The sequence below is a fragment of the Pseudomonas sp. LAIL14HWK12:I1 genome, assembly GCF_003202095.1.
GTDB lineage: Bacteria > Pseudomonadota > Gammaproteobacteria > Pseudomonadales > Pseudomonadaceae > Aquipseudomonas > Aquipseudomonas monteilii.
Map to the genome: position 1 here is coordinate 115,344 of NZ_QJKG01000012.1, position 57,142 is coordinate 172,485.

Annotated in this window: 53 protein-coding genes and 1 tRNA gene (2 of these 54 only partly in view); 22 read left to right on the forward strand and 32 right to left on the reverse strand. The window is 63.1% G+C overall.

Annotation, left to right across the window (positions count from 1 at the left end):
* A protein-coding gene (gene ppk2 / locus D906_RS24345; protein ID WP_027615760.1) for a polyphosphate kinase 2 crosses the window boundary here: on the reverse strand, window positions 1-717 show its 5' portion. It extends 102 nt beyond the left edge of the window; only the first 717 of its 819 coding nucleotides appear in the window; it begins with the start codon at window positions 715-717; its stop codon lies off the left edge, out of view.
* A 108-nt stretch (window positions 718-825) separates the two neighbouring features.
* Window positions 826-1,446 (reverse strand): isochorismate family cysteine hydrolase YcaC, encoded by a 621-nt coding sequence (gene ycaC / locus D906_RS24350; RefSeq protein ID WP_019098866.1) that lies wholly within the window; start codon window positions 1,444-1,446, stop codon window positions 826-828.
* 228 nt (window positions 1,447-1,674) lie between these two features.
* Between ycaC and D906_RS24355 the strand changes: the two genes are divergently transcribed.
* From D906_RS24355 to D906_RS24370, 4 genes are all read left to right on the forward strand, one after another.
* On the forward strand, window positions 1,675-2,064 hold the full coding sequence (locus tag D906_RS24355) for a nuclear transport factor 2 family protein (RefSeq protein ID WP_025754682.1): 390 nt from the start codon (window positions 1,675-1,677) through the stop codon (window positions 2,062-2,064).
* Between the two features lie 93 nt (window positions 2,065-2,157).
* Window positions 2,158-3,657 carry a cytosine permease gene (locus tag D906_RS24360; RefSeq protein WP_027615761.1) on the forward strand — a complete coding sequence of 500 codons (1,500 nt, stop codon included), beginning with the start codon at window positions 2,158-2,160 and terminating at the stop codon, window positions 3,655-3,657.
* A gap of 13 nt (window positions 3,658-3,670) precedes the next feature.
* Window positions 3,671-5,101 (forward strand): aldehyde dehydrogenase family protein, encoded by a 1,431-nt coding sequence (locus tag D906_RS24365; RefSeq protein WP_019098868.1) that lies wholly within the window; start codon window positions 3,671-3,673, stop codon window positions 5,099-5,101.
* A 124-nt stretch (window positions 5,102-5,225) separates the two neighbouring features.
* The gene (locus D906_RS24370) at window positions 5,226-6,443 is read left to right on the forward strand and encodes a DUF3422 domain-containing protein (RefSeq protein WP_019098869.1); all 1,218 of its coding nucleotides are present in this window, start codon (window positions 5,226-5,228) and stop codon (window positions 6,441-6,443) included.
* Window positions 6,444-6,471: 28 nt separating this feature from the next.
* Here D906_RS24370 and D906_RS24375 read toward each other — a convergent pair whose 3' ends face one another.
* The 3 genes from D906_RS24375 to D906_RS24385 all read right to left on the reverse strand — a co-directional run bounded on the left by D906_RS24375 (window position 6,472) and on the right by D906_RS24385 (window position 10,695).
* A complete protein-coding gene (locus D906_RS24375) occupies window positions 6,472-8,874 on the reverse strand; it encodes a DUF3772 domain-containing protein (protein WP_027615762.1) in 2,403 nt (800 codons plus the stop codon).
* Window positions 8,875-8,930: 56 nt separating this feature from the next.
* The gene (ada, locus tag D906_RS24380) at window positions 8,931-9,983 is read right to left on the reverse strand and encodes a bifunctional DNA-binding transcriptional regulator/O6-methylguanine-DNA methyltransferase Ada (protein ID WP_027615763.1); all 1,053 of its coding nucleotides are present in this window, start codon (window positions 9,981-9,983) and stop codon (window positions 8,931-8,933) included.
* Between the two features lie 85 nt (window positions 9,984-10,068).
* Entirely contained in the window at window positions 10,069-10,695 is a 627-nt protein-coding gene (locus tag D906_RS24385; protein ID WP_019098872.1) for a DNA-3-methyladenine glycosylase, read from the reverse strand.
* 171 nt (window positions 10,696-10,866) lie between these two features.
* On the opposite strand from D906_RS24385, the gene D906_RS24390 reads away from it, so the two are divergent.
* Entirely contained in the window at window positions 10,867-11,382 is a 516-nt protein-coding gene (locus D906_RS24390) for a sigma-70 family RNA polymerase sigma factor (protein WP_025754686.1), read from the forward strand.
* Window positions 11,369-12,325 (forward strand): FecR domain-containing protein, encoded by a 957-nt coding sequence (locus tag D906_RS24395; RefSeq protein WP_019098874.1) that lies wholly within the window; start codon window positions 11,369-11,371, stop codon window positions 12,323-12,325. Before D906_RS24390 ends, D906_RS24395 begins: the two co-directional genes overlap by 14 nt.
* A 7-nt stretch (window positions 12,326-12,332) precedes the next feature.
* Here the strand turns inward: D906_RS24395 and D906_RS24400 are convergent, their stop codons facing one another.
* From D906_RS24400 to D906_RS24405, 3 genes are all read right to left on the reverse strand, one after another.
* Window positions 12,333-13,490, reverse strand: a complete 1,158-nt coding sequence (locus tag D906_RS24400; protein ID WP_027609763.1) for an MFS transporter — start codon at window positions 13,488-13,490, stop codon at window positions 12,333-12,335.
* Between the two features lie 83 nt (window positions 13,491-13,573).
* On the reverse strand, window positions 13,574-13,711 hold the full coding sequence (locus D906_RS26675; RefSeq protein ID WP_016713334.1) for a hypothetical protein: 138 nt from the start codon (window positions 13,709-13,711) through the stop codon (window positions 13,574-13,576).
* A gap of 100 nt (window positions 13,712-13,811) precedes the next feature.
* The gene (locus D906_RS24405) at window positions 13,812-15,026 is read right to left on the reverse strand and encodes an MFS transporter (protein WP_016713335.1); all 1,215 of its coding nucleotides are present in this window, start codon (window positions 15,024-15,026) and stop codon (window positions 13,812-13,814) included.
* 190 nt (window positions 15,027-15,216) lie between these two features.
* On the opposite strand from D906_RS24405, the gene D906_RS24410 reads away from it, so the two are divergent.
* Together D906_RS24410 and D906_RS24415 are read left to right on the forward strand one after the other, a co-directional pair.
* Entirely contained in the window at window positions 15,217-16,140 is a 924-nt protein-coding gene (locus D906_RS24410; protein ID WP_019098876.1) for a FecR domain-containing protein, read from the forward strand.
* A gap of 95 nt (window positions 16,141-16,235) precedes the next feature.
* Window positions 16,236-16,312: transfer RNA gene (locus D906_RS24415), tRNA-Met, on the forward strand.
* Window positions 16,313-16,475: 163 nt separating this feature from the next.
* Here D906_RS24415 and D906_RS24420 read toward each other — a convergent pair.
* Window positions 16,476-17,090 carry a LysE family translocator gene (locus D906_RS24420; protein ID WP_025754689.1) on the reverse strand — a complete coding sequence of 205 codons (615 nt, stop codon included), beginning with the start codon at window positions 17,088-17,090 and terminating at the stop codon, window positions 16,476-16,478.
* A gap of 183 nt (window positions 17,091-17,273) precedes the next feature.
* Between D906_RS24420 and D906_RS24425 the strand changes: the two genes are divergently transcribed.
* Complete coding sequence (locus D906_RS24425; RefSeq protein ID WP_027609765.1) at window positions 17,274-18,191, forward strand: LysR substrate-binding domain-containing protein; 918 nt, start codon at window positions 17,274-17,276, stop codon at window positions 18,189-18,191.
* Here the strand turns inward: D906_RS24425 and D906_RS24430 are convergent.
* From D906_RS24430 to D906_RS24440, 3 genes are all read right to left on the reverse strand, one after another.
* On the reverse strand, window positions 18,131-18,706 hold the full coding sequence (locus D906_RS24430) for a D-Ala-D-Ala carboxypeptidase family metallohydrolase (RefSeq protein ID WP_016713339.1): 576 nt from the start codon (window positions 18,704-18,706) through the stop codon (window positions 18,131-18,133). The genes D906_RS24425 and D906_RS24430 overlap by 61 nt on opposite strands.
* Before the next feature lie 65 nt (window positions 18,707-18,771).
* Window positions 18,772-19,227, reverse strand: coding sequence for a ribosomal protein S18-alanine N-acetyltransferase (gene rimI, locus D906_RS24435; protein ID WP_016713340.1), 456 nt, complete (start codon window positions 19,225-19,227; stop codon window positions 18,772-18,774).
* Window positions 19,224-20,006 (reverse strand): hypothetical protein, encoded by a 783-nt coding sequence (locus D906_RS24440; RefSeq protein WP_027609766.1) that lies wholly within the window; start codon window positions 20,004-20,006, stop codon window positions 19,224-19,226. Before D906_RS24440 ends, rimI begins: the two co-directional genes overlap by 4 nt.
* A 229-nt stretch (window positions 20,007-20,235) precedes the next feature.
* Between D906_RS24440 and mksB the strand changes: the two genes are divergently transcribed.
* The 3 genes from mksB to mksF are packed head-to-tail and all read left to right on the forward strand — an operon-like array spanning window position 20,236 to window position 25,050.
* Window positions 20,236-21,525 carry an Mks condensin complex protein MksB gene (gene mksB, locus D906_RS24445; RefSeq protein WP_016713342.1) on the forward strand — a complete coding sequence of 430 codons (1,290 nt, stop codon included), beginning with the start codon at window positions 20,236-20,238 and terminating at the stop codon, window positions 21,523-21,525.
* Window positions 21,515-22,222 carry an Mks condensin complex protein MksE gene (mksE, locus tag D906_RS24450; protein ID WP_016713343.1) on the forward strand — a complete coding sequence of 236 codons (708 nt, stop codon included), beginning with the start codon at window positions 21,515-21,517 and terminating at the stop codon, window positions 22,220-22,222. Before mksB ends, mksE begins: the two co-directional genes overlap by 11 nt.
* Window positions 22,219-25,050: an Mks condensin complex protein MksF gene (mksF, locus tag D906_RS24455; RefSeq protein ID WP_016713344.1), complete on the forward strand. Its 2,832-nt coding sequence runs from the start codon at window positions 22,219-22,221 to the stop codon at window positions 25,048-25,050. Before mksE ends, mksF begins: the two co-directional genes overlap by 4 nt.
* 128 nt (window positions 25,051-25,178) lie before the next feature.
* Here the strand turns inward: mksF and D906_RS24460 are convergent, their stop codons facing one another.
* From D906_RS24460 to rplU, 5 genes are all read right to left on the reverse strand, one after another.
* Window positions 25,179-25,640: a CreA family protein gene (locus D906_RS24460; RefSeq protein WP_019096697.1), complete on the reverse strand. Its 462-nt coding sequence runs from the start codon at window positions 25,638-25,640 to the stop codon at window positions 25,179-25,181.
* The gene (gene proB, locus D906_RS24465; protein WP_025754691.1) at window positions 25,637-26,755 is read right to left on the reverse strand and encodes a glutamate 5-kinase; all 1,119 of its coding nucleotides are present in this window, start codon (window positions 26,753-26,755) and stop codon (window positions 25,637-25,639) included. The genes D906_RS24460 and proB overlap by 4 nt, the downstream gene beginning before the upstream one ends.
* 85 nt (window positions 26,756-26,840) lie before the next feature.
* Window positions 26,841-28,067, reverse strand: a complete 1,227-nt coding sequence (gene cgtA, locus D906_RS24470) for an Obg family GTPase CgtA (RefSeq protein ID WP_016713347.1) — start codon at window positions 28,065-28,067, stop codon at window positions 26,841-26,843.
* Window positions 28,068-28,255: 188 nt separating this feature from the next.
* Window positions 28,256-28,513, reverse strand: coding sequence for a 50S ribosomal protein L27 (rpmA, locus tag D906_RS24475; RefSeq protein ID WP_003247464.1), 258 nt, complete (start codon window positions 28,511-28,513; stop codon window positions 28,256-28,258).
* A 38-nt stretch (window positions 28,514-28,551) separates the two neighbouring features.
* The gene (rplU, locus tag D906_RS24480; RefSeq protein ID WP_003247466.1) at window positions 28,552-28,866 is read right to left on the reverse strand and encodes a 50S ribosomal protein L21; all 315 of its coding nucleotides are present in this window, start codon (window positions 28,864-28,866) and stop codon (window positions 28,552-28,554) included.
* Between the two features lie 244 nt (window positions 28,867-29,110).
* Between rplU and D906_RS24485 the strand changes: the two genes are divergently transcribed.
* From D906_RS24485 to D906_RS24495, 3 genes are all read left to right on the forward strand, one after another.
* The gene (locus tag D906_RS24485; protein ID WP_016713348.1) at window positions 29,111-30,079 is read left to right on the forward strand and encodes a polyprenyl synthetase family protein; all 969 of its coding nucleotides are present in this window, start codon (window positions 29,111-29,113) and stop codon (window positions 30,077-30,079) included.
* A gap of 164 nt (window positions 30,080-30,243) precedes the next feature.
* Window positions 30,244-30,585, forward strand: coding sequence for a zinc ribbon domain-containing protein YjdM (locus D906_RS24490; RefSeq protein WP_016713349.1), 342 nt, complete (start codon window positions 30,244-30,246; stop codon window positions 30,583-30,585).
* A gap of 84 nt (window positions 30,586-30,669) precedes the next feature.
* Window positions 30,670-30,915 (forward strand): hypothetical protein, encoded by a 246-nt coding sequence (locus D906_RS24495; protein WP_016713350.1) that lies wholly within the window; start codon window positions 30,670-30,672, stop codon window positions 30,913-30,915.
* 135 nt (window positions 30,916-31,050) lie between these two features.
* Here the strand turns inward: D906_RS24495 and D906_RS24500 are convergent, their stop codons facing one another.
* From D906_RS24500 to D906_RS24520, 5 genes are all read right to left on the reverse strand, one after another.
* Entirely contained in the window at window positions 31,051-31,668 is a 618-nt protein-coding gene (locus D906_RS24500; RefSeq protein WP_016713351.1) for an FKBP-type peptidyl-prolyl cis-trans isomerase, read from the reverse strand.
* An 85-nt stretch (window positions 31,669-31,753) separates the two neighbouring features.
* Window positions 31,754-32,059, reverse strand: a complete 306-nt coding sequence (locus tag D906_RS24505; protein ID WP_016713352.1) for a DUF6482 family protein — start codon at window positions 32,057-32,059, stop codon at window positions 31,754-31,756.
* Window positions 32,060-32,187: 128 nt separating this feature from the next.
* Entirely contained in the window at window positions 32,188-32,676 is a 489-nt protein-coding gene (locus D906_RS24510; RefSeq protein ID WP_003247486.1) for a TIGR00645 family protein, read from the reverse strand.
* Window positions 32,677-32,775: 99 nt separating this feature from the next.
* Window positions 32,776-33,114: a hypothetical protein gene (locus tag D906_RS24515; protein ID WP_019099373.1), complete on the reverse strand. Its 339-nt coding sequence runs from the start codon at window positions 33,112-33,114 to the stop codon at window positions 32,776-32,778.
* Window positions 33,115-33,274: 160 nt separating this feature from the next.
* Window positions 33,275-35,713, reverse strand: coding sequence for a Lon protease family protein (locus D906_RS24520; RefSeq protein WP_019099374.1), 2,439 nt, complete (start codon window positions 35,711-35,713; stop codon window positions 33,275-33,277).
* 251 nt (window positions 35,714-35,964) lie between these two features.
* Between D906_RS24520 and D906_RS24525 the strand changes: the two genes are divergently transcribed.
* The 4 genes from D906_RS24525 to D906_RS24540 all read left to right on the forward strand — a co-directional run bounded on the left by D906_RS24525 (window position 35,965) and on the right by D906_RS24540 (window position 39,384).
* A complete protein-coding gene (locus D906_RS24525; RefSeq protein WP_016713355.1) occupies window positions 35,965-36,453 on the forward strand; it encodes a DUF3015 domain-containing protein in 489 nt (162 codons plus the stop codon).
* 71 nt (window positions 36,454-36,524) lie between these two features.
* Complete coding sequence (locus D906_RS24530) at window positions 36,525-38,378, forward strand: DUF4105 domain-containing protein (protein ID WP_019099375.1); 1,854 nt, start codon at window positions 36,525-36,527, stop codon at window positions 38,376-38,378.
* Window positions 38,379-38,468: 90 nt separating this feature from the next.
* Window positions 38,469-38,825, forward strand: a complete 357-nt coding sequence (locus D906_RS24535) for a hypothetical protein (protein WP_025754694.1) — start codon at window positions 38,469-38,471, stop codon at window positions 38,823-38,825.
* A 67-nt stretch (window positions 38,826-38,892) separates the two neighbouring features.
* Window positions 38,893-39,384: a GreA/GreB family elongation factor gene (locus D906_RS24540; protein WP_019099377.1), complete on the forward strand. Its 492-nt coding sequence runs from the start codon at window positions 38,893-38,895 to the stop codon at window positions 39,382-39,384.
* 39 nt (window positions 39,385-39,423) lie between these two features.
* On the opposite strand, the gene gdhA is transcribed toward D906_RS24540, so the two are convergent.
* From gdhA to D906_RS24555, 3 genes are all read right to left on the reverse strand, one after another.
* Window positions 39,424-40,764 (reverse strand): NADP-specific glutamate dehydrogenase, encoded by a 1,341-nt coding sequence (gdhA, locus tag D906_RS24545; RefSeq protein WP_019099378.1) that lies wholly within the window; start codon window positions 40,762-40,764, stop codon window positions 39,424-39,426.
* Between the two features lie 220 nt (window positions 40,765-40,984).
* Window positions 40,985-42,652, reverse strand: a complete 1,668-nt coding sequence (gene ettA / locus D906_RS24550; RefSeq protein WP_025754696.1) for an energy-dependent translational throttle protein EttA — start codon at window positions 42,650-42,652, stop codon at window positions 40,985-40,987.
* Between the two features lie 239 nt (window positions 42,653-42,891).
* A complete protein-coding gene (locus tag D906_RS24555) occupies window positions 42,892-43,299 on the reverse strand; it encodes a hypothetical protein (protein ID WP_025754697.1) in 408 nt (135 codons plus the stop codon).
* Between the two features lie 248 nt (window positions 43,300-43,547).
* On the opposite strand from D906_RS24555, the gene D906_RS24560 reads away from it, so the two are divergent.
* From D906_RS24560 to D906_RS24570, 3 genes are all read left to right on the forward strand, one after another.
* The gene (locus tag D906_RS24560) at window positions 43,548-47,378 is read left to right on the forward strand and encodes a bifunctional diguanylate cyclase/phosphodiesterase (RefSeq protein ID WP_027615764.1); all 3,831 of its coding nucleotides are present in this window, start codon (window positions 43,548-43,550) and stop codon (window positions 47,376-47,378) included.
* A 180-nt stretch (window positions 47,379-47,558) separates the two neighbouring features.
* A complete protein-coding gene (gene glyA, locus D906_RS24565) occupies window positions 47,559-48,812 on the forward strand; it encodes a serine hydroxymethyltransferase (protein WP_016713363.1) in 1,254 nt (417 codons plus the stop codon).
* Between the two features lie 115 nt (window positions 48,813-48,927).
* Entirely contained in the window at window positions 48,928-49,881 is a 954-nt protein-coding gene (locus D906_RS24570; protein WP_027615765.1) for an arsenic resistance protein, read from the forward strand.
* A 23-nt stretch (window positions 49,882-49,904) separates the two neighbouring features.
* Here the strand turns inward: D906_RS24570 and D906_RS24575 are convergent, their stop codons facing one another.
* The 7 genes from D906_RS24575 to D906_RS24605 all read right to left on the reverse strand — a co-directional run.
* Window positions 49,905-50,258, reverse strand: a complete 354-nt coding sequence (locus D906_RS24575) for a RidA family protein (RefSeq protein ID WP_016713365.1) — start codon at window positions 50,256-50,258, stop codon at window positions 49,905-49,907.
* Entirely contained in the window at window positions 50,255-51,691 is a 1,437-nt protein-coding gene (locus D906_RS24580; RefSeq protein WP_019099382.1) for an aldehyde dehydrogenase family protein, read from the reverse strand. Before D906_RS24580 ends, D906_RS24575 begins: the two co-directional genes overlap by 4 nt.
* Window positions 51,692-51,703: 12 nt before the next feature.
* Window positions 51,704-52,747, reverse strand: a complete 1,044-nt coding sequence (locus tag D906_RS24585; RefSeq protein WP_027615766.1) for a homoserine dehydrogenase — start codon at window positions 52,745-52,747, stop codon at window positions 51,704-51,706.
* A 208-nt stretch (window positions 52,748-52,955) separates the two neighbouring features.
* Window positions 52,956-53,393 (reverse strand): Lrp/AsnC family transcriptional regulator, encoded by a 438-nt coding sequence (locus D906_RS24590; RefSeq protein ID WP_016713368.1) that lies wholly within the window; start codon window positions 53,391-53,393, stop codon window positions 52,956-52,958.
* Window positions 53,390-54,778, reverse strand: coding sequence for a threonine synthase (locus tag D906_RS24595; RefSeq protein WP_027609770.1), 1,389 nt, complete (start codon window positions 54,776-54,778; stop codon window positions 53,390-53,392). Before D906_RS24595 ends, D906_RS24590 begins: the two co-directional genes overlap by 4 nt.
* Before the next feature lie 24 nt (window positions 54,779-54,802).
* Complete coding sequence (locus tag D906_RS24600) at window positions 54,803-55,687, reverse strand: LysR substrate-binding domain-containing protein (protein WP_016713370.1); 885 nt, start codon at window positions 55,685-55,687, stop codon at window positions 54,803-54,805.
* A gap of 46 nt (window positions 55,688-55,733) precedes the next feature.
* On the reverse strand, window positions 55,734-57,142 hold the 3' portion of the coding sequence (locus D906_RS24605) for an amino acid permease (protein ID WP_025754702.1). It continues 31 nt past the right edge of the window; only the last 1,409 of its 1,440 coding nucleotides appear in the window; its start codon lies off the right edge, out of view; its stop codon occupies window positions 55,734-55,736.

Consider the following 57,142-nt stretch of genomic DNA (forward strand, 5'->3'; position numbering starts at 1 on the left):
CTTGTAGGGAATGCGGCCAAGCAGATGGCTGATGATGTTCAGCCGGGCGCGCCGCTTGTCGTTGGAATGGGCCACGAACCACGGTGCCCAGGCGGTATCCGACGCCTGGAACATGTCGTCACGCGCCTGGGTGTAATCATCCCAGCGAGTGTACGACTTGAGGTCCATCGGCGACAGCTTCCACAGCTTGCGGCCGTCATTGATGCGGTCCTGCAGGCGCCGGGTCTGCTCTTCGGCGCTGACTTCAAGCCAGTACTTGATGAGGATGATCCCCGACTCGACCATGACCTTTTCGAACACGGGCACACCGGTCAGAAACTTGTCCACTTGCTCGTCAGAGCAGAAGCCCATGACCCGCTCGACCCCGGCGCGGTTGTACCAGCTGCGGTCGAAGATCACCACTTCGCCCGCAGCGGGCAGGTGGCCCAGGTAGCGCTGCAGGTACATCTGGGTTTTCTCTCGCTCGGTCGGTGCGGGCAGTGCCACCACGCGGAACACCCGTGGGCTGACGCGCTCGGTGATGGCCTTGATGGTGCCACCCTTGCCGGCACCGTCACGGCCTTCGAAGACGATGCACACCTTCAGGCCCTTGGCGACCACCCACTCCTGTAGCTTCACCAGCTCTACATGCAGGTGTTTGAGCGCTTTTTCGTAGGCCTTGCCGCCCAGTTTTTCTGGCATTTCCTGGGTGGTTTTCTTCCTGGACGGCTTCGACATGACACTCTCCTTAAGGGGAATGAAGAGTCAGTATGGTCGATTCATGACGGTTTGCCGCTTCGCTTGCCGGCTGAGAGGGGGCTGCGGTGCAGCCCCCCCAAAAAAAACCTACTTGGCCAACTTGTTGTAGCTGGTCATCAGGTTGCGGTAATCCGGAATATGGTTGGAGAACAGGGTCCCCAGCCCTTCAATGTCATTGCGCCAATCACGGTGCAGCTCACAGGCCACGCCGAACCAGGTCATCAACTGTGCACCGGCAGCCTCCATGCGCCGCCAGGCGGAGTCGCGGGTGAGTTCGTTGAAGGTGCCAGAGGCGTCAGTGACGACGAACACCTCGAAGCCCTCCTCCAGTGCCGACAGTGCCGGGAAGGCCACGCACACTTCGGTGACCACACCGGCAATCAGCAGCTGCTTCTTGCCAGTGGCTTTTACCGCCTTGACGAAGTCTTCGTTGTCCCAGGCGTTGATGTTGCCGGGGCGTGCAATGTAGGGGGCGTCGGGGAACTGCTCTTTCAGTTCCGGCACCAGCGGGCCGTTGGGGCCAGTCTCGAAGCTGGTGGTGAGGATGGTCGGCAGCTTGAAGTATTTGGCCAGGTCGGACAGAGCCAGCACGTTGTTCTTGAAGCGGTCGGGGTCGATATCCCTTACCAGCGAGAGCAGGCCGGTCTGGTGGTCGACCAGCAGCACCGCAGCGTTGTTCTTGTCCAGACGCTTGTATTCGAAGGCCATGGCGGATCTCCTTGCTTCAGCGGGTTGGGAGTATCAGCGTAGGCAAGGATGCAGGGCTGCAGAGGCCGTCGGTCGGGTTTGCCTGGCCGCTCCCTTCAGCTTTAAAAGGAAGCTCTGCCATCACTTCACAAATTCCTGAACTGATTATTTGCCGCCAGCGATTTTTCCCCTCGCCAACCGCCACCAGAATCGCTTCACCATAATCACAAAAACCGTGAGGCCACTCCCGTGGACCAGACTCTCCAGGTACGGCAGGCGGCCGCCGACCTCGTCGCCGCGTTTGCCAGCAACGACACCGCCCGCTATTTCGCCTGCTTCAGCGAAGACGCCACCTTCCTCTTCCACACCTTGCCGCAACCGCTGCTGTCGCGCCGTGCCTACGAAGACCTCTGGGCCCAGTGGCAGGCCGAGGGTTTTGCCGTGCTCGCCTGCGAGTCGGGCAATGCTCAGGTGAGCGTGCAAGGTGATGTGGCGATCTTCATGCACGATGTGGCCACCCATATCCGCATCGCCGGTGAAGAACACCAGTTGAGCGAGCGCGAAACCATCGTGTTCCGCCGCCACGGCGAACAGTGGCTGGCCTGCCACGAACACCTGTCGGTCGTATCGCCGGCCTGATCACCTTTTTACGCGGCCCTGCCGCCCTGCCATCGCACCCACAAGAAGGCCCGCGCACTGCGCAGGCTACAACAACCGCGCTGGAGCATCACCATGAGCCACTCGACCGGTATCGAGACCAACGGCGTCGAACAGATCCCCGACGATCAACGCGACGCCTCCCCGCTGGACCTGTTCCGCCTGATCTTCGGCGGCGCCAATACCTTCGCTACCGCCGTGCTGGGCAGCTTCCCGGTGCTGTTCGGGCTGTCGTTCCAGGCAGGTGTGTGGGCGATTCTGCTCGGCGTTACCGTGGGCGCGCTGATCCTTGCACCCATGGGCCTGTTCGGGGCACTGAACGGCACCAACAACGCGGTGTCTTCAGGCGCACACTTTGGCGTGCATGGGCGTATCGTCGGCTCGTTCCTGTCGCTGCTGACGGCGGTGGCGTTCTTCTCGCTGTCGGTGTGGAGCTCGGGCGATGCTTTGATCGGCGGGGCCAAGCGCCTGGCCGGCCTGCCGGAAACCGACCTTACCCTGGGCCTGGCCTACGGCCTGTTCGCGGTGCTGGTGCTGGTGGTGTGCATCTTCGGCTTCCGCTTCATGCTGTGGGTCAACAAAATTGCCGTGTGGGCGTCGAGCCTGCTGTTCCTGCTGGGTATCGTCGCCTTTGCCGGGCCGTTCGATGCCGGTTACGCCGGCAGCGTCAACCTGGGCCAGGCGGGCTTCTGGGCAGCCTTCGTCGGTGCAGCGATCCTGGCCATGAGCAACCCGGTGTCGTTCGGCGCCTTCCTGGGCGACTGGTCACGCTACATCCCGCGTGAAACGCCCAAGGCGCGGATCATGCTGGCCGTGATTGCCGCCCAGGGCGCCACACTGATTCCGTTCCTGTTCGGCCTGTGCACGGCCACCCTGGTTGCAACCCAGGCACCGGACTACATCGCCGCCAACAATTATGTAGGTGGCCTGCTGGCCGTGGCCCCAACCTGGTTCTTCCTGCCGGTGTGCCTGATTGCGGTGATCGGCGGCATGTCCACCGGCACCACGGCGCTGTATGGCACCGGTCTGGACATGTCCAGCGTGTTCCCGCGCTTGCTCAGCCGCGCCGGCGCCACGTTGCTGATCGGTGTACTGGCGATCGGCTTCATTTTCGTCGGCCGTTTCACCTTCAACCTGGTGCAGAGCGTGTCGACCTTTGCGGTGCTCATCATCACCTGCACCAGCCCGTGGATGGTGATCATGATCCTCGGCCTGATTACCCGCCGCGGCTTCTACCACGCCGATGACCTGCAGGTGTTCACCCGCGGCCAGCGTGGTGGCCACTACTGGTTCCTGCATGGCTGGAACTGGCGCGGCATGGGGGCGTGGATCCCCAGCGCAGCGGTCGGCCTGTGCTTCGTCAACCTGCCGGGGCAGTTCGTCGGCCCGCTGGGCGACCTGGCCGAGGGCATCGACCTGAGCCTGCCGGTCACCCTGGGGCTGGCTGGCGTGCTGTACCTGCTGCTGCTCAACCTTTTCCCTGAACCTGCTGGCGTGTATGGCCCTCAAGGCCCGCGTTGGGTGCGTTGCAAAAGCACCACGCACACGCCCGTGACCACTGCCGAAATGGCCTGACTGGAAACCGACCATGACCACTTCCCACTATATCGCCGGCCGCTGGGTCGAAGGCCAGGGCAGCGACTGCATCAGCGTCAACGACCCTGCGCTGGGGCAACCGTTCGCTGAATTCATGGCTGCCAGCGTTGCCCAGGTCGACCAGGCCGTGGCCGCCGCCCGTAGCGCCCTGCCCGCCTGGAAAAGCACCGGCGCCAACGAGCGTGCAGCCTTCCTGCGCGGTTTTGCCGAACAGCTCGGGCAGCGCCGCGAAGCGCTGATCACCTTGCAGATGCGCAACAACGGCAAGCCGCGCCATGAGGCCGAAATCGACCTGGACGACGCCATCGCCACCTTCACTTACTACGCCGAACTGGCAGAGCAGCTGCCCTCGAAAAACCGCGATGTACCGCTGGCCGTGCCAGGCTTCACTGCCCGTACCCGCCTGGAGCCGGTGGGTGTAGTCGGCCTGATCGTGCCGTGGAACTTCCCGCTGGTGACCAGCGCCTGGAAGCTCGCCCCGGCCTTGGCCGCTGGCTGCACCGTTGTGCTCAAACCGTCGGAAGTCACCCCGCTGATCGAGCAGGCCTACGGCCAGATCGCCGATGCCCTGGGCCTGCCGGCTGGCGTGTTGAACATCGTCAACGGCAAGGCCGAGACTGGCGCTGCGTTGAGCAACCACAACGGCCTGGACAAGCTGTCGTTCACTGGCAGCAACAGCGTCGGCAGCCAGGTGATGCGCAGCGCTTCGGCGCAGTGCCGGCCAGTCACGCTGGAGCTGGGCGGCAAGTCGGCGATCGTGGTGTTCGATGATTGCGATGTGGACCAGGCAGTGGAGTGGATCGTCGCCGGCATCACCTGGAACGCCGGGCAAATGTGCTCGGCCACTTCGCGCCTGCTGGTGCAGGACGGTATCGCCGATGCGCTGCTGCCGCGCCTGCAGGCGACACTGGAAAACTTGCGGGTGGGTAACCCGTTGACCGAAGAAGTCGACATGGGCCCGCTGACCAGCCAGGCACAATGGCTGAAGGTGGCCAGCTACTTTGCCACCGCACGCGAGGAGGGTTTGCAGTGCCTGGCCGGTGGCAAGGCGCTGGACCGGGACGGCTGGTTCGTCAGCCCGACGCTGTATGCCGATGTGCCAAAAGACAGCCGCCTGTGGAGCGAGGAGATCTTTGGCCCGGTGCTGTGTGCACGGCGGTTTGCCAGCGAGGAACAGGCGATTGCCGAGGCCAACGACAGCCGCTTCGGGCTGGTAGCCACCGTCTGCTCCGCGGACCTGGAACGTGCCGAGCGCGTGGCCGATGCTCTGGAAGTTGGCCATGTATGGATCAACTCGGTGCAGGCCGTGTTCGTCGAAACCTCGTGGGGCGGCACCAAAGGCAGCGGGATCGGCCGTGAGCTGGGGCCTTGGGGGTTGTCGGCCTACCAGTCGGTCAAGCATGTGACGCGGTGCCTCGGCTGATACTGCAGGGGCCGCGCTGCGGCCCTTTTCGCGATACAAACCCTCCCCCGCGTGACTTTCCCCTCCCCCCGCAAAGTCCCACTTCCTGGTACCCCCACAATCACAACACCAGGCCGGACCACCCATGCACCCTCAACGCACCGCCTTGCACAACGAACTGCACGCCCGCCCGTCACTGTATTTCGACGGCCCGGCGCATGTCTTCCACCTGGCCCTGCTCGGCGGTGATGCTGCCTGTGCGGCCCTGCTGCAACGCTGCTGCCCGGATGCCCTGGACACAACGGCAGCCCAAGGCATCACCCACCTGGACGGCCACCCGTTCAAGTGGGAACGGCACACCGAGTTCTTCACCCTGACACTGGTAGTGCCCTGCACGGCTGCCGACACCGATTGGCAAGCCCTGCCACCCGTGCTGGCCGAGGCCATCGCCCCGCAGGCGGCACAGGTGATCAACGCCGTGCAGGTGCTGGTACGCGACGAGCAAGGCCTGGATTTGCCCCAATACGGTTTCAAAGACCCCTGCGGCTCGTGCGTCGGTGGTGGCGATGCGGTGGTATGGAGTGACTTCCGCCTGACCGAGGACGGCACCAACCGCTTCCTGTTCATCAACCGCCGCCTCAATGCCTACCGCCAGGGCCGCATGATCCGCCGCCTGCTGGAGATCGAGACGTACCGCATGATGGCCTCGCTCACCCTGACCACAGCGAAAGCCCTGAGCCAGGAGCTGGATGCCTTCGACAAAACCCTGGTCACCCTATCCGAGCGCAGTGCCGGGGGTGAAGGGCATGACGCCAAAGGACTGCTGGAAGCCATTGCCCACCTGTCACGCCAGGTTGTAAGCCGCACGGTAAAAACCCGCCACCGCTTCGGCGCCACCCAAGCCTATGCACAACTGGTGTTCGAACGCCTGGGCGAACTGCGGGAGAGCCATGTGGGGGACTGCCAGCGTTTGGGGGTGTTCATCGAACGTCGGTTCAAGCCGACCGTGCGCTACTGCGCGGCCACCGAGCAGCGTCTGGAACAAATGGCGAAGAACGTGGCGAACCTGGGCGACTTGCTGCAGGCGCGGGTGCAAGTGGAGATGGAAGAACAGAACGCCGGCATTCTGCACAGCCTCAATGCCCGGGCTGACGCCCAGGTAAAGATCCAGCGGGCGGTGGAGGGGCTGTCGATCATCGCCATCACCTACTACCTGCTGAATCTGTTCAAGCTGCTGTATGGCGGGCTGAATGTGCTGGGGTTGGGGCTGACGGCGCGGGATGGGTTATTGGCCATGGCGCCGCCAGTGTTGTTGGTGTTGCTGGTGATTTTGCTGCGGATCAGGCAGGCCAAGCAGCATTGAGGTCGGGGGCGCTTGGCGCCCCCGCTCTTTACACCGACTCGTCAGCGGGGCGAGCGCCCTCTTGCACCAGCACCATGCTCTGTGGCGATGACAGGGGAATGCCTTCGTCGCGCAACCGCCCGAGAATGGTGAACAGCAGGTCACTGCGGGTACCCGATACCTGTCGCGGCCCGGCTACATAACCGCTCACGCCAATCACCATTCCGCTGCTGGTCAGGTCCTTGAACGACACCGAAGTGGCCGGCGCATCCAGAATCGCCTCATGCTCGTGGTACGCCGCCAGCAGCAGCTCGCGCACACGGTTGGCATCGGTTTCCAGTGGCAGCGTCAGGGTAATGCCGACCACACCCAATGCATTGCCCATGGTCACGTTGCGCACGTTCTGCGAAATGAACTGCGAGTTGGGCACGATTACCGTCGAACGGTCCGACATCTGGATCTCGGTGGCGCGCACGTTGATGCGGCGGATATCACCCTCGACACCTGCCAGGCTCACCCAGTCGCCCACTTTCACAGGGCGCTCGGTCAGCAGGATCAGGCCGGAGATGAAGTTCTGCACGATTTGCTGCAAACCGAAACCGATACCGACCGACAGGGCACTGACCACCCAGGTCAGGCTGGTGAGGTTGATGCGCAAGGTCGACATCACCAGCATGGCCAGGAACAGGAAGCCCAGGTAACCCACCAGGGTCACCAGCGAGGCGCGCATGCCGGCGTCCATGTCGGTTTCCGGCAGCAGGCGATCGCTCAGCCAGCGCTTGACCACGCGAATGGCGAACAGGCCACCGAAGAAAATCGCCAGGGCCAGCAGAATGTCCTGCGGCACGATGTTCAGGTTGCCGAGCAGCTTGCCGCCGGTGCCGTCCCAGTCGCCCAGGCTCAGCAACAGTTCGCTGGGGCTGGTGCCCGATGGCATCAATACCAGCAACAGCGCCAGGAACAGCACGATGGTGCGGCCGATGCCGGCCAGGATGGTGCTGGCCTGTGCCTGATGGCGCGGCGCCAGGCCCAGGGTAGAAGCCAGAGCCAGGCCACCGGGCTGACGCGGCGACAACAGGGTTTCGCACAGGTCGCCAAAGAACGTGGTCAGCAAGTAGGCACAGGTGACGACCAGGCTGACCCACAGCAACTTGGCGGTGAGGAAGTAGGCAAGCGTCAGGTAACCGGCAAGCAGCGCCAGCAGGATCAACGACAACCAGATGACCATCACGAACGGGATCAGCCCGGCCAGGCCCGTGGGGCGCTCCAGGTCATGCTTGCGCAGGGTGCGGCGGTAACGCAGCAACGCGCCGGCAAAAATGAACGCCACTACCAGCGCAGTCAGCCCGTTGACGGCCACCGTCAGCGCCAGGCTGGCGCCGATCACGCTGTTCATGCGTTCCATGGTCATCATGACCATCAGTGCCAATGCCAGCACCTTGGGGAACCAACCCAGTGCACTGGCCACTTCGTCGTGGATCGGCGGCAGCCGCCAGGACGGGCGCTGCAGCATTAGCATGGCGCGGCCCAGGCCAGTGATGAAGGCACTGAACACCACCAGGGCGAGAATGTGGTTGGTCAGGCTGGCGATATCGCTGCCCAGCTCGGCGCTGCTCTCCAGCCCCCAGCGCAGCAACGAAACAGAACCGGCGATGGTGCCCAGGGTTGCCAGGCTGACGCCCAGGGCCAAGGCACTGCGGCGAAGACGGCCCTCAGGTAACCAGCCCACCATGGCGCTGGCCAGCAACCGCTCAAGCACGCGCCGCACCAGAGTCCAGACCAGGATCGCCGCGACCAGGCTGGTAATGAACAGCCAGCGGTTATCGGCGCTGAAGGCACTGCTGATGGCATCGGCTGCCTCGCCGCGCAAATCACGCAGGCGTGCCACGTCGTCCTGGGTGGGGCGGATGATGCTCTGCCAGAATGCCGGGCTCAGTGGCGAGGCCGCACGGCTGGTGATCTGCGAGTTGAACTGACTGCGGCGCAGGTTGACGATTTGCGTGGACAGGTCGCGTGCTGACTGAGTCAGCTTGGTGGCCTGATCCTGCTGGGCTACCAGCGCCTTTTTTTCAGCCTCCAGGGCTTTGCGCTGCTGGGTCAGGGTGGCGGCCTCGTCCGGCTGGACCGGGCCAATCACCTTCAGCTTATCGTCGAGCTTTTCCACATCGGTGGTGCGCTGCGCACTCAAGGCGTCCGCCTGGCGCTGCACCTGCATCGCGGCCAGGCGCAATTGCGACAGCAGGTCGTCGTTGGCCTCACTGGTGACGCCCTGACGGACCTGATCCAACCGTTCGCTCAGTTGCTCGATGCTGGCGTTTTCATCCAGCGCTGGCGCTTCGGCTGCCGCCAGGTTGGACAATGGCGTGGCCGGGGCCGACCACGCCGGGCTGGCAAGCGCCAACAGCAGGACCATAAGGCCTGCACAATAACGGGCAAGGCTGACACGCCTCATCGAATATTCCTCTTTACAACTCGATTTGGCGGAGGATTCTACGCGGCTTCAAGCCATCAGGAGAGTGCCGTCTCTCGTTTGAGTAGCTGCTGTTTGCGCTCGACGCCCCAGCGGTAGCCGCTGATGTCGCCGTCCCGACGCACTACCCGGTGGCACGGGATGGCCACGGCGATGTGGTTGGCCGCGCAGGCCATGGCGACTGCGCGCACCGCTTTGGGCGCACCGATGCGCTCGGCGATGTCGGTGTAGCTGACCCGGCTGCCGGCCGGCACCTCACGCAGGGCCCGCCACACCCGCTCCTGAAACGCCGTGCCCTGTACATCCAGCGGCAAGCTCAGGCCCAGCGCCGGCGTTTCGACGAAACCCACCACTTCGGCAACCAGCTGTTCGTAGGCGCTGTCGCCGCCAATCAGACGGGCTTTGGGGAACTGGTCCTGCAAGTCTTGCAACAGGGCCTCGGGATCGTCGCCCAACAGAATCGCGCAAATACCCTTCTCACTTTGGGCCACCAGGATCGCGCCCAGTGAACATTGGCCAATGGCGAAATGGATCGTTGCCCCGGTGCCGCCAGCACGGAATTGCCGGGGGCGCATGCCCAGGCGCTGACCGGCGCTTTCGTAGAAGCGGCTGTTGGAGTTGTAGCCCGCATCGTAGATGGCGTCAGTGACTGAACGCTCACCGTCTTCCAGGTGCGCACGTACACGCCGGGCGCGGAAGGCGGTGGCATAAGCCTTGGGGGTGACGCCGGTTTCAGCCTTGAACAGGCGGTGGAGGTGAAAGGGGCTGACGGCCAGTTGCGCACTGAGCTGGTCGAGGCTGGGTGCAGGGTCGCTGGCTTCGATCAGGCGGCAGGCACGGGTGACCAGTTGACTGTGGCGGGTGGCGCTGGCCTTGCTGATACAACGTTTGCAGGCGCGGTAACCGGCCGCTTCGGCGGCAACGGGGGTGTCGTAGAACTCGACGTTGCTGCGCTTGGCCCTGCGAGACTTGCAACCGGGGTGGCAGTAGACGCCGGTGGTGCGCACGGCGTAGACGAAGTGGCCGATGGCAGCGGTGTCGCGGGATTCTACAGCGTGCCAGCGTTTGTCGGGGGTGGTGTAGGCGTTCATCTTTGATTTCCGAGTATGTGGTTGCTTGTACCGGCCTCTTCGCGGGTAAACCCGCGAAAGGGCAGGCACAGGCAGTGCAAAAGCCTCAGGCCCGCCACAGGTACCAGGCGGCCACCGTGCGGTACGGCCGCCAGGCGCCACCCAGCGAGCGCATCTGCGCAGGCGTTGGCGCCTTCTCCAGCCCCTTGAGCCGTCGATAGCCCTCACGCACACCAAAATCGTCCACTGGCAGAATGTCCGACCGTTCCAGGCTGTAGATCAGCAGCATCTCCACTGTCCACCGCCCTACCCCACGCAATGCCACCAGGCGCTCGATCAGGGCTTCATCAGCCATGGCCAATGCCTCTTCCCGCGTCGGCACCAGGCCTTCCAGCCGGGCCTGGGCAATGCCCTGCACCGTGGCCATCTTGCTTGCCGAAAACCCACAACCGCGCAGGGTGTCGGGGCTGACAGCCAACAGTTGCTCAGGTGCCGGGAACGCAACCTGCGGGAACAGCGCCAGCAACCGACCCAGAATCGCCTCGGCGGCACGGGCATGCAGTTGCTGGTAGGCAATCGCCCGCACCAGTGCCTCATAAGGCTCACGCCCCGGCGTGGCCTGGTGCAGGCACGGCCCGGTCACCGCGACGTGCCGCGACCAGTCCGGGTCGAGCGCAGCAAGGTAATCGGTGGCCTCGCGCAAGGCCTGCGGCGAAAGGTCGGCCAGAATCATGGCACCTCCATCAAGTCGATTGCAGGTCCAGCTTAGCGCAGCCGTTCATCGGGCAAACGCCGGTTCTTGCTCGGCTAATTCCTGGCATACCATTGCTCCACGCCATCATCCCCGCATAGAATTGAGAACAATTCACAATCGCACACATCAAGGGATCGGGCCTTCGCTACGATGCAGATCAACGACACGCTCAAACCGGCCGAGGTCGCTCTGCTGTACCAGTCCCACCATGCCTGGCTGCGCGGCTGGTTGCGTAGCCGGGTCGGTTGCGGCGAGCATGCCGCCGACCTGGCTCAGGATACCTTCGTACGCTTGCTGCGCGCCCGCCAGGTGTCGCCGCTGAAAGAGCCACGCGCCTACCTCAGCAGCATCGCCCGCGGCTTGATGATCGACCAGTTCCGCCGCCGCGCACTGGAGCGGGCCTACCAGGAAAGCCTTGCGCACTTGCCCGAGGCTGAAGTGCCCAGCGAGGAAGACCGGTTGGTCATCCTCGATGCCCTAGAGCACCTGGACCGTGCCCTGCACCAGTTGAAACCGCGTGTACGCCAGGCGTTTCTGCTGGCCCAGCTGGACGGTTTGAGCATCGTGCAGATCGCGCAGCAGCTGGACGTATCCCGCGCCACCATCGAGCGCGACCTGGCCAAGGCCCTGGGCGTCTGCTACCGGTTGCGCTATGCCGACACCTGACAGCGCACCCGCGCAGGCACAGGTCGACCAGGCGATCGACTGGCTGGTGAAACTGCGCTTCGACCGCCCCAGCGCACATACCGAGCAACAGTTCCGGCAATGGCTGGCCAGCCACCCGCACAACCCGCTGGCCTGGCAGCGTGTCAGCCACCTCAGTGACGAGATGGCCGCGTTGCCCAAGGACTTGAGCCGGCGCACCCTGGAGGGCGGCCAGCGCCAACGCGTCAGCCGCCGAAACCACCTTAAGTTGCTAGGGCTCTTGGCCGTGGGCGGCAGCCTGGGCTGGGCCGCACGCGAACCGTTGGGCTTGCCACAACTGTTGGCCGACAGCAGCACCGCCACAGGTGAACGACGCCAATGGCAAGGCAGCGACGGCAGCCGCATCCAGCTCAACACCGCCAGCGCCATCGACTTGCGCTACAGCTCAGCGCAGCGCCGGCTGGAACTGATCCACGGCGAGGTCAGCCTGGACAGCAACCCGAATGACAACCGACCGTTCCGTATCGACACCCGTGTCGGCCCGCTGACCACACTCGGCAGCCAGCTGTTGCTGCGCGAAAACAGCCAGGGCCTGCTGCTGTCGGTGCGTCGTGGCGAAGTTACGCTGTTCCCCTCCTCCGCCTCTGCGCGGCAAATCGAGCAGGGCGAAACCTTGCAGATCGGGGCAAATGGCAGCATCCACGCAGTGACGCTGCACAGCGACCCGTGGGGCTGGACCGACGGTGTACTCAGTGTGCGGCAGATGCCATTGGCCGAGTTTGTCGCCGAACTCGGCCGGTACCGTCCAGGCCTGTTGCGCTGCGCGCCTGAAGTGGCAAGCTTGAAAGTGTCTGGCACCTTTCAGCTGGCTGACACCGAGCAGGTCCTGCAACTGCTTACTCGCAGCCTGCCTGTGCGGGTCGACTACCGGACGCGCTTCTGGGTAAACGTCGACGCAGCCTGAAAGGTCATCACTGCGCCACAGCGCGTATGCGCCCCGCACGCCGGTACGACTGCCTGGCAAAACACACGAACAACCCGGCCATCAGCGCCAGCGCCATGGGCAAGCCATGTGGCGCCACATTCATTGCCGCGCCACTGAGCAGCGGCCCGATCAGGCTCCCCACGCCCCACAGCAACCCTACGCTGGCGTTGGCAGTGACCAGGTCCTGGCCTTTGAAGCGCTGCCCGATCAACACCAACGCCAAGGTGTAGATACCCCCTGCCACCGCGCCCAGTACCACCAACAGCGGCCACAGCAGCCAGGTGAGGTTCAACAGCCAAGGCAGGCCGATGCCGATCGCCATCGCCACCAGCCCGCACACCAGGTGCAGCCCGGTGCGCTCCACCCGGTCGGCTAGCCAGCCCAGCGGCAACTGGAACAGCATGTCGCCAGCAAACACCACAGTCACCATCAGCGCCGCGATGCCCACGGCAAACCCATGGCTGGTGGCATACACCGGCAACAGCGACAACACCACGGCATCGAAGAACGAAAAGAACAGCACCGCCACGCAAAGCGCCGGCGCCACACGGAAGAACCCGGCCAAGCCAAAGCTCTTTTCGCCCTCTTCATGTTCGACATGGTCGTTTGGCACGGTCAGCACGATGCACAGCAGCGCCAGGCCATAGCAGGCGGTGACCACCCCGGTGATCCACGGGCTATCGGCACCCAGCACCGCCAGCATGGCCGGGCCGAGCACCTGAAAGCCAGTGAAGCTGGTGGCATACAGGGCCATGATCTTGCCGCGGTTGTGCTCCGGGCACAGCTCGTTGACCCACGACTCGCCGAGGATGATGGCGATCCCCATGCCGAGCCCGAGGCCAAGGCGCAGCAGCGCCAGCAGCCACAGCGAACCGAATGCCGGCTCGAGCAAGGCAATGCTGACCGTGCACAGGCTGAAACACAGCAAGTAGATGGTGCGCCGGGTGAGGTGACGGCAGCAGGCATCGACCAGAAACGCCGAGAGCATCATGCCCGCAGCAGGGATGGCCGAGATGATGCCAATCTCCAGGGTGCTCGCCCCCGCTTCATGCAGGCGCAACGACACCAGCGGCAAGCTGGCCCCCAAACTGAAACCCACGACCGAAACGGCGAACAACAGGCCCGCCAGCAAACGCATGTTCATGTACCACTCCTTGCAAACCGAAAAGACGTGCAGACACAGGCGCGCACGCCAGGGTGGCGAGCGACGCAAAAGCGCAGATCAGTTCAGGCGAGGTGTGGCGAGAAGGTGAAGGCAAACAGCACGCTGCGGCGGCGCTTGAGCACCGTGTCGCTCGGCCACGCACGACGCAAGGCCTGGAAGGCAGGCTGACGGGCGTTTGGCAGGGACTGGGTACGGCGCATTGCTTTGACTACTACGCAGGTGGTTGGAAAAAGAGGCGGCACTCTAGGCCAAGGGTGTCAGGTCGTCAATCGTCGGGGCTGCAACGCAGCCCCAGGGATATCAGCGTTTACCCGTAGACGGCAAGAACACCGCCAACAAGCCGAACAACGGCAGGAACGAGCACAGCCCATACACATATTCGATACCGCGCAGGTCCGCCACATACCCCAGCAGCGCCGCACCAATGCCGCCGAAGCCGAACATCAGCCCGAAGAAGATTCCGGCGATCATGCCCACGCTGCCCGGTACCAGCTCCTGCGCATACACCACGATCGCGGAAAACGCCGACGCCAGGATAAAGCCGATCACCACGCTCAACACCGTGGTCCAGAACAGGTCGGCATACGGCAGTGCCAAGGTGAACGGCGTCACGCCCAAAATCGAGAACCAGATCACCGCCTTGCGCCCGATGCGGTCACCGATCGGCCCGCCAAAGAACGTGCCGGCCGCCACCGCGCCGAGGAACAGGAACAGGTGCAGCTGCGAGCTGGCCACCGACACATCGAACTTTTCGATCAGGTAGAAGGTGAAGTAACTGGTGAAGCTGGCCATGTAGAAGTACTTGGAGAACACCAGCAAGCCCAGCACGATCAGCGCCGCGATCACCCGGTTGCGCGAGATGCCGTGGGTGGCTTGCACCGCCTTGCGCGCCTTGGCCTGGTTGAGGTGCTCCTTGTACCAGCCACGCAGCATCAAGGTGACGCCAAAGAAGAACAGCGCGGCCAGGCCGAACCAGGCGACGTGGGTCTGACCGAATGGAATGACGATGGCCGCCGCCAGCAGCGGGCCCAGGGCCGAACCGGTGTTGCCGCCCACCTGGAAGGTTGATTGGGCCAGGCCGAAGCGCCCGCCAGAGGCGAGGCGTGCAATACGCGAGGTTTCCGGGTGGAACGTCGATGAGCCGATACCGACCAGCGCCGAGGCCAGCAAGATCATCGGGAAGCTGCCCACAAAGGCAAGCATCACGATGCCCACCAGCGTGCACAAGGTGCCCATCGGCAACAGGTTCGGTGTCGGCCGGCGGTCGGTGAAAAAGCCGACCCAGGGTTGCAGCAACGAAGCGGTGATCTGGAACGTCAGCGTGATCAGGCCGATCTGGGCAAAGCTCAGGTCGTAGTTGGCCTTGAGCATCGGGTAGATCGCCGGCAGCACCGACTGGATCAGGTCGTTGATCAGGTGCGCCAGGGCGCAGAAACCAATGATGCGCATCACCAGCGGCGTGGCTTGGTTCGCCGTTGCGTTGGTGGACGCGGTGGAGGCACTACTGATGGCCATTTGCCTAAATCTCCGTCCTTAGGTTTGGGATCCGATTATCAGGAAACAAATAGATACATAGCTACCTTTTTTATCCCCCTTTGCGACGCACTTGAAAATGGTTCTCAATATAATTAGCATCCTTAACCCATACCCCTGTCATCGTTGGGCGAAACGGCCCCTATCGTGAGCAGACCTACCCATGAGCCCGATGCCCGCCATGCAACTGCAGCCCGACCCACAGCAGGAAGCGCTGGAGTGGTTTTCGCTATTGCACCAACCCGGCTGTGATGAAGCCCAGCGCCAGGCATTCGCGGCCTGGTGCCAGGCCCCCGAAAACGCTCGCGCCTACGCCGAGCTGGAAACGTGCTGGCAGCAGTTGCAGCCACCACCCGCCCGCCCCCGCCCACGGCAGGTCACCGTGCGCCGCAGTCACCTGGGCAAATGGCTGGCACTGGTGTTCCTGCTCGTATTAAGCGCCGCAGCCTACCTCTACTGGCCGCTGATGCAGCGCCTTGCCAGCGAGTTGCACACCGACGTGGGCGAACGCCGCAGCACGCGTCTGGCAGATGGCACCACGCTTAACCTGGACAGCGCCAGCGCCATGAACGTCGACCTGCGCGGCCGCACGCGTCAACTGCACCTGGTGCAGGGCCAGGTGTACCTGGAGGTTGTGCTCGATGGGCGGGCGATGGAAGTGGAAGTGGGCAACGCACGCATCCAGGTGTTCGGCACCCGCCTGCAGGTCGCCCGCCATGCAAATCATGATGAACTCGTGGTACTCAGTGGCAAGGCCCTGGTCACCCAAGGGGGGGATCAACGCATGGTCTCGGCGGGTGAGCGGGTTACCTTTGATGACATGCGTATCAACCAGGTGCAGAAAGCTGACCTGAAAACCGCCGACAGCTGGCGCAACGGCCGCCTGAAAGCCACCGACATGCCTTTGGGGCAGGTGCTGGAGCGCCTTGCCGGGTACCAGGGGCAACGCCTGTGGATGATGGATGAACAAATGGCCCATCGGCGCGTAAGCGGTGATTTCAACCTCGACCGGCCACAGGAGAGCCTGCAATCCCTGGCTGCGGCCCAGCATTTGCAGCTTCAGGACGTGCTCGGCCACTGGCTTGTGGTGCGCTGAAACCGTGCCCGGCCGCTAAGTTTTTGAAAGCGTGCAAATTTTTTTTGAAATGAGTGTTGACAGGGGGGGCGTTCAAGAGAATAATGCGCGCCATCGGCTACATAGCTCAGTTGGTTAGAGCATAGCATTCATAATGCTGGGGTCCGGGGTTCAAGTCCCTGTGTAGCCACCAAACAAGACGAAGGGCTTACCGCAAGGTAAGCCCTTTTTCTTTGCCTGCGAAAAAGTTAGCGCCGGGCAATACCCTCACTTGCAGCCAAGGCCGCCCCTGCTGCAACTACAGCGCTGGCTGCAGGCGCCTGCCATGGCCATCACCCCGTCATGCAATCGACACTTCACCGTATGCCGGTTACGGCTACCGCAAGGCCAAGCCCGATCAGCGCCAGGCCTATGGCACGGTCCACCAGCATTTGCCGTTCGATCATGGCCTTGCGCAGTGCCGTGCTGGAGAAGAACACCGCCACCACGCTGAACCACAGCCAATGGGCAAAGGACATGAACGCGCCGTAGGCGAAATCCAGCACCAACGGGCTGTGGGGCTGGACGACCTGGGTGAACGCACTGATGACAAACAACATGGTCTTGGGGTTGAGGGCGTTGGTCAGAAAGCCCGACCGCAGGGCTTGCAGCACGCCACCATCGGCTTGCCCTACACCCTCCAGGCTGATGCGCCGCGTATTGGTCAATGACTGGTAACCCAGATAGATCAGGTAACCCGCACCCAGCACTTTCATGGTGAAGAACAAAGCCGGGCTCTGGCTGATGAGCACTGCAATGCCCAACACCGTGTACAGCACATGCACCTGCACTCCCAGCGCAATGCCCACGGCAGCGGCCAACCCGGCCCTTCGGCCCTGTGCATAACTGCTGCGGGTGACCATGGCGAAATCGGCGCCTGGGCTGATGACGGCGAGCAGGGTGAACAGGGCGACGGCGATGAGTTCGGTCATGCGGGTGGCTCTCGATAGGCGATGAAAATGCACAGAAGGGATGATTATCGAGCGCTTATAGGTGGGGAAAAATCGATTTATAGTGAGACATATCTGACAGTTTTTCTCACAGAGGTGTTTTGCCAGTACTGGCCTTTTCGCGGGCACGCCCGCGAAGAGGCCGGGCCTGAAAACATGCAAGCCATGAAATTGCCGCCCTTGAACGCCTTCCGCTACTTCGACATCGCCGCCCAGACCGAAAGCTTCGTGCGCGCCGCCGAGCACCTGCACGTCACCCACGGCGCCGTCAGCCGCCAGGTACGCCTGCTTGAAGAACACCTCGGCGTGGACCTGTTCGAACGCCGTAACCGGGCCATTTTCCTCAGCCCAGCCGGCCGCGCCCTGCAGGGCACCACCCAGGCGATCTTCGAACAGCTCGAAGGCGCCGTGCAGCGCTTGCAACAACAGGCCCGCGACAATGTGCTGGTGCTGTCCTGCGAGCCGACCATCGCCATGCGCTGGCTGATCCCGCGCCTGCCTCGCTTCCATGCCGACCACCCCGACCTGCAGTTGCACCTGGTAGCCGCAGGCGGGCCGCTGGACTTCGCCCGTAGCGGTGTCGACCTGGCAATCCGCCGCGACGACTTTCACTGGGATAACCAGCTGTACAACCAGAAAATCTGCGAAGAATGGATCGGCCCGGTGTGTCATCCCACCGCCCCCAACCAGCTGAACGGCCAGCGCCTGCTGCACAGCACCACCCGCCCCGGCGCCTGGCCCACCTGGTTACGCCTCAGCGGCCAGCAGGCGCGGCATAACGAACGCAGCGACTACGAGCACTTCTACCTGTCGATCCAGGCCGCCAACGCCGGCCTGGGCGTGGCCATGGCCTCAGCCCTGATGGTGCGCGACGAACTCGACAGCGGGCAGTTGCAGGCACCCTTCGGTTTTGTGCGCGATGGCTCGGCCTACCACTTGCTGAGCCCACAACCGGTCGAAGACGGCGGAAAGCGCCAGCGTTTTGCCGAATGGGTCACAAGCGAATGCCAGCGCTGCCTGGCTCACCTGGGCTTGATGCAGAACGACGAGCCGGCGCTGCCATCGCCGCCCCAGGTGCGATAGCCGGCGGTATCCACATGGATACGCCCGGACGGGTAGCGCCCCAGGCCCATGTTCCAGGCCTGGCCATACTGCTGCCAGAAGCGGCACAGCGGGTTGGGATCAGCCCAGGCCGGCAACAGGATATCGACGGCGAAGGCGCGGGTATGGGCACTGTTGGCAGCACCACCCGCGCAGGTATTCAGGCGTGGGTTGCGGTAGGCGGAGACCACTTCGAACTGGCGCAGGATGCCTTGGTCATCAAGCGTCTTGATCAGCGAAAGGGTCGAACGTACAGCCGCCCAGTTGCTGGCAGGCGGCACGGCAAAGGGAGACGCCTGGCACAGCTTCCAGTCCGAAGCCGAGCGCAGCAACTGGTGGATAGGCACTACGCCGTAAAGGCGGGCATCCACCAACATTTCACGGAAAGGCCGGGTTTGGTGGTCGCCAGCCCATTGGGCGAACATCCACAGGTCGCGTTCGTCGGCGTGTGCTGCACCAACAATCAGCAGGCCCGCCACCAGAAGCCGTTTTTTCATCCTTTATCCATCCGTGCATAGAGAACAAAGAAAACCAGGCCAAAGGTGGTAGCGGCTATGCTCGGTCAGTCCTCAAGCAGGGTGCACGCCATCACCAGCGCGTCTTCACGCCCCCCGGCAACCGGATAATAGTCGCGGCGGCGGCCGATTTCGTTGAAGCCGTAACGCTCATACAAACGATAGGCGGACTGGTTGCTGGCACGCACCTCCAGGAAGCACTCGCGACCATTGAGCTGGTAGGCCCGGGCCATCAGGTGCTCCAGCAAACGCAGGCCCAGGCCACGGCCCTGGTTTTCAGGTTTGACGGTGATGTTGAGCAGGTGCGCCTCGTCGATGATCACGTTGATCACGCCATGGCCTACCTGCTGCTGGCCGTCGAACATCAGCCAGATTTCGTACGATTTGAGCGCATCCTGAAAGATCCCGCGGGTCCAGGGATGACTGAAGGCGGCATATTCGATCTTAAGTACGGCATCCAGATCCGCCTCGGTCATCGGGCGGAAACTGATCGATTCACTCATTCAACGCTCTTCCAGCGCGCCATCAGCTGGCGCATGGCTTTCCAGACGTCCGCCTTGCGCTGCGGCTCGTCCATCAACAGTTCAAGGCCCGGCAGTGCCCAGGCGTCGCCCAGGCCGTCGAGCGTCAGGGTTTGGTAATAGGCTTCGACGTCGGCATTGGCGGCAAAGCGCAGCGCCGGCAGGCCGATCAGCCACAGGCAGGTGCTCGGGGCATCTTCGAGGCGCGCCTGGACAAAGCCCCGGACAAAATCGCGCGCGGCTTCAGGCCCCTGGTCCATGTTGCCTCGCACCAGCAACGGCCAGCGCACCGGTTCACCGATGATCTGCGGGGCGTCAGGCAGGCCGGCGGCGCGCAGCATGTCCTTGAGCAGCAGGTAGGATGGGTCGCGGCTCTGGAACGGCTGGCCGGTGGCCAGTTCGACCAGCAGCAGGCAACTGCCGGCTCGCAGCAGTTGCAGCGAGAAACGCGGTGGAGGTACCGGGGCCGGGCGCGGCGTTGGCGCAACTACCTCGACTTCGGCAGGCTTGGCAGCGACCTTGGGCGTGCTGCCAGGACGCGGAATCTCGATTTTCGGGCGCTCGCCCGAGCGCGCCTGGGGCGCGGCCTCGCTGGCCGCCGGCGCGGTTGGCCGAATCTCGAAATCGGCTGCCTCTACCGGCGCCTGTGGCAACAGCAGCTCAGGGCGCGACGGTGCGGCGAACGGCAGTTCGGCGCGCGGCAGCCAATGCACCACTTGCATGGCGGAAAGGTAGGCGCGGCGGCGGGGTTCGGTCAGCAAGGCTCGGGGGTCCGGGGTATGAAACGTCGCACATTCTAGCGTGTACGCCTCGGTTTTTGCAGGGTCTGTCCGACCGAGCGCCGCCCCGATGCGCCGCGCGGGCGGCGCTCGGTCCCACATCCAGCACAAACCTCAAGCCAAACATCTCTCATTACAGACCAAGGGGTAAAAACCTCCCCCCCGGATGCAGTACAATCGCCCCCTTTTTCTTGGCAACGAGTCGAAGCCAATGATCGAACCCAAGCGCGTCCTGCGCGCCCTAGCCGAACACTGGGCCCTGATCGAGCCGCTGTGCGAGCGTTTCGACCAGGGCACCCTGAGCCTGGTCGAGCTGCGCCAGCACGTGGCCCGTCAGCAGGTCGAGAGCACCCCGCAGGACATCACCCAGCTGCTCGACGTATGGATCCGCCTGGATATCCTGGTCCCGGTGGCCAAAAGCCCGAACCGTTTCGAGCTCAACGCGCAGATCCACGACTTCCTCGCCTACCTGCGCCGCGAACACCGGCTGGGCCTGTGCCTGGAGATCGAAGCCTACCTGCGCCACCTGGAGCGCCTGGCCGGCCACATCCAGGATGCCTTCGACAACCGCGACAGCGACGACCTGGCGCGCCAGCTGCGCCTGCTCGACATGCGTGTGCGCGATGTACTGAAAAAGCTCGATAACGACGAGCAGGCGCTGGTGGCCGTGGCCGAGCGGGCCAAGACCAGCAACCGCCAGATCCCGCTGCGTCAGCGTTATGCTGAAGTCCTGGCCACCTGGGACGAATACGTCGAGCCGATGATCCAGCTGGTGAACGCCGACGGCGCCTTCGAACAAGGCGTGCGCAAGGTCGAGACCGTGCTGCTGAAGCTGCTGGGCGAACAGGCCCGCCTGGGCCACCTGGTCGACGACGACATGCTGCTGCGTACCCACGCGCGCATTCTGGAAATGCAGACCAGCGCCCAGCTCACCCTGCGCCATGCCCGCGAACTGCTGCTGCCGCTGCGTGAAGAAGCCCGCCGGCACAACGCCGTGACCCGTGGCGCTGCGCTGGCCCTGTCGGTGATCCGGCGCAAGGGCATCGATGCCGTGCCGCAAGCGGCCATGCCGATGTTCACCCGCCCGCAAAGCACCTTCCTGGGCAGCGCGAGCCAGGTCGAGGCCTATGTGTACGCCCTGGCCCGCTTCGAGCCCAAGCCGGCGCGCTTCCCCAAGGCCCACAAGACCCAGTCCGGCGCCCTGCCCCGCGCACCGCGCACGGTCAAAGAGATGGCCGAACGCTGCGAACAGGCCCTGCCGCTGCCCGACCTGATGGTCTGGCTGCTGGAGCAAGAACCCGAAGGCGCCACCGACGAGCTGCTGTACTGGTTCTCGCGCCTGTCGCGAGAAAAGCGCTTCAAGCGCGAACGCCTCGACCGCCGCGAATACACCACCCAGGAACACTTGGTCAGCCTGCGCTCGTTCGCCCTGACCTCCAGCCGCGAAGACGCCACCAGCGCGCCTACCGAACCCAACGCGAGCCCAGCCCATGCATCTTGATCTTTCCGAACTGTCCCAGCTCGCACCGATCTTCCGCGAGCTGTTCAAAGGCTTCCACGTCAGCCGCCGCGACCCGGAGCTGTACGCCCAGCTGTCGAACTTCCAGGACCAGTACCGCACCCTGTTCAAGGCCCTGGGCTTCGAGCTGGTGTGCGACACCCGTGGTTTCTACTACTTCGTGCCGGACATGACCGCCGCACAGGTGAACAAGACCGCACAGCGCCTGTCGCTGTTCACCTTCATTCTGGTCGAGCATCTGGCCGACCAGGGCCGCGACCCGATGGCCGTGCTCGATGGCGGCAGTATTGGCCGTGACGAGCTGCCCTCGCTGCTGGACAAGTACCGCGACCTGTTCCTGCAGGCCGAAGTGCAGACGGTGGACGAGCTGGAAGAAAAAATCCTGCGCCGCATGACCCAGCTTGGCTTTGCCCACGAAGAAGGCGGCATCTACCGCTTCTTGCCGCCGATGCACCGCTTCCTCGATGTGTGCCTGTCGGTGCAGCAGGACCGCGACCTGGCCGCCACCCTGCACAGCGACCTGCCGCTGCCCACCCCGGTGCTGGTCGAGGAAGAAAGCCCCGAAGAACTCAACCGCACCGACGATCCGCTGGACCTCAGCCCGTTCGACGGCGAGGAAAGCGAAGAGCAAGCCCTGGCCCGGGCCATCCGCGAAGAGCAACAGGAGATTGACGCATGAGCCAGGAACGCTACGGCATCCGCCGCTTCGCACTGCTCAACACCGCCGGCTACAGCCTTGGCCTGTTCCCGCTGGAACACCCGCTGTCGGTGTACGGCGCCAACAACCTGGGTAAATCGGCGTCGATCAACGCCCTGCAGTTCCCGATCCTGGCACGCATGTCGGACATGAGCTTCGGCAAGTACAGCCTGGAGCAGTCGCGCCGCTTCTACTTCGCCAGCGACACCTCGTACATTCTCTGCGAACTGAGCCTGCCGCACGGCCCGCACGTGATCGGCGTGGTCGGTCGCGGCCCGGGTGGCGGTTTCGGCCACCAGTTCTTTGCCTACAAGGGCGAACTGGACCTGGCCCACTACCAGAAGAACGACACCTGCCTGCGCCAGAAAGAGCTGTTCACCAACCTTGAACGCTTAGGGATCAAGGCTTACGAGCTGAAGCCGGATGAACTGCGCCGCCTGCTGGTTGGCGGCCACACCTCGGTGCCGCTGGACCTGACCATGATCCCGCTGCGCTCCACCAGCGAGCAAAGCCTGAAAACCTTCCGCGCACTGTTCATCAACCTGCTGCACATGCGCGAAATCACCGCAGCCAAGCTCAAGCAGCTGTTCCTCGATGCGTTCGAGCACAGCCTGCGTTCGGGCAGCGTCGACTACATCGCCGCCTGCGAGGAAGCGTTCCGCGACGTGCGCCGCATGGAGCAGGACTACAACGCCCTGGTCGCCGCCGGCCCGCTGGTCGAGGCCCTGGCCGGTGGTGTGGCCCAGCGCGACATCCTGCGCGGCAAACTGCACCGCATTTCGCCCGTACTCGACACCCTGCTGGGCACCTGGCAGGAATACGCCATGGCGCGCAAGGAAGAGCTGGTCATCCAGTCCGAGCACTACCGTGGCGAGCAGGATCGCCTGCAGAATGACCAGCGCGGCGGCACCCAGGAGCTGATGCGCCTGGAGCGTGAAATCACCGGCATCCAGCGCTGGCTGGGCGAGCTGTCGGTGCTCAAGCACCGCTTTGCCCTGGTCGATGACGTCAAGGTCCTGGAACAGCAACTGTTGGCAGCCAAGGACGCCCACGACGAACTGGCCGGCGCCCTGGCCCAGTCGCGGCAGTTCAGCGCCGAAGACCTCGACGAGCGCGTACGCGACCTGGAAAAACGCCTGAAACAGGTCAAGCAGCAGCTCGACCACGCCGACAACAACAGCTATGCCCGCCTGCGCGAAGAGTTCTCGCAAGCCGACGTCGACCGCCTGATGCGCCTGTTCAACGGCGCGCTGTTCAGCCTGCCGCTGGGCGACCGTGGCATCGAGCTGGACGACAGCGACCTGTGGGTAAAATCGCTGGAAGCGGTGCTCGACGGCTTCAAGGGCGAGCGCTTCGAAGCGCCGGGCCTGGCCATCGACCTGACCAACATCGACCCGCCGGCACTGCAGGCCCTGGCCGACCGTGCCGCCCTGCGCGACCAGAAGGAGCGCCTGGAAAAAGAGCTGAAACAGCTCAAGACCCAGCAAGCCGTAGCCGCCGACCGCTCCGCCTCCAAAGCGCAAACCGAAACCCTGTATCAGGAAGTGCTGGATGCGCAAAAGGCGCTGGAAGACTTCCGCCGCACTGAAACCCTCAGCGCCGAAGAGCCAGAGAAGCTGGAACAACTGTCGCAGCTGGAAGCTGCCCAGGACGAATTGAAGCGTTCCAGCGACGCCTTCACCGAGCGCGTCCAGCAGCTGTCGGCCAAGCTGCAGCTGGTCGGCCGCCAGATCGGCGACCTCGAGTCCAAGCAACGCACCCTGGAAGACGCCCTGCGCCGTCGTCAACTGCTGCCGGCCGACCTGCCCTACGGCACGCCGTTCATGGAAGCCATCGACGACTCGATGGACAACCTGCTGCCGCTGCTCAATGACTACCAGGACAGCTGGCAAGCCCTGCAGCGCGTGGATAACCAGATCGAGGCGCTGTACGCCCAGGTGCGCCTGAAAGGCGTGGCCAAGTTCGACAGCGAAGACGACATGGAACGCCGCCTGCAACTGCTGGTGAACGCCTACGCGCACCGCACCGACGAAGCCCTGACCCTGGCCAAGGCACGCCGCGCTGCAGTCACCGACATTGCCCGTACTCTGCGCAACATCCGCAGCGACTACGACAGCCTCGAGCACCAGCTGGCCCTGTTCAACCGCGAGATCAACAAGCGCCAGGTGTCCAACCTGGAAAGCTTCCGCGTGGTGCTGGCACCGAACAAGGAAGCGCTCAAGCACATCGACCAGATCATCCACAGTGCCGGCCAGTACGAAGAAGGCGAAACCCTGTCGGTGTTCGACCTGACCCAAAGCGCCGAGCAGGACAACAAGAACGAAGAGGCCAAGGAGTACCTGGCACGGCTGGTGGCGGCCAACCACAACCAGCTGGGCCTGAAGGACCTGTTCGAGCTGGCGTTCGAGATCACCAAGGTCAACGGCCAACCGGTCATCCACGCCGACATCGACGGCGCGGCGTCCAACGGCACCACCATGACCATCAAGGCGCTGACCAACATGTACCTGTTGCTGCACTTGATGGACCGTGACCTGGCCGGGCGCATTCGCCTGCCGTACTACCTGGATGAGGCAGCAGACATCGACGAACGCAACCAGGCAGCACTGCTGGAGACCAGCCTGCAGCTGGGCTTCGTGCCGATTCTGGCGAGTGTGAAGCCTCAGGTATCGGCGCGTGTGGCGATCGACCTGGAAGGCGGTAGCGGGCCGAATGGCATCTACATCGACGAGGCGGACTGGAAGTTCATCAGCCGGCTGGATGAGGTTAAGGCGGTTGTGCGTGAGGATCAGGCCGAAGAGTTGGCCTGAGGTAACCAGGGCCGCTTTGCGGCCCATCGCGACCTGCGATCGCTTCTACAGGGGTATCGCAATCTCCCGTAGGAGCGACCGCAGGTCGCGATAGGAGGCCGAAGGCCTCCCGGCGATCTACAAGGTTATCAATGCGCCCAAGGCAAGATCGGTATCGCGGTCACCGCATTCTGCGGGCTGCCTTCGATCATGCGGTCGCTGTACACCAGGTACACCAGCGTATTGCGCTTCTTGTCCAGGAAGCGCACCACCTGCATGGTCTTGAACACCAGCGAGGTGCGCTCCTTGAACACCTCCTCGCCGTCCTTCAACTCACCCTTGAAGTTGATCGGCCCGACCTGACGGCAGGCAATCGATGCCTCCGCCCGGTCCTCGGCCAGCCCCAACCCACCCTTCACACCGCCTGTCTTGGCCCGCGACAGGTAGCAGGTCACGCCCTCGACCTTGGGGTCGTCGAACGCCTCGACCACGATGCGGTCATTCGGCCCGAGGAACTTGAACACGGTGGACACCTGGCCGATTTCCTCGGCCCCGGCCAGCATTGGCAGCACCAGCGCTGCCACTCCGATCACCCGCTTGAACAGGCTCATACCAGCACCAGGTTGTCGCGGTGCACCAGCTCCGGCTCGGCGCTGTAGCCCAGCAGGCTTTCGATGGCATCGGACGGTTGGCCAATGATCTTCTGCGCTTCCAGGGCGCTGTAGTTGGCCAACCCGCGCGCCACCTCCAGACCGTCCGGGCCGACGCACACCACCATCTCGCCACGGCGGAAACTGCCCTGCACGGTCTTCACGCCAACCGGCAGCAAGCTCTTGTTGGCCTGGCGCAGCGCCTGCACGGCACCGGCATCCAGCACCAACGTCCCACGGGTTTGCAGGTGACCTGCCAGCCACTGTTTACGCGCAGCGAGCATGCCGCGCTCGGGCGACAGCAAGGTACCCAGGCGCTCACCCGCCTTGAGGCGGTCCAGCACGCGCTCGATGCGGCCACCGATGATGATGGTGTGGGCACCGGAACGGGCAGCCAGGCGCGCAGCGCGCAGCTTGGTCTGCATGCCGCCACGGCCCAGGGCACCACCGGTGCCACCGGCCACGGCGTCCAGCGACGGGTCGTCGGCGCGGGCTTCGTAAATCAGCTGGGCTTCAGGGTTGTTGCGCGGGTCGGCGTCGAACATGCCATCGCGGTCGGTGAGGATCACCAGCAGGTCGGCCTCGACCAGGTTGGCCACCAGCGCCGCCAAGGTGTCGTTGTCGCCGAAACGGATCTCGTCGGTGACCACGGTGTCGTTTTCGTTGATCACCGGCACCACGCCCAGGTCGACCAGCGTGCGCAGGGTGCTGCGGGCGTTCAGGTAACGCTTGCGGTCGGACAGGTCGTCATGGGTCAGCAGGATCTGGGCGGTGTGCTTGCCGTGCTCGCCGAAGCTCGACTCCCACGCCTGCACCAGGCGCATCTGGCCGAGCGAGGCAGCCGCCTGCAACTCGTTCATCGCGCTCGGTCGCGTGGTCCAGCCCAGCTGGCTCATGCCGGCAGCCACGGCCCCGGAGGACACCAGTACCAACTCCACGCCCGCCTCACGCAGCGCGACCATCTGCTCGACCCAAACGGCCATGGCGCCGCGGTCGAGGCCTTTGCCATCGGCGGTCAGCAGAGCACTGCCAATCTTCACGACCCAGCGCTTGGCGCCCGTCACCTTGCTTCGCATCTTCTTCCAACCTATGTCGAATCTGTAGATACCGTGGATACAAAAACGCCGCTCCAGAGAGCGGCGTTTAGTGTACTGCAACCGATCAGTCGCGCACGTAAATGATTTCCGGGCCGTCTTCGTCGTCCTCGAAATCATCGTCCCAACCGTCATCGTCGCCGATGTCGTGCACGCTCTTGACGCCGGTACGGCGCAGGGTACGCGCGTCGTCCAGGGCCTGCAGCTGGGCACGGGCTTCGTCTTCGATACGCTGGTCGAGGTCGGCCAGTTCTTCGGCGTAGGCCGGGTCGTTGGCCAGGCGGTCGGCGCGGTCTTCGAGGTAGCGCATCAGGTCGTGGCTGAGCTTTTCGGTGCCCTGCTTGGAGATGGCCGAAATCACGTAGACCGGGCCTTCCCATTGCAGGCGCTCGACCACTTCCTGAACGCGCGCATCGCGCTCGTCTTCCATGACCATGTCGGCCTTGTTCAGCACCAACCAGCGCTCACGCTCGGCCAGCGACGGGCTGAAGCGGGTCAGCTCGTTGACGATCACTTCGGCGGCATCGGCCGGGCTGCTTTCGTCCAGCGGCGCCATGTCGACCAGGTGCAGCAACACGCGGGTACGCGCCAGGTGCTTGAGGAAGCGGATACCCAGGCCGGCCCCCTCGGAGGCGCCTTCGATCAGGCCGGGGATGTCGGCGATGACGAAGCTCTTCCAACGGTCGACGCTGACCACACCCAGGTTCGGTACCAGGGTGGTGAACGGGTAGTCGGCCACTTTCGGCTTGGCTGCGGAAACCGAGCGAATGAAGGTGCTCTTGCCGGCGTTCGGCAGGCCCAGCAGGCCAACGTCGGCCAGCACTTTCATTTCCATCTTCAGGTCGCGCTGGTCACCTGGTTTGCCCGGGGTGGTCTGGCGCGGTGCACGGTTGGTGCTGGACTTGAAACGGGTGTTGCCCAAGCCGTGCCAGCCGCCTTGGGCGACCATCAGCTTCTGGCCCGGGGTCACCAGGTCACCGATCACTTCCTGGGTGGAAGCGTCGATCACGGTGGTGCCGACCGGCACACGCAGGAACAGGTCCTCGCCTTTCTTGCCAGTGCAGTCGGTGCTACCGCCGTTGGCGCCGCGCTGGGCCTCGTGGTGACGGGTGTAGCGATAGTCGACCAGGGTGTTGAGGTTTTCGTCGGCGACCATGTACACCGAGCCGCCGTCGCCACCGTCACCGCCGTTGGGGCCACCGTTCTCGATGAATTTTTCGCGACGGAAGCTCATGCAACCGTTGCCGCCGTCACCGGCCTTGACCCGAATGGATACTTCGTCAACAAACTTCATTAAAACCGCCTCTCGTCGGCAGACGAGCTGAATGACTCAAAAACATGAGGCTCTTGCAAAAATGAGCGCGGCGGCCCCGTACGACCGTAGAAACCAACGCCGGCAACCCAGACAAACAGCTTTGCAAGAGGCTCACCACAAACGAAAAAGCCCCGTCGCATGACGGGGCTTCTGGAGCGACGTCGCGATTAAGCGGCGACGATGCTCACGTAACGGCGCATGAACTCGCCTTTTTTCTCGAACTTGATCACGCCTTCGATCTTGGCGAACAAGGTGTGGTCCTTGCCCATGCCAACGCCGTAGCCAGCGTGGAATTCAGTGCCGCGCTGACGGACGATGATGTTGCCTGGCTTGATAACCTGGCCGCCATACATCTTCACGCCAAGGCGTTTAGATTCTGAGTCGCGACCGTTACGAGTACTACCACCAGCCTTCTTGTGAGCCATGGTTCAATTCTCCAAATAAATTCAGGGGATCTAGGGGATTAAGCCTGGATGCCGGTGATTTTGATCTCGGTGAACCACTGGCGGTGGCCCATACGCTTCATGTGGTGCTTACGACGACGGAACTTGATGATGCGAACCTTGTCGTGGCGGCCTTGCGAAACGACTTCGGCCACTACTTTAGCGCCAGCAACAACTGGAGCACCGATGGTGACTTCTTCACCGTTGGCGACCAGCAGAACGCGATCGAAGGTCACGGATTCGCCAGTGGCGACTTCCAGTTTTTCGATCTTGAGGAATTCACCTTCAGCGACTTTGTACTGCTTGCCGCCGGTAACGATTACTGCGTAAGACATGGTATTTCTCCGATAATCCTGCTCACCCAGCGCTTTATATGATGAGTATTGGCTGGCATGGCTGCATGGGGCTGGAACGGCCCGGTGCAATTGCGTAAGGCAGGTGCTGCCCAGGAAGTTAGGGTGCGCGATTGTACGCAACCCAGGTTTTGCTTGCAAGTGCCGCCCCCGGCCAGCTGGCACCGCGCCTTGACACACCGGGACCTGCGACCTAGCATGCCGCGCAACCTCACTGGAGCAGCCGATGCAACCCCAAACCTTCTACCGTGCGGTGGCTGATGATTTCAGCGCCGTCGACGAGATCATCAAGAAGCAGCTGACCTCGCGCGTGCCGCTGGTATCGAAGATCGGCGACTATATCACGTCCGCCGGTGGCAAGCGCCTGCGCCCCCTGCTGGTGCTGCTGTGCGGCAAAGCCCTGGGCCGCGAAGGCGACGACCTGCGCCTGCTGGCCGCCACCATCGAATTCCTGCACACCGCCACCTTGCTGCACGACGACGTGGTCGACATGTCCGGCATGCGCCGCGGCCGCTCCACCGCCAATGCCCTGTGGGGTAACGCGCCAAGCGTGCTGGTGGGCGACTTCCTTTATTCGCGCTCGTTCGAAATGATGGTCGAGCTTGGCTCGATGCCGGTCATGCAGATCCTGTCCAAGGCCACCCGCGTGATTGCCGAGGGTGAGGTGCTGCAGCTGTCGCGAGTACGCGATGCCAGCACCACCGAAGAAGTCTATATGGAAGTCATCCGCGGCAAGACCGCGATGCTCTTCGAAGCCTCGACCCACAGCGCTGCCGCGCTGGCCGAAGCGACAGACGAACAACGCGAAGCCCTGCGCACCTTCGGTGACCACCTGGGTGTGGCCTTCCAGCTGGTCGACGACCTGCTGGACTATAAAGGCGACTCGCAAACCCTGGGCAAGAACGTGGGTGACGACCTGGCTGAAGGCAAGCCTACCCTGCCGCTGATCTACACCATGCGCGAAGGCACTGCCGAACAGGCTGCACTGGTGCGCCAGGCGATCCAGAAAGGTGGCCTGGAGGACCTTGAGCAGATTCGCGTGGCCGTGGAGGAATCGGGGGCGCTTAAGTACACCGCAGAGCTGGCCCGTGATTACGTGAAGCGTGCCATCGAGTGCCTCGAAGTGCTGCCGGCCAGCGAGTATCGGGATGCGCTGGTTGAATTGAGCGAGTTTGCGGTCGCGCGTACTCACTGATAGACCGAGCCGTCTTCATTCGCGGGCAAACCCGCTTCTACAGGATTTGCGACTGTAGGAGCGGGTTTGCCCGCGGTGCTTTTGTCCGGACATAATCCCTTCTGGAAAAATACCTTTTACAATGCAGGCCTTTAACCGCCCGTCTGTTTGTTTGAGGAACCGAAGTGAGCACTCTGCCACCCTGCCCTAAATGCAACTCCGAATACACCTATGAGGATGGCACTCAGCTGATCTGCCCTGAATGCGCCCACGAATGGTCGGCCAGCGGCGATACCGAGGCGGCCAGCGACGAGGTGGTGAAAAAGGATTCGGTCGGCAACATCCTGCAGGACGGCGACACCGTCACCGTGATCAAGGACCTCAAGGTCAAGGGCTCGTCCCTGGTGGTCAAGGTCGGCACCAAGGTCAAGAACATCCGCCTGTGCGACGGCGACCACGACATCGACTGCAAAATCGACGGCATCGGCGCCATGAAGCTGAAGTCCGAGTTCGTGCGCAAAGTCTGATTACACAAAAATCTGCCAATTGGCGCTTGCTATTTAGATAATAAGAATTATTCTCATTGGGACTGCTATCCAAGGAGAATAGCCATGACTTATCTGATCGACGCCTGGCTGGACCGCCCTCACCCCTACCTGCGCATTCTTCATCGGGAAACCGGCGAAGTGTGCGCGGTGCTTGAAGAGGAAGCACTCGACGAGCTGCGTGACCAGGGAGACCTGGACATGAGCGGGCTGAATTCGAGTGAGCCGGGGGTGCTCAAGGAGCTGGTGCGGAATCTGTTTCTGTTCTGCTATGCGCGGGCGTTGCGCCCGGCGGGAACGGATTGGAACTGACAGGTCTGGCGAGGGCTTCGCCCTCGTTCGCGGCGCAAGGCCGCTCCTACAGGGGTACGCATATTCATGGGAAAATGCATACCCCTGTAGGAGCGGCCTTGTGCCGCGAATGGGCCGCAAAGCGGCCCCGAGGCATTACAGAACGTCGAGCAGCTCGACGTCGAACACCAGCACGCTGTGCGGCGGGATGCTGCCAACGCCTTGGGCGCCGTAAGCCAGCTCGCTCGGCACGTACAGGCGCCATTTGCTGCCTGCGTTCATCAGCTGCAGGGCTTCGGTCCAGCCCGCGATCACGCCGCCTACCGGGAATTCAGCCGGCTGACCACGGTCGTAGGAGCTGTCGAACACAGTGCCGTCGATCAGGGTGCCGTGGTAGTGCGTGCGCACGTTGTCTTCGCGGGTCGGCTTTGCGCCTTCACCGGCGGTCAGCACTTCGAACTGCAGGCCCGACGCCAGGGTGGTGATGCCTTCACGCTTGGCGTTCTCGACCAGGAATTCTTTGCCAGCAGCAGCAGCGGCTTCGGCCTTGGCTGCGGCTTCGGCTTGCATCACGTCACGGATGACCTTGAAGCTGGCCGACAGGTCGGCTTCGCTGACGCGGCTGTCGGCGCCATTGAAGGCATCGGTCAGGCCGGCCAGGATGGCCTCCAGGCTGACACCTGGTGGCGGGTTGTCGCGCAGCTGGCCGCCCAGCTGACGGCCGATGCCGTAGCTGACGCGGGTTTCGTCGGTGGACAGGTTGAGTTCGGACATTGTCGTGCTCCACTGCAGGGCGCAGTGCAGCCGCGCCCTTGATGAAAAGGGCGAGCAGCCTAGCACACTGGGGCGCTGCGAGCAGCTACCAGGCCGAACGCTGGGAAATCGGCACCTTCAGGTCTTCTTCCGGGTGCGTGCCCATGCCGCACATTTCATCTTGCACCGACCAGTGCACCAGGTTCATCGAAACCATGGGGATGGTTTGCAGCAACTTGCGCGCATCCTCCACCGAGTGCACACGCAAGCGCTCACCACGGGTGTCGGACAAGGGGTGGGCACGGCCTTTGACCCGGGCCTCAAGCAGGTAGTCACCGCCTTCGATGGCGATCAGGTTCAGTTCATCGACATGGCCAGCCCTGGCCTCGGTATTGAGCTGATGCAGGTTCATGAGAGCACCTCGCGACGGGAACCACGCATGAGAGCTCATTTTTTGTACAGGTCGGCTGAAAGCACAAGCCAGAAACAACACCGCCCGTCCGTTTTGCAACGGACGGGCGGTGCCAACAGCTATCTGGCTCAGTGCTTGGTCAGCTTGTCCAGGTAGCCCATGCAGAACGCCGACACCACGAAGGTCATGTGGATAATCACGTACCACATCAGGTAATCGGTGGAGATGTTCTGCGCATCCATGAACACCCGCAGCAGGTGAATGGATGAAATCGCCACGATCGAAGCAGCAACCTTCATCTTCAGCGACGAAGAGTCCATCTTGCCCAGCCAGTTGAGCTTCTCTTTGCTCTCGTCGATATCCAGTTGCGAAACGAAGTTCTCGTAGCCGGAAATCATCACCATCACCAGCAGGCCGCCCACCAGCGACATGTCGATCAGCGACAGGATCACCAGGATCAGGTCGGCTTCGCTCAGGGCGAAAACGTTGGGCAGGACGTGGACCACTTCCTGGAAGAATTTCAGCGCCAGGGCCAGCAGGCCGAGGGACAGGCCGAAGTAGATGGGTGCGAGCAGCCAGCGCGAGGCATACATCGCATTTTCGAGGATACGTTCCATGAAGTTCAGGACTCATCAGGTGACTAAAAAACGACGGCGAGTATAGCCAGCCACCTGTAACAGCAAAAGCCTGGGGCCGCAAAGCGGCCCCAGGCTCAATCAAGTCTCAGGATGAAACTGGTAATCCCCCAGGTTCCGGCACCGCTCGCCATTGATCTTGCGCAACTGCGCCTGCAGGTGCAGGCACCAGATCTGCGGGTCCTCGGCCACCTGGTACCCGTGCAAGGTCAGGCTGTCGACAATGGCATTGAGCACCGATTCGGCCACAAGCGGCCCATGGAAAGGCCCTTGAGCCTTTATCGCAGAGGGTTGTTCACCGGCCATGCCGGCGGCAAACAGCAGCGTCCACATGCCGTTTTCCCCAGCCAGTGGGCGGATGCTGCATTCGATGCGGGTCACCAGGCCCAGGCACTGGCGTGTGAGGCTGAGGTTGCGCATGGCCGCGTCCCCTCCAAAGAGCCTTGTTCAGCCTGTACCTCAGGCTGTTTCCATCCTGAACGCTGTACCGTCCTTAAGTTCCAGCATAGAAGAACCGTACAGAAAGATGGAAAACCGGCGCTGAACGGTAGCACATCGCCGCTAGCGCCGGTTTATTGACTCAAGCCGGTTTGGCCTGGGCAATCACCTCTTCCAGGCGTTCCTTTTCTGCCTTCTCGATTTCTTCCTCGCTGATCATTTCGGCGATTTCGCGCAGGCGTTCCACCACCCGGGCATTGACGCTGCCCTCGGTGAACTGGCCGTTGTCATCGAGCACTCCGGCCTCCTCGCCTACCAGCAGGCTCAGCGCCTCATCGGCCTGGCTGACCGCGTAGACGTGGAACATGCCGTTCTCCACCGCCTGAAGCACGCGCTCGTCGAGCATCAGGGTGGCAACGTTGGCACGCGGAATGATCACCCCCTGCTCACCGGTCAGGCCACGGGCCTCGCAAAGGCGGAAGAAGCCCTCGATCTTCTCGTTCACCCCACCCACTGCCTGCACTTCACCAAACTGGTTGATAGAGCCGGTGATGGCGAAGCACTGCTTGAGCGGCGTGCGCGACAAGGCCGAAATCAGCGTGCAGGCTTCGCCCAGCGAGGCGCTGTCACCGTCCACATAGCCGTACGACTGCTCCAGCGCGATGCTCGCGGAAATCGCCAGCGGGAACTCCTGGGCATAGCGGCTACCCAGGTAACCGGTCAGGATCATCACCCCCTTGGAGTGAATCGGCTGACCCAGGTTGACCTCGCGCTCGATGTCGACGATGCCGCTGCCGCCCGGGTACACGGTGGCCGAGATGCGCGCCGGCATACCGAACGCCGAGTCGCCCACTTCCAGCACGGTCAGGCCGTTGCACTTGCCAATGGCCGCGCCCTCGGTGTCGATCAGGATGATGCCGGCAAGCATGTCGTCCAGCACCCGCTGCGACACACGCCCGGTGCGGGTGGCCTTGGCCTTCAGCGCACGTTCGATGTGCCCGGCGTCGGTCATTTCGTCACTGGCCAACTGGCGGATGAAGTCGGCTTCGCTGACCAGTTGGAACAGGTCACCGATGCGTGCCGACAGGCGCGACTGGTTCTCTGCCAGGCGGGCGCTGTAGGTCGCCAGGCGCGCGACCGCGTCACTGGTCAACGGCGCCATGCCCTCTTCGTTGGTGCGGGTACGCAACAGCTGGGCGAATTGCTCCAGGTTCTCGTCGACCATGGGCATGTCTTCGTCGAAGTCCACCAACACCCGGAACATCTCCTGGAAGTCCGAGTCGTGGTCCTGCAAGGCGTAGTACAGCTGGCGCGAACCGATAATCACCAGCTTGACGTTGAGCGGAATCATCTGCGGCTGCAGGCTGACAGTGGCAACACGGCCCAGCTCACCGATCGGTGATTCCATCTTCAGCTTGCGCGACTGCAAGGAACGCTTGAGCGCATCCCAGACGAACGGCTCGCCCAGCATCTTCTCGGCTTCGAGAATCAGGAAACCGCCGTTGGCACGGTGCAACGCGCCCGGGCGCAGTTGGCGGTACGAGGTGTACAGCGCGCCTTGGTCGGTGCTGTATTCGATACGGCCAAACAAGTTGTCGTAGGTCGGGTGCGGCTCGAACACGACCGGCGCACCACCGGCAGCATGGTGGCCGACCACCAGGTTGGGGGCGTACTGCTCTTCGAGCAGCTTGCGCGCGGCAGCGTCGGTCTTGCTGTCGTCGACCAATTGCTCGACTACGGTGCGCAGCAGGTTCAGTTGCACCGACTGCAGGTAGGCGCACACTGCCGCGTTCTCGGCATACTTTTCCGACAACGGCGCCAGCAACGGTTGCAAGGCCAGGGTAATGGTTTCTTCATTCAGCTGGCGCAGCTGGTTGTTCGACTCACGCTTCCATTGCGGCAGGCTGGCCAGCTCTTCGTTCAACTGCTCTTCGAGCTGGGCAATGTCCTCATGGAACTGTTCGCGCACGTCTTCCGGCAACTGGGCGAACTCGGCTTCATCCAGCGCCTTGCCGTCTGCCATCGGGGTGAAGGCAACGTTGCTGGCATCGCGGTACAACGCTACGTCCTTTTCCAGCGAGGCGCGCTCGATCACATCCAGGGCACGGTCATAACGCTGGTTGAAGGCACGGTCGATGGCGCCCTTCTTCTGCTGGTACGACGGGTGTTCGAACACGGCCGGAAAGGTCGCCAGCAGGTTGTCGATCAGCCCGCCCATGTCGGCAATGAACGCTCCGGCGCTGCCGGATGGCAATTCCAGCGCACGCGGTTCACGGGTGTCGTCGAAGTGGTTGACGTAGACCCAGTCAGCCGGGGTCTGCTGGCGCTTGCCCTCGGCCTTGAGGTAGCGCTTGACGAACGAGAAGCGGCCGGTACCCGGCTCGCCCATGACGTACACGTTGTAACCGGGGCGTGGCATGGCCACACCAAACTGCAGGGCCTCGACAGCACGCTCCTGGCCCAGGACTCCGCGAAACGGCTCCAGATCGTCGGTATTGGTAAAGGCAAACTGCTCGGGTGAGAAACGCCGGGTCAGGGCTTCAGGCGCGAGACGCAGGCGCGCAGCGACAGGATCGGGCATTGGGTTTCCTTACTTCGGCGGGGCAGATACGCAGCATTCTGGCGCTGCCTGCGCGCGCCTTGCAAGGCTCTGCGGGACTTTATGTCGCAGCCCATGCACGTCATGTGACAGCAAATTTTTCGCAATCAACAACGCAACCTTTAGATCGTGCCTAAACTCCAAGCTGCGCGGGTGGGTGAAATGCTTTCCCGACCTGGCAACCGAGTTGCCAGAAACCCTGACCCTTGGTTAAGACAAAGAGAACAAATGCTATGAAACGGATTCTTCTGGGTACTCTGTTCACCGTGGTCTCGCTGAACGCCATGGCCGAAGCGCCAGGCGGCCCGAACTGCGGTTGGGGCAACATGCTGTTCGAAGGCCAGCGCGGCACGCCGGCACACTTCCTGGCCTCCACCACCAACGGCACCTCCGGTAACGCCACATTTGGCATGACCTCCGGCACCAACGGCTGCTCCACCAAAGCCTCGCTGACCTACGGCGGCAAGTCGTGGTTCGCCATGAACGGCATGATGAACGAGCTTTCCGAAGACATGGCCATGGGCCAGGGCGAAGCACTGACCACCTATGCCGTGGTCCTCGGTGTGGCCCCGGAAGACCGCAGCTACTTCCAGTCGGTCGCCCACCAGCACTTCAACCAGATTTTCACCAGCGCCGACGTCACTGCTGAAACTGTCCACAGCAACACCCTGGCCGTTCTGAAGAACGACCCACGCCTGGCCAAATACGCTACCGAGGCCTAAGCCCAGCTGCTCCCGCCCCACCCGGGGCGGGTTTCGCCTTTTTCGGCATCGTCAAGAAGTAGTTGCCCGATATGCTCAAACGCCTCGCTGCCCTGGCGCTGTGTGCCTGCGCCCCTGTTCATGCCGCGCCCGTACTGGATCAAGGCCGTCTCCAGCAACTGGCCAACACCCCTTACTGGATTGCCCTGGGCCATTACGAAACCGCCAAGCTCGGGGGCTGGCGCAGCTATGTGGACGACGATGCGTTCTTCCTCGCCAAGGACGGCGCACACCACCCCGACCAGGAGCTGCAAGCCACGGTCGATGCGCTGTATGCCCCGGCCAGCCTCGGCGACAAGCATGCCCAGTGTGTATTCCCAGCACGCACCCGCTGGCTACGTGAACAGCTTGGCCTGCAGGGCCTGCCGCAACCGGATTGCCAGGAATTCAAGACCTGGTACCAGTCGATCGACCCGCACAGCGCCGCGTTGATTTTCCCGGCGGCCTACCTGAACAGCCCATCGTCCATGTTCGGCCACACCCTGCTGCGCATCGACCAGTCCAACACCCGCAGCGACGACACCACGCTGCTGAGCTATGCGATCAACTTCGGTGCCTACATCGAAGGCAGCGACAACAGCATCCTGTACGCCTGGAAGGGCCTGATGGGCGGCTACCCGGGGCTGTTCGCGCTAATGCCCTACCAGGAAAAACTGTCCGAATACCGCAGCCTGGAAAACCGCGACCTGTGGGAGTACCAGCTGGACCTCACCCCCGAAGAAACCGGGCGCATGGTCGAACATGTGTGGGAGTTGAAGCAGATCCAGTTCGACTACTTCTTCTTCGACGAAAACTGCTCGTACCGCCTGCTGGAGCTGCTGCAAGTGGCCCGACCGAGCCTGGACCTGACCTCGCAGTTCCCGTTGACCGCCATCCCGACCGATACTGTGAAGGCCGTGAAGCAGTCCGGCCTGGTCGCCAGCGAGACATACCGCCCTTCTCGCGAACGTGAATTGCTGGCCCGCGCCGAGCCACTGGACCACGACGAAAAGCAGCAGGTGCTGGCCGTGAGTGCCGACACCGCACAATTGCAGAGCCCCGAATTCAAGGCCCTGCCCCGCGAACGGCAAGCGCTCGTGCAAGACGCCGCGTACCGCCTGGAGCGTTACCGGGCCAATGGCCAGGAGCGCGACCCTGGGCAGGCGAAGCGCAGCTTCGAGCTGCTGCGGGCGATCAACAGCAACCCGCCGCCACCCTTGCAGATCGAACGCCCCGGCTTACCCGAGGATGGCCACGATTCACGCACCTGGCAGCTGGGAGTGGGCACCCGCGAAGACCGCGCCTACGCCGAGTATGGGCTGCGCATGGCCTATCACGACCTCAACGACAACGCCTACGGTTTCCCGCTGGGTGCCCAAATCGAGATCCTGCAGTTGAAAGTGCGCCAGTACGAAGGCAACGACTGGCAAGTGCAGCGCCTTGACCTGGCCACCATCCGCTCGCTGACGCCGCGCAACGCGTTGCTCAAGCCCTGGTCATGGCAAGTGGCTGGCGGGCTGGAGCGCGTACCCGGCAAGCACGATGACGAAGTGCTGGTCAGCCATGTGAATGGTGGCGCCGGGGGTACCTGGCAGTTGGCCGACGGGTTGCTGGGCTTTGCCCTGGGGACCGTGCGGGTCGAGCATCACAACGATTTTTCCCAGTTCATCGCCCCTGCGGCGGGGTTCAATGGCGGCCTGCTGTGGCGCAACGGGCTGGGCAACATGACACTGGAGGCCAAGGGCGACTACTTCACCAATGGTGAAGTACGGCGCAGTGTGAGCCTGAACCAGCAGTGGGAGATCAGCCAGAATTTGGGCGTGCGGTTAAGTGCATCGCGCGCGTTCAGCCACCTGGCGACGGCGCAGAATGAGGTGATGCTGGAGCTGAAGTGGTATCACTACTAGTGACCCAATCGACTCTTTGACACCGTTTTGACAGCTCCCCGACAAATCGCCACCTAGACTTTCCATTATCAATTGGAGGGCTGGGTGGTTATGTCGCGGTACTGGTTCGGCGTGTGCATGGCGTTGTTGCTGTCAGGTTGCGAAACCACCCACGAGCAGATGGTCAACCGTGGTTATCCGCCTGCCTACGCCGATGGCTTTCAGGACGGCTGCAGCAGCGGCCGCCAGGCCGCCGGGCTGATGGTGGGCAACTTCCGCAAGGACGTGCCGCGCTACCTGCACGAACGTCAGTATGAAACCGGCTGGGACGACGGCTTTCGCCAGTGCCACGCCATGCAGAACAGCGAAGAACAGCGCGAGTACCATGAGCGTTTCTGGGACCAGCGCGACCGCGACTGGGAGCAGGAAAAAGACCGCGACGCGGCACGCGCCTATCGCCACAACTGAGTCGCAAACGGACATCCCTTGAAACCGGCGGCCTGCCATGCTGGTCTTCAGCACAAGGAGGCCCAGCATGAGCCGAGCATTCGTCAACGAAGACCAGGCTGCCGACCAGGCCGACCCGCCCGTCGAGCGCCGCGTCAGCGAACAACCCAACTACGTCACTGCCAACGGCCTGCGCCTTTTACAGGCGCGCCTGGCCGAACTGAATGCCCTGCGCAGCGAACTGCAGGCGCAGGGTGAGCGTGCCGACAAACAGCGCATGGCCGAGACCGAGCGGGACCTGCGTTATTTCACTGCGCGGGTGCAGAGTGCCCAGGTGGTGCCGGCAGCGACTTCACGCAGCAAGGTGCAGATTGGTAGCCGGGTGCGGTTTGTGGATGCCCAGGATCAGGAGCAGGTGGTGCAGCTGGTGGGCGAGGATGAAGCGGATGCCGGCCGGGGCTTGATTAATTGGGGCTCACCGTTGGGGCGGGCGTTGCTGGGCGCAGGGCCTGGGGATGAGGTGGTTTGGCGGCGGCCGGTGGGGGATCAGGAAATCGAGATTATCGAGATTAGTGGTTGAAAAACCTGGGGCCGTGTTGCGGCCCCAGGTGATCTCGAATCAGACCACGCCTTGAGCCAGCATCGCATCGGCCACTTTCACGAAGCCTGCGATATTCGCACCTTTGACGTAGTTGATACGGCCATCCGCCTCTTCACCGTAGTGCACGCACGCATGGTGAATCGACTGCATGATGTTGTGCAGCTTGCTGTCCACTTCACCGGCAGTCCACAGCAGGCGCATGGCGTTCTGCGACATTTCCAGGCCCGACACGGCCACGCCGCCGGCGTTGGAGGCCTTGCCCGGGGCGTACAGAATGCCTGCGTCCAGGAAGATATCCACAGCCTCAAGGGTGGTCGGCATGTTGGCGCCTTCGGCCACGCAGATACAGCCGTTGCGCAGCAGGGTGCGGGCGTCTTCGGCGCCCAGTTCATTCTGCGTGGCGCACGGCAGGGCGATGTCGCACGGCAGGCTCCACGGGGTCTGGCCCTTGCGGAACTCCAGGCCGAACTGCCCGGCCAGCTCGCTGATGCGGCCACGCTTGAGGTTTTTCAGTTCCATCACCGCATCCCACTGGGCGTCGGTCAGGCCAGCTTCGGCGTACAGGGTGCCTTCGGAGTCGGACAGCGAGATCACCTTGCCGCCCAGGTCCATGACTTTGCGCGCCGCATACTGGGCCACGTTGCCCGAGCCGGAAATCGCCACGCGGCAGCCATCGATACGCTTGTCCTGGCGCTTGAGCATTTCTTCAGCGAAGTACACGCAGCCATAACCGGTGGCTTCGGGGCGGATCAGGCTGCCGCCGTAGGTCATGCCCTTGCCGGTCAGCACCGAGGTGAACTGGTTGGCCAGGCGCTTGTACTGGCCAAACATGAAGCCGATTTCGCGGGCACCCACGCCGATGTCACCGGCCGGTACGTCGCAGTCAGCACCGATGTGGCGGTACAGCTCGCTCATGAACGCCTGGCAGAAGCGCATCACTTCGGCGTCGCTCTTGCCTTTCGGGTCGAAGTCCGAGCCACCTTTGCCGCCACCCATGGGCAGCGAGGTCAGCGAGTTCTTGAACACCTGCTCGAAGGCCAGGAACTTCAGCACGCTGAGGTTCACCGACGGGTGGAAGCGCAGGCCGCCCTTGTACGGGCCGATGGCGCTGCTCATCTGGATGCGGTAGCCGCGGTTGACCTGCACCTTGCCCTGGTCATCGACCCAGGAAACGCGGAACAGCACAGCACGCTCCGGCTCGACCATACGTTCGAGGATGCCGGATTGCAGGTAATGTGGATTGGCTTCAAGGAATGGCCACAGGGTGCGCAGCACCTCTTCCACCGCCTGGTGGAACTCGGGTTGGCCTGGGTCACGCTGTTGCAGGCGTGCAAGGAAATTGTCGACAGATTCGATCATGGTAGACATCTCACCGAAGGGTTTGGACTTATTGGTTTTTTCAGGAATGTACCAAGAAGCAATCGCACTGGAATAGGGCGCGATGTCGTTTTTTTGAAATTATTTGGTGCGTTTTATGTAAGTGTATACAAAATGCTTGCCGAAACAGCCGTTTTCAAGGTTCACCAAGGCACAAAAATGGGGCTCCGTAGAGCCCCATCCTTGTGCATCTCAACCCGGCTTACTGGGCCAGTTTTTTGTGCCGTACACGGTGCGGCTGGGCAGCAGCATCGCCCAGGCGCTTTTTGCGGTCGGCTTCGTACTCGGTGTAGTTACCCTCGAAGAACACCACGTTCGAGTCGTCTTCGTACGCCAGGATGTGGGTAGCCACACGGTCCAGGAACCAACGGTCGTGGGAAATCACGATCGCGGCGCCCGGGAAGTCCAGCAGGGCTTCTTCCAGCGAACGCAGGGTTTCAACGTCCAGGTCGTTGGACGGTTCGTCGAGCAGCAGGACGTTGCCGCCCTCCTTCAGGGTCAGCGCCAGGTGCAGGCGGCCACGCTCACCACCGGACAGGTCCTTGACGAACTTCTGCTGGTCGCCCCCCTTGAAGTTGAAGCGGCCAACGTAGGTACGCGACGGGATCTCGTAGTTGCCGATGCGGATCATGTCGGAACCGTCGGAAATCTGCTGGAACACGGTCTTGGCGCCGTCCAGGTCTTCGCGGCTCTGGTCCACGCAGGCCAGTTGCACGGTTTCACCGATCTCGATGCTGCCCGAGTCCGGCTGTTCCTTGCCCATCAGCATGCGGAACAGGGTCGACTTACCGGCACCGTTACCACCGATAACGCCGACGATAGCGCCTTTTGGCATGGCGAACGACAGGTTGTCGATCAGCACGCGGTCGCCGTAGCCTTTGGTGACGTTCTTGAACTCGATGACCTTGTCGCCCAGGCGCGGGCCAGCCGGGATGTAGATCTCGTTGGTTTCGCTACGCTTCTGGAATTCCTGCGACTGCATTTCTTCAAAGCGCTGCAAACGGGCCTTGGATTTGGACTGGCGAGCCTTGGCGCCTTTGCGCACCCACTCCAGTTCCTCTTTCATGGCCTTTTCGTGGGCGCTCTGCTGCTTGGATTCCTGCGCCAGACGGTCCGACTTGGCTTCCAGCCAGCCCGAGTAGTTGCCTTCGTACGGGATGCCGGCGCCGCGGTCCAGTTCCAGGATCCAGCCGGCGACGTTGTCGAGGAAGTAACGGTCGTGGGTAATCGCAACCACGGTGCCCGGGAAGTCGTGCAGGAAGCGCTCCAGCCAGGCCACCGAATCGGCATCCAGGTGGTTGGTGGGTTCGTCGAGCAGCAGCATGTCGGGGGCCGACAGCAGCAGGCGGCACAGGGCCACACGGCGCTTCTCGCCACCGGACAGGTGCTCGATGCGGGCATCCCAGGCTGGCAGGCGCAGAGCATCGGCGGCGACGTCCAGCTGGCGCTCCAGGTTGTGGCCATCGGCGGCTTGCAGAATGGCTTCCAGCTTGGCCTGTTCGGCAGCCAGCTTGTCGAAGTCGGCATCCGGTTCGGCGTAGGCGGCGTAGACCTCGTCCAGGCGCGCCTGGGCGTCCTTGATCACGCTGACGGCTTCCTCGACCACTTCGCGAACGGACTTGTTAGGGTCCAGTTGCGGTTCCTGCGGCAGGTAGCCTACGTTGATGTCGGGCATCGGACGGGCTTCGCCGTCGAATTCCTTGTCGACGCCCGCCATGATCCGCAGCAGGGTCGATTTACCGGCGCCGTTCAGGCCGAGCACGCCAATCTTGGCGCCCGGGAAGAACGACAGGGAAATGTTCTTGAGAATTTCCCGCTTCGGCGGCACGACCTTGCTCAGCCGATGCATGGTGTAGACGTATTGAGCCAAAACCAAGCCCTCTAATCAGATAGGTAAAGACATCGACGATCGCCCCGGCGCGCTGGCCAGGGAGATGTGTGTTTGGGTGTCGTTGAACAAAGTCGACCATTCTACGCCAACGCACGGCGTTGCATAGGAGGGGGCGATGGTGGCTGGGATCGGAGTGATCCCTGGGAGAAACGTATTGCCTGTGCTGGCCCCTTCTCGGCTTTAGCCGCGAAAGGGCCGGCACAGCAGCCGAAAATGGCTCAGACGTGACGCTGTGGGGCCTTGCCACGCGGCAACCGACAACGGTCACCCTGCTCGGCCAGGCGCGCAGCCCAGGCAGACTTCACGCTGAAGCCACCGCTGCGGGCAGGCTGCTGCTCGGCAACCTTGGCGGGTTTGGCGGCCGCAGGCGCCGTGCTGACCACCTTGGCTGCCGGCTTGTTGGCCGCAGCAACTGCAACTGCCGGCTCTGCTGCCGCCTTGGCGGTCTTGCGCAGTTCAGCCAGCGATGGGGCCTTGCTTTTGGCGGCGTTGGCCGCCTCGGGTTTGCTCAGCGAACGCTGGCAAGACTTGCAGGATACGTCCTCGGTCACGGCAGTGCTGACAAGGGTCTGACTGCTGCGCCCACAGGCGGAATCGAGGCCATTGGAGGAAAAGTGAGTAACCAAAACCGAACATCTCCGATGCGTTGTCATGTGAAGCGGGCGCTATTCTCGCACAGGTTGCAGGGGCTTGCCGAACCACCCGGCAGGCACCATCGGTCAACATGACTGGCACTTTGCCATAATCCTAGGCATGCTAGCCGGTTTCAGGTGTCCAGCCTTATAGTGCGCCACCGCGTTGCGCCAGCCAGGTACCGGCACACACCGTGCATGATCCTTCCCTGCCATCGCCAGCCCAATCGCAGGATCAACGCTTGACCAACCTAACTCATCCGTCGTCATTGCGTTCCGCGCCACAAGCGCCCGCCGCTACCCTGCGCGGGTCGATCAAGGGTGCGCTGGCGCTGCTGGCCCTGATCCTGCTGGGCCTGCTGCTGTGGCAGCTGTTCGCCCAGTTCAACCACACCCAGGCCGACCTGCGCAAACAAAGCCTGGACGCCACCGCAGAGCTGGCCGACCACCTGAGCCTGAACATGGCGTTCAAGGCCCAGCAGGCCGTGAACGTGGTACAGCCCTACGTCAATGCGCCGACGCCTGCCGCCCTGCCCAGCCTGCTGGATACCCTGCGCCAACGCCTGCCCGCCCTGCAGAGCATGGCCTGGCTGGACAGCGTCGGGCAGCTGCGCAGTGACAGCCTGCCAGGCAGCCCAGACCGCCAGTTGCTTGACGAGCTGCTCACGCTGAACCAGGGGCGCCCGTACTTCTTTACCAATTCGGTCGACAATCAAACCTTGTACCTGCTGCTGCGCCAGGCCGCCGAACAGGACCGCGGCTACTGGCTGCTGCGCCTGTCACCGGACTACTACCGCGAACTCACCACTCACCTCGATGGCGGCGGCCACCCGCTGTGGCTGCTGGAAAACAGCCGCAGCGGCGAAGTGCTGCAGCAGCACGCCCCAACCGACACCAGCCACGAGCCGTTGCAAAGCGTGATGCTGGCCTTCATCGACAACAGCACCTGGCAACTGCGCGGCCTGTTCGACGCCAAGCTGACCCAGCAAAAATTGCTGCCTGCGCTGATCGGCAAATGCCTGCTGGTGCTGTTCTGCGCCCTGCTGCCCGTGTTGGCGCTGATCAACATGCGCCGCCGCCAGCGCGCGCTGCAGGAAGACCGCCGGCGCTACCAGGAAATTTTCGAAGGCACCGGCGTGGCCCTGTGCGTGCTCGACCTGTCCAGCCTGCCCGGCCAGCTCGACCGCTACCACCTGCGCAACCACGCCGCACTCAAGCACAGCCTGGCACTGGACCCGAACCTGCGCCGCTCGCTGTTGCTGGAGCTGAAGATTACCGAGGTCAACCAGGTAGCGCGCCAGCTGTTGAACATCGAATGCCACGAAGGGGCCTGGCAGCGGCTGATCGATGGCAGTGGCGATGGCCGCGACAGCGTCGGCATGCAACTGATCGACGCGCTGATCGAACAACGCCAGGTGCTGGAGCTTGAAGTGCGCCTGCCGGCTCCGCTGGGTGGTGAGTTGCACCTGTGGCTGATGGCGCGCTTGCCGCAGCAGCGCCGCGACTACCAGGCCGTGATCCTCAGCATCAGCGACATCACCAGCCGTAAACAGGTCGAGCTGTCGTTGCTGGAGCGCGAAAGTTTCTGGTCGGACGTGGTGCGTACCGTGCCCGATCAGCTGTACGTGCAAGACGTCATCAGCCAGCGGATGATTTTCAGCAACCGCCACCTGGGGCAGAGCCTGGGTTACGACCGTACCGAGCTTGCGCAAATGGGCGACCGCTTCTGGGAGCTGCTGCTGCACCCCGAAGATGCCGCGCACTACCAGGCATTGCGCCAGCAACAGCGTGACAACGGCCATGATCAACCGCTGCACTGCCAGCTGCGCTTCCGCCACCGTGATGACGGCTGGCGCTGCTACGACATCCGCGAACAGGTGCTGACCCGTGACGCCGATGGCCTGGTAACGCGCATCATCGGCGTGGGCAAGGACGTGACGGTGCAGATCGAGGCCAGCCAGTCGCTGCGCGACAGCGAACAGCGCTACCGCATGCTCGCCGAAAGCATCAGCGACGTGATCTTCTCCACCGACAGCCTGCTGCAGCTCAACTATGTCAGCCCCTCCGTGCAGAGCGTGCTGGGCTACCAGGCTGACTGGATTTTTGCCAACGGCTGGCAATCGATCATCGCCAACCCGGCCCAGCTCACCGGCATCTACAGCCTCATGGAACGCGTCAGCAACGCCATGGGCGACCCGGCACAACTGGCCCAGCTGCGCAGCCAGCTGCCAACCCAGCTGTTCCTGTTCGACTGCCTGCGCGCCGATGGCCGCAAGATCCCGATCGAGCTGCGCCTGGTGCTGGTGTGGGACGATGACCAACGCTTTGAAGGCGTACTTGGCGTGGGCCGCGACATCAGCCAGCAACGCCGCGCCGAAAAAGACCTGCGCATGGCCGCGACGGTATTCGAGCACTCCACGTCGGCGATCCTCATCACCGACCCGGCCGGCTATATCGTCCAGGCCAACGAGGCATTCAGCCGTGTCAGCGGTTATGCCGTCAGCGAAGTGCTCGACCAGCTGCCGGGCATGCTTACCGTCGATGAACAACAGGAAGGCCACCTGCGCTACGTGGTCAAGCAACTGCACCAGCGCGGCAGCTGGGAAGGCGAGGTGTGGCTCAAGCGCCGCGACGGCGACCACTACCCGGCGTGGGTCGGCATTACCGCCGTACTCGATGACGAGGGCGACCTGGCCAGCTACGTATGCTTCTTCACCGACATCAGCGAGCGCAAGGCCAGCGAACAGCGCATCCACCGCCTGGCCTACTACGACGCCCTCACCCACCTGCCCAACCGCACACTGTTCCAGGACCGCCTGTACAACGCCCTGCAGCAGGCCGAGCGGCAGAAGGCCTGGGTGGTGCTGATGTTCCTCGACCTGGACCGTTTCAAGCCGATCAACGACTCCCTCGGTCATGCCGCCGGCGACCGCATGCTCAAGGACATGGCCCTGCGCCTGCTGGCCTGCGTGGATGACGACGACACCGTGGCGCGCATGGGCGGCGACGAGTTCACCCTGCTGCTGCAACCGCGCCCCACCCGCGAGATGGCCCTTAACCGCGCCATCCACGTGGCCGAGAACATCCTCGGCAGCCTGGTGCGCCCGTTCGTGCTGGAAAACCGCGAGTTCTTCGTCACCGCCAGTATCGGCATCGCCCTCAGCCCGCAGGATGGAGGCGAGCTGAGCCAGTTGATGAAAAACGCCGATACCGCCATGTACCACGCCAAGGAACGCGGCAAGAACAACTTCCAGTTCTACCAGGCCGAAATGAACGCCAGCGCCCTGGAACGGCTGGAACTGGAAAGCGACCTGCGCCATGCCATGGAGCAGAACGAGTTCATCCTCTACTACCAGCCGCAGTTCAGCGGCGACGGCAAGCGCCTGACCGGCGCCGAAGCGCTGCTGCGCTGGCGCCATCCAACCCGTGGGCTGGTGCCACCGGGCGACTTCATCCCGGTGATCGAGGAACTGGGCCTGGTGGTGGATGTGGGCGACTGGGTGCTGCGCGAGGCCAGCCGGCAGCTCAAGGCCTGGCACAAGGCCAAAGTGCGAGTACCCAAGGTGTCGGTGAACATTTCCGCGCGGCAGTTCTCCGACGGCCAGTTGGGCACGCGCATTGCCAACATCCTTGAAGAAAGCGGCCTGCCGCCTGCGTGTCTGGAGCTGGAACTGACCGAAAGTATCCTGATGCGCGAAGTGAACGAGGCGCTGCAGATTCTTGCCAGCCTGAAGAACCTCGGCCTGAGCATTGCGGTCGACGACTTCGGCACCGGTTACTCGTCGCTCAACTACCTCAAGCAGTTCCCCATCGACGTACTGAAGATCGACCGCACCTTCGTCGACGGCCTGCCCGAAGGTGAGCAGGATGCGCAAATTGCCCGGGCGATCATCGCCATGGCCCACAGCCTCAACCTGGCGGTCATCGCCGAGGGTGTGGAAACCCACGAACAGCTGGAGTTCCTGCGCGAGCATGGTTGCGACGAAGTACAGGGCTACCTGTTCGGACGGCCGATGCCGGCGCATCAGTTCGAGGCGCAGTTCTCCAACGAGACCCTGTTCATGTTCCATTGAGGGGTGCAAAGCCCCTCAAAAGCGGACTTTCGGGTCAACTACCGCGCCCGCGCAGCCCAGACACGGCGCGGGATGCAACATGAAGCCCATTGGTCCGCGACTTGATGCCACTTCATATGCCAGCCGCGAATCAATCGGTTAGAATGCCCCCCCAAACTACCCCGATCCTTGAGGACCGCCATGTTCAGCCGTGATTTGACCATTGCCAAGTACGACGCCGAGCTCTTCGAAGCCATGCAGCAAGAAGCTCTGCGCCAGGAAGAGCATATCGAGCTGATCGCTTCGGAAAACTACACCAGCCCGGCAGTCATGGAAGCTCAGGGCTCGGTCCTGACCAACAAGTACGCCGAAGGCTACCCAGGCAAGCGCTACTACGGTGGTTGCGAGTACGTCGACGTCGTCGAGCAACTGGCCATCGACCGTGCCAAGGAGCTGTTCGGCGCCGACTACGCCAACGTCCAGCCGCACGCTGGCTCCCAGGCCAACGCTGCCGTCTACCTGGCCCTGCTGTCGGCCGGTGACACCATCCTGGGCATGAGCCTGGCCCACGGTGGCCACCTGACCCACGGTGCTTCCGTCAGCTCTTCGGGCAAGCTGTACAACGCCATCCAGTACGGCATCGACGGCAACGGCCTGATCGACTACGACGAAGTCGAGCGCCTGGCTGTCGAGCACAAGCCGAAGATGATCGTTGCCGGCTTCTCGGCCTACTCGCAGGTTCTGGACTTCGCCCGCTTCCGCGCCATCGCCGACAAGGTCGGTGCCTACCTGTTCGTCGACATGGCCCACGTTGCCGGCCTGGTTGCCGCTGGCGTGTACCCGAACCCTGTTCCATTCGCCGACGTGGTCACCACCACCACTCACAAGACCCTGCGCGGCCCGCGCGGCGGCCTGATCCTGGCCCGCGCCAACGCCGACATCGAGAAGAAGCTGAACTCCGCTGTCTTCCCGGGCGCCCAAGGCGGCCCGCTGGAGCACGTCATCGCGGCGAAGGCCATCTGCTTCAAGGAAGCCCTGCAGCCTGAGTTCAAGGCTTACCAGCAGCAAGTGGTGAAAAACGCCCAGGCCATGGCCAGCGTGTTCATCGAGCGTGGTTTCGACGTGGTGTCCGGTGGCACCCAGAACCACCTGTTCCTGCTGTCGCTGATCAAGCAGGAAATCTCCGGTAAAGACGCTGACGCCGCACTGGGCAAAGCCTTCATCACCGTCAACAAGAACTCGGTACCGAACGACCCACGTTCACCGTTCGTCACTTCGGGCCTGCGTTTCGGCACCCCAGCCGTTACCACCCGTGGTTTCAAGGAAGCCGAGTGCCGCGAGCTGGCCGGCTGGATCTGCGACATCCTGGCTGACCTGAACAACGAAGCGGTTATCGACGCTGTACGTGAGAAGGTCAAGGCCATCTGCAAGAAGCTGCCGGTTTACGGCAACTGATTGGCGATTGCCTGATGTGAAGAAGCCCGGCCTAGTGCCGGGCTTTTTCGTTTGCGCCGCTGCAATCACGTATTACCCTGTGCCCCCCATTCACTCATCGAGCACAGGCCGCACCTTGACCAGGGAACAACTCGAAACCCACCAGATCCCGATCTACTTCGCCGCCGTGCTTGCTGCCGTAGCCTTCGGCTTGATGGCCAGCGACAGCGCCAGCCAGCTGGAAGCCCTGGTCACCCCCGCCATTGCCGTGCTGATGTATGCGATGTTTCTGCAGATCCCTTTCCTCGACCTGCGTCAGGGTTTGGGCAACCGCCGCTTCATCACCGCGCTGCTGCTCGCCAACTTCATCCTCGTGCCGCTACTGGTCTGGGCCATTACCCGTGGGCTGGTGGAACACCCGGCGATCCTCGTCGGCGCCTTGCTGGTGCTGCTTACGCCGTGCATCGACTATGTGGTGGTGTTCACCCACATCGGCAAAGGCGATTCGCGCCTTACCCTGGCCGCCACACCTGTGCTGCTGTTGCTGCAACTGGTGCTACTGCCGGTGTATCTGGCCTGGATGCTGGGAGACAGCAGCAACGTGGCCATCTCCATCATCCCGTTCGTGGAAGCCTTTGTAGTGTTGATTGTGCTGCCAATGATCCTGGCCGTGCTCACCAGTGCCGGGGCTCGTCGCTCAGGCGCGGTTTCGGCCTGGAACGACGCCTGGGCGTGGTTGCCCGTACCGGCGATGGCCCTGGTGCTGGTGGTTGTGATCGCCTCGCAGATTGCTGTGGTGCTGCGAGACTTCGACCGTTTGCTACCGGTCATTCCGGTGTACATCGGCTTCATGTTGCTAGCGCCCGTGCTCGGGTTCATTTCGGCGCGGCTGCTGCGCCTGCCGGTCGCCGAAGCACGCTCAGTCACCTTCAGCGCCGCCACGCGAAACTCGCTGGTGGTGCTGCCACTGGCATTGGCATTGCCCGAAGCGATACGCGGGTTGGCGGCTGCGGCGGTAATCACGCAGACACTGGTGGAGTTGATAAGCGAGCTTGTCTATGTAAGAGCGGTGCCACGGGCCATACGCTGACCCGTGGCTAAGGATCGCGCCCGTCACGAGCGCCAAGGGTATGCGGCAAACACCTGCACCTCGACCAGGTACCCCTCGCCCAGGTCTGCGCCGACGCACGCCCGTGGTGGTTTGGGAAAACCCTGCAGCCAGGTGTCGTACACCTCATTGACCAAGTCGAAATGGCGGTAGTCGGCAAGCCACAACTGAACCCTGGTCAGTTGCGCCTTGCCGATATCGGCCTCTGCCATCAGGCCGTCGATCGTGCTCAGCGCCTGACGCAGCTGCCCCTGCACATCTTCCTGCAGGTTGCCCGCCACCACCCCCGCCGTTTCGAACAACCCCCTGTAGCTGACCGCCAGGGACATCCGCTCGCCGGCCCCGAAACGAGTGATCATGAAGCGGCCTCCCCGCCGCCAATCTGGTTGAGGCAGACGACTTTGGGCTGGGTCATGTCTTCATAGGCGAACCGCACCCCTTCGCGCCCAAGGCTCCCATACTTGGAGCCACCAAATGGCATGGCATCGAAGCGGTAGTCGGACGAATCGTTGATCATCACCCCGCCAGCCTCAATACGCCGGGCCAAGCTCAACGCCAGCGACAGGTCGCGGGTAAACACGCCGGCATGCAGGCTGTAATCCGGGGCGTTGGCCTGCGCTACCGCCTGCTCGATGCTTTCGAACGGCGCCAGCATCACCACCGGTGCAAACACCTCTTCACGCCACAGCCTGCTGGCGTGGTCAACGCCCTCCAGCACTGTCGGGGCATATGCGGCACCCTGACGCTGATGGCCGCAGAGCAGGCGAGCACCACCCTGAAGTGCTTGGTTGACGCGTTCTTCGATCTGCCGTGCAGCGGCTTCGGTGATCATCGGCCCCATGTCGGTTGCGCGCTGCCCCGGGTCGCCCAGCACCATTGCCTGGGTGAGGGCAACGAAGCGCTGGCGAAACGCCTCATAGATCGCGGCGTCCACCAGGATGCGCTGGGTGCCGATACAGTTCTGGCCCGCCGCCCAAAACGCGCCCGACACGCACGACTCGACAGTCGCCTCGAGGTCGCAGTCCTTCAGCACCAGCACCGGCGCATTGCCGCCCAGGTCCATCGCCAGCTTTTTCAGGCCAGCCCCCCGCGCAATCTGTTCGCCGGTAGCGAAGCCTCCGGTAAAGGAAATCATGCGTACTTCACGTATGGCCACCAGGGCCTTGCCCAGCTCGGCGCCCCCCGTGGCTACCGTGACGACGGCCTCCGGCAGCCCTGCATCAACCAGGTACTGCACCAGCTTCACGGCAGAAAGCGGGGCCAGCTCCGAGGGTTTCAGAATGACTGCATTGCCGCCCGCAATGGCTGGCCCCAACTTGTGCGCGACCAGGTTAAGCGGGTCGTTGTACGGGGTAATGGCCAGGATCAACCCCAGCGGCTCGCGGGTGAACCAGCCCTGGCGCGACTCGGAGCCTTCATAGGCATCGAAAGGCACCACCTCGCCGGCATTGCGCCGCGCTTCTTCTGCAGACAGCTTGAGCGTATTGATGCAGCGCTTCACCTCCTTCTCGGCCTGACGCAGGGTCTTGCCTGCTTCATCGACGATCAGGCCGGCAAAATCTGCAGCGTCGCGCTCGATGAGGCGGGCAGCCTGCTCCAGAATGCTGGCGCGTCGATGCCGGGGTAGCGCGGCACTTTCGCGCACGCCGCCGCGAGCACGGGCGAGCAGGCTTGGCACCGCGTCGGCGCAAAGGTTGGCAACGCTCCCCACCAGGCTGCCGTCGAAGGGGCTGAACACATCGATCAAGTCGGGTTGGCAATTGGCGACCCGGGACACGGAAGTCAGGCTCATGAACGTTGCTCCTCAGGCCGAACGGCCGGCGGTGTGAATGGCGACGATATCCGACAGCAGGGCAAATGCGGTTTCGACACGCCCTGCACCCGGGCCGGACACGGTCACCGCGCCCAGCAGCTCGGTGTTGAATGCAACCGCATTGATCGCACCGCAAATGCCCGCCAGCGGGTGCTGACCCGGCAACAGGCGGGCCTCGACACGGGCACTTACCGAACCATCGGCTTGCCGGCTGGCGCTGCCAATCAGCTTCCAACGCTGGCCCTGGGCCTGCGCCTGCTCGATAGCCGCGCTGTCGATGGCGCTGATACCGCTGCAGGCGACATCACTCACCTGCAGGCAGGCGCCGAGCAACTCATTGGCCAGAATGACCACCTTCAGGCGTACGTCATGGCCTTCCACATCGGCGGTCGGGTCTGCCTCGGCATACCCAAGTGCTTGTGCCTGGGCCACCGCCTCGGCAAAACCAAGCCCCTCCTCCATGCGCGTGAGCACGTAGTTCGAGGTGCCGTTGAGGATGCCCTCGAACCCCACCAGGCCCGCGCCTGCCAAGGTCTGGCGCGCCATGCGCAGCACCGGCGTACCGCTCATCACCGCGCCTTCGTATTCGAACGACACGCCATTGGCCCTGGCCAATGCCTTGAGCGCCTGGGCATGCAAGGCGATCGGCCCCTTGTTGGTGGTGACCACATGCTTGCCCGCTTCCAGCGCCCAGCGGCAGAAGGTTGCCGCTGGCTCACCGTCCGTTGGGTTGGTGAATGTGGCCTCGGCGATAATGTCGGCGCCAGACTGCTTGATCACCGCCTCATTGAAGGCTTCAGCCGAACCTTGAGGGATTTGCGCCAGCGCCCCCTTTTGAGCCGGCAACGCGGCCAGCGTGGCGGCATCCAGGCCATCGCGGTCGATTGCCGAACCCAGGAACAGGTCGGTGACGCCAACGATCTTCAAGCCAAAGCCCAGCTCTTGCTGCCAGCGCGCGTTGCGTTCGGCAATCAGTTGGGCCAGGGCACGGTTCACGCCACCAAAGCCAACGAGTGCAATTTTGTATTCGGTCATGATTTGCTGTCCTTTCCAGGCGGTTGGTCGATGAGGACAAGCGTAAGAGCCGTGCAATGCCAGTTGAATATGGCAATCCGCTGTATTTATTGGTCAATCTGGCCAGTGCCCCTGCACGCCCGAGCGCCTGCTGGAATGCAAAACGCCGCCAGGGTGCAAGCCCGGGCGGCGTGGGTGTAAGGCGGGTCATCAAACGCAACAGCGCAGCTCAGATCACCGTGGCCAGCACAAACGATGTCACGGTGTTCTCGACCCCGGGCATGGCGGCGATTTCCTTCCACACATGGTGTACCCGCTCCGGGCTTGAGGCCTCGACGCGCAGCAGCAGATCGAATTCGCCGCTGAGCACTTCGCACTGGATCACCTCGGGGATCTGGCGCAGCGCATCAAGCACCGCGTCACCGCGCATGCGGTCATAGCGGTAGACGAATATCACCGCGTTGATCAGCGACGTCGGCCGTCGGCCCTCACCGATGCGCAAGGTATAGCCCTGGATGGCCCCGTCGCGCTCAAGTCGCTCGATGCGCTGGCGTACCGCATTGCGCGACAGGTTTACCTTCAACCCCAATTCGGCATGGGCAATACGCGCATTGGCGGTGAGCTCGGCAAGAATGCGCTCGTCCAGGGGGTCGAGGATGCGCTTCATCGCCCGGCCTGCAAGCGTGCCAACAACGCATGAACCCCCGCCAGGTCCTCTGGTTTCAGCAGTGGCCCGGCGCCGGCAGTGCCTTCGACGTCGGCCGGCACCTCACCGTGCCAGGCCCCCAGCTCCGCCAGCAGCCCGGCAGACTTTTCCGGGGCAAACTGCCCAAGCGTGACGATGGGCGCGCCGATGTTGCGCCGGTGTAAACGCCCGGCGAACACGCCTGTCGCGGCATGCGGGTCTACTGCGCTGCCGGTTTCGTGGAACAGCGTGATGATCTCCTCGCGAATCAACGCGTCGTCCACGGCGTAGGAGTCAAACAGCATGCGTGCATGCAACCACTGGCGGTTGCCGATGCTCAGCTCGCCACAGGCCTCGAAATGCTCCATCAGCGCGCGGGTCGCCCCGCCATCGCGGTCATACAGCTCCCAGACGAAGCGCTCCAGGTTGGAGAACAGCGAGAAGTCCATGACCGGTGACAACGTTTGGTGGGTTGAACCACGGCTGTAGCGATTGCAGTGAATGAACCGGTGCAAGGCATCGTTGCAGTTGGTGGAGACGATGATCTGGTTGATGGGCAGGCCCATCTTCTGGGCAATGAACCCTGCGTAGATTTCGGCAAAGCTGGCCGTGGGGATGCTGAAGCCCACGGGGCGTGTCCCACCGCCCAGTTGCAGCGCCGCATGGAAATAGAACACGATCTGCGCCAGCACACCGACCCAGTTGGTCGAATTGAAACTCACCGGAATCAGCCCGGGGCATGGCCAGGCACGCAGCAGTGCCGACACCAGCGACTGGCAGTCGTCAAAGCTGCCATCCACGGCCACGCAGCTGACGCTGTCGGACGCGGCACGGCGCATCACCGCTGCCCGGTCAGCGGGTGTGCCTGCATTGGGATACAGCGCCAGCAAGCCCGCTGCCGGGCAATGCTGCAGGGCTTCGATCGCCGCCACCGCCGTATCGCCGTTACTGGCGCCCACCAGCATGACCCGCTCGCAATCCGGCCCCAAAAAGTGCCGGATAAGCCGCGCCTGCAACTGTGCGGCAAAGTCCTTCGAGGAGCGGGTAGGCCCGTGAAACAGCTGCAGGATCCATTCGTTATGGCCCAACTGCTGCAACGGCGCGATGCCACGGTGTTTGAACCCACGATAGCTGTCGCTGACCAGCGCCCTGAGGGTCGGTTCGTCGAGGGTATCGCCCACAAACGGTGCCATCACCCGCCAGGCCAGTTCGTCGAACGGCAACCACGACCAGCTGGCAATCTCCTGCGGGCTGAACACCGGCACCGAGGTGGGTACGTAAAGCCCGCCATCGTCGGCCAGGCCAGAAAGCAACGCCGTGCGGAAATCGACTCGTGTTTCGTTGCCGCGCGTGGATGTGTACTGCATCGGTGCTCCAGACAGGTACTTGAATTAACGGTGCGCCATGGCCACCAGCCAGTGGCTGAACGCCTGGGCATCCGGGGACAACGCTTCACCCAGGCCGCGTACCAGGTAAAACGACTCGCTCGCCTCGATGCGCGGGGTAAAGGGCGCGACCAGCCGCCCCTCCTGCAGCAAGTCCTCTACCAGCGACGAGCGCGCCAGGGCCACACCCAGCCCCAACTCCGCCATGCGCAATGTCGACACCAGCGTGTCGAATTGCAGGCCGCTCGAAGAGTCGACCTGATCGGCCCCCACCCGCTCCAGCCAGTAGCCCCAGCCTTCCTCGTAACCCAGCACATGCAGCAACGGGGCACGGGCCAGGTCACGCGGCTCGCGCAGCGGGCAATCGGCGGCCAGCGCGGGTGCGCAGACCGGCACCAGCACGTCGCGGGTCAGGCGTTGCGCCTCCACACCGGCCCACTGCCCGCTGCCCCAGCGGATTTCCAGGTCGTCCTCGGCATCCAGCTCCTTGACCCACAGGTTGCTGATGTAGCGGATGTCCACCTGGGGGTGCGAACGCCGAAAATCGGCCAACCGGGGCGCCAGCCAGAAGTGCAGGAACGACAGGCTGCCGCGCACCTTCAAGGGCCGACGCTGGCGCTGCCCGAAGATTTCGTTGGTGCCTACCGCCAGCCGGCTGATCGCGTCCTGCACCACCGGCAGGTAGGACTGCCCTTCTTCGGTCAGCCCCAGCCCACGCGGCAGTCGCTTGAACAGCGCTACCCCCAACTGGCTCTCCAGGTGGCGAATCTGCTGGCTCACCGCCCCCTGGGTGAGGTGCAGCTCTTCTGCTGCATGGGTGAAGTTCAGGTAGCGCGCCGACACTTCGAAGGCTCTGAGCCAGTTCAAGGGGGGCAGGGTTTTCTGGGTCATCGGCGGTTTCTCGTGGCAACGTTCCGGTGGCCTAGTATCACCCTGCTCAGGCGGCCTCGGAACCGGGCGCCACGGTTTCCAGCGGCAACGGACGACGCTGGCGGAATTTGCAGGTCAGCCAGAACGCCAGGTAACACCAGGCGATAAAGGGCAAACCAAAGTACAGCGCCACACGCTGGGCCGGGTCGAAGGCGATACCCACACAGGCCAGCACACAGCAGAAGATGGCTGCCAGCGGCACGAACGGGTAACCACGCACGCGGCACTTGAGGTCTTCGAGCTTGCCGCCATTGGCGATGTAATGACGGCGGAACGCAATCTGGCTGGCGGCGATGCTGATCCACACCACAACCACCGCCAACCCGGAAATGGACACCAGCGCCAGGTAGATGGTATCGGGCGCAAACACGCTGCTCAGCAGTGAAGCCATACCGCCCGCCATGCTCAGCACGATGGCATTGAAGGGCGTGCCGCGACGGGACAGCGAGGCATACCGGCGTGGCATGTTGCCTTGGTCGCTGAGGGTCCAGAGCATGCGCGCGGCTGCGTACAACCCGGAGTTGGCCGCCGACAACAGCGCGGTGATGATGACGAAGTTCATGATGTCCGCCGCGTAGGGGATCCCTATCATTTCAAAGACCATCACGAACGGGCTTTCCACCACACCGGCCTGTTCGCGCGGCAACAAGGTGGCGAGCACGAAGATGGTGCCGACGAAGAACAACGCCAGGCGAAGCACGGTGGTACGGATGGCTTTGGGTACGTTCTTTTCAGGGTCTTGGGTTTCGCCGGCAGCAATGCCGATCAGCTCGGTGCCGGAGAAGGCGAAGGCCACTGCCAGCAAGGTCATGGCAATCGACCAGAACCCCGTGGGGAAGAGCCCTTCGCGGGTAAAATTACCCAGCCCGACACTCTGCACGTGGGCAACCTCGAAGCCGCCCAGGATGGCGCCGCCACCCACCACCAGGAAAGCGATCACCGCCAGCACCTTGACCAACGACAACCAGAATTCGGTCTCGGCGAACGAACGTACCGAAATGATGTTGCTGATGAATACCGCAAGCCCGAACAGCGCACTCCATATCCATACCGGCGTGTCCGGGAACCAGCGCACCATGAGAATGCCGGCGGCGGTGAACTCCGAGCCAATGGCTACCGTCCAGGTCAGCCAGTACATCCAGGCCACCATGTAACCGGTGCCTGGGCCGATATAGCGGGTGGCGTAACTGCTGAACGAACCGACTTCCGGCATGTGTACCGCCAGCTCGCCCAGGCACATCATCACCAGGTAAACCATGATCGCGCCGAGCACATAGGCGATGACCGCGCCCAGCGGCCCCGCCTGATTGACGGTGTAGCCCGACGTCAGGAACAGGCCGGTACCGATAACACCGCCCAGCGCCAGCATGACGATATGGCGGGTTTGCATGTCCTGTTTGAAGCCATGCGCCGAAG

Coding starts and splice junctions, on each gene's coding strand:
- ycaC (WP_019098866.1), bottom strand. CDS start 1,446: ATGGCCTTCGAATACAAGCGTCTGGACAAGAACAACGCTGCGGTGCTG.
- D906_RS24360 (WP_027615761.1), top strand. CDS start 2,158: ATGAGCCACTCGACCGGTATCGAGACCAACGGCGTCGAACAGATCCCC.
- D906_RS24365 (WP_019098868.1), top strand. CDS start 3,671: ATGACCACTTCCCACTATATCGCCGGCCGCTGGGTCGAAGGCCAGGGC.
- D906_RS24370 (WP_019098869.1), top strand. CDS start 5,226: ATGCACCCTCAACGCACCGCCTTGCACAACGAACTGCACGCCCGCCCG.
- D906_RS24375 (WP_027615762.1), bottom strand. CDS start 8,874: ATGAGGCGTGTCAGCCTTGCCCGTTATTGTGCAGGCCTTATGGTCCTG.
- ada (WP_027615763.1), bottom strand. CDS start 9,983: ATGAACGCCTACACCACCCCCGACAAACGCTGGCACGCTGTAGAATCC.
- D906_RS24385 (WP_019098872.1), bottom strand. CDS start 10,695: ATGATTCTGGCCGACCTTTCGCCGCAGGCCTTGCGCGAGGCCACCGAT.
- D906_RS24390 (WP_025754686.1), top strand. CDS start 10,867: ATGCAGATCAACGACACGCTCAAACCGGCCGAGGTCGCTCTGCTGTAC.
- D906_RS24395 (WP_019098874.1), top strand. CDS start 11,369: ATGCCGACACCTGACAGCGCACCCGCGCAGGCACAGGTCGACCAGGCG.
- D906_RS24400 (WP_027609763.1), bottom strand. CDS start 13,490: ATGAACATGCGTTTGCTGGCGGGCCTGTTGTTCGCCGTTTCGGTCGTG.
- D906_RS26675 (WP_016713334.1), bottom strand. CDS start 13,711: ATGCGCCGTACCCAGTCCCTGCCAAACGCCCGTCAGCCTGCCTTCCAG.
- D906_RS24405 (WP_016713335.1), bottom strand. CDS start 15,026: ATGGCCATCAGTAGTGCCTCCACCGCGTCCACCAACGCAACGGCGAAC.
- D906_RS24410 (WP_019098876.1), top strand. CDS start 15,217: ATGCCCGCCATGCAACTGCAGCCCGACCCACAGCAGGAAGCGCTGGAG.
- D906_RS24420 (WP_025754689.1), bottom strand. CDS start 17,090: ATGACCGAACTCATCGCCGTCGCCCTGTTCACCCTGCTCGCCGTCATC.
- D906_RS24425 (WP_027609765.1), top strand. CDS start 17,274: ATGAAATTGCCGCCCTTGAACGCCTTCCGCTACTTCGACATCGCCGCC.
- D906_RS24430 (WP_016713339.1), bottom strand. CDS start 18,706: ATGAAAAAACGGCTTCTGGTGGCGGGCCTGCTGATTGTTGGTGCAGCA.
- rimI (WP_016713340.1), bottom strand. CDS start 19,227: ATGAGTGAATCGATCAGTTTCCGCCCGATGACCGAGGCGGATCTGGAT.
- mksB (WP_016713342.1), top strand. CDS start 20,236: ATGATCGAACCCAAGCGCGTCCTGCGCGCCCTAGCCGAACACTGGGCC.
- mksE (WP_016713343.1), top strand. CDS start 21,515: ATGCATCTTGATCTTTCCGAACTGTCCCAGCTCGCACCGATCTTCCGC.
- mksF (WP_016713344.1), top strand. CDS start 22,219: ATGAGCCAGGAACGCTACGGCATCCGCCGCTTCGCACTGCTCAACACC.
- D906_RS24460 (WP_019096697.1), bottom strand. CDS start 25,640: ATGAGCCTGTTCAAGCGGGTGATCGGAGTGGCAGCGCTGGTGCTGCCA.
- proB (WP_025754691.1), bottom strand. CDS start 26,755: ATGCGAAGCAAGGTGACGGGCGCCAAGCGCTGGGTCGTGAAGATTGGC.
- cgtA (WP_016713347.1), bottom strand. CDS start 28,067: ATGAAGTTTGTTGACGAAGTATCCATTCGGGTCAAGGCCGGTGACGGC.
- rpmA (WP_003247464.1), bottom strand. CDS start 28,513: ATGGCTCACAAGAAGGCTGGTGGTAGTACTCGTAACGGTCGCGACTCA.
- rplU (WP_003247466.1), bottom strand. CDS start 28,866: ATGTCTTACGCAGTAATCGTTACCGGCGGCAAGCAGTACAAAGTCGCT.
- D906_RS24485 (WP_016713348.1), top strand. CDS start 29,111: ATGCAACCCCAAACCTTCTACCGTGCGGTGGCTGATGATTTCAGCGCC.
- D906_RS24495 (WP_016713350.1), top strand. CDS start 30,670: ATGACTTATCTGATCGACGCCTGGCTGGACCGCCCTCACCCCTACCTG.
- D906_RS24500 (WP_016713351.1), bottom strand. CDS start 31,668: ATGTCCGAACTCAACCTGTCCACCGACGAAACCCGCGTCAGCTACGGC.
- D906_RS24505 (WP_016713352.1), bottom strand. CDS start 32,059: ATGAACCTGCATCAGCTCAATACCGAGGCCAGGGCTGGCCATGTCGAT.
- D906_RS24510 (WP_003247486.1), bottom strand. CDS start 32,676: ATGGAACGTATCCTCGAAAATGCGATGTATGCCTCGCGCTGGCTGCTC.
- D906_RS24515 (WP_019099373.1), bottom strand. CDS start 33,114: ATGCGCAACCTCAGCCTCACACGCCAGTGCCTGGGCCTGGTGACCCGC.
- D906_RS24520 (WP_019099374.1), bottom strand. CDS start 35,713: ATGCCCGATCCTGTCGCTGCGCGCCTGCGTCTCGCGCCTGAAGCCCTG.
- D906_RS24525 (WP_016713355.1), top strand. CDS start 35,965: ATGAAACGGATTCTTCTGGGTACTCTGTTCACCGTGGTCTCGCTGAAC.
- D906_RS24530 (WP_019099375.1), top strand. CDS start 36,525: ATGCTCAAACGCCTCGCTGCCCTGGCGCTGTGTGCCTGCGCCCCTGTT.
- D906_RS24535 (WP_025754694.1), top strand. CDS start 38,469: ATGTCGCGGTACTGGTTCGGCGTGTGCATGGCGTTGTTGCTGTCAGGT.
- D906_RS24540 (WP_019099377.1), top strand. CDS start 38,893: ATGAGCCGAGCATTCGTCAACGAAGACCAGGCTGCCGACCAGGCCGAC.
- gdhA (WP_019099378.1), bottom strand. CDS start 40,764: ATGATCGAATCTGTCGACAATTTCCTTGCACGCCTGCAACAGCGTGAC.
- glyA (WP_016713363.1), top strand. CDS start 47,559: ATGTTCAGCCGTGATTTGACCATTGCCAAGTACGACGCCGAGCTCTTC.
- D906_RS24575 (WP_016713365.1), bottom strand. CDS start 50,258: ATGATCACTCGTTTCGGGGCCGGCGAGCGGATGTCCCTGGCGGTCAGC.
- D906_RS24580 (WP_019099382.1), bottom strand. CDS start 51,691: ATGAGCCTGACTTCCGTGTCCCGGGTCGCCAATTGCCAACCCGACTTG.
- D906_RS24585 (WP_027615766.1), bottom strand. CDS start 52,747: ATGACCGAATACAAAATTGCACTCGTTGGCTTTGGTGGCGTGAACCGT.
- D906_RS24590 (WP_016713368.1), bottom strand. CDS start 53,393: ATGAAGCGCATCCTCGACCCCCTGGACGAGCGCATTCTTGCCGAGCTC.
- D906_RS24595 (WP_027609770.1), bottom strand. CDS start 54,778: ATGCAGTACACATCCACGCGCGGCAACGAAACACGAGTCGATTTCCGC.
- D906_RS24600 (WP_016713370.1), bottom strand. CDS start 55,687: ATGACCCAGAAAACCCTGCCCCCCTTGAACTGGCTCAGAGCCTTCGAA.